This is a genomic window from Alicyclobacillus hesperidum (genome assembly GCF_900107035.1).
Lineage (GTDB): Bacteria > Bacillota > Bacilli > Alicyclobacillales > Alicyclobacillaceae > Alicyclobacillus > Alicyclobacillus hesperidum.
Genome location: NZ_FNOJ01000017.1, coordinates 1 through 57671, shown reverse-complemented (window position 1 = coordinate 57671; position 57671 = coordinate 1). Strand labels below are relative to the sequence as shown.

Genomic DNA, 57671 nt, shown 5'->3' with positions numbered 1-57671 from the left:
GAGGCCATCGACTTGCTTATGAAGAGCAGATGATGGCAGGCGTTAGTTAGCAAAAAGGAGTGTTGTCTATGGAAGATTTTCACTTTCACGTCGCGACGCAAAAAAGTATAGATGAAGCAGTTGCGGCTCTCGAAGGATCCTTAAAAGAGCGTGGTTTCGGCGTTTTGTGGCAGATGGATATTCCATCGAAGCTTCAGGAAAAAGGCGTCGAGTTCACCAAGCCATACCGGATTCTTGAAGTTTGTAACCCTCATGAGGCTAAAGAAGTGCTGCTTCGGAACGAGCTAGTTGGTTACTTCCTTCCATGCAAACTCGTCGTGTACGATCACAATGGTCAAACGTTCATCGGGTTGCCCAAGCCAACCGCGCTTATGGGTGTTCTCGGGGACCATGAGCTAATGGAGACGGCGCGGCGAATTGAAGCAACCTTGCAAGACGCTATCCGCGATGCGGCTCAATGATGGGTTTATCTGATAGTGCCCATGAGGTGAGTGACCTTGTAGATGTGTCGTTGATACAAGTGTGGAGGTGCGCGATGGGACACCGCTTTCATCCGAAACATGCGAACAAGCTTTTGGACGCAGATCGGCAGAAGCTTTTGCCACAGGCCGCGATTCTGGAACGGTTGGACTTGGAAGCCACGCATGTCGTGGCGGATGTCGGGTGTGGCCCGGGGTATTTTACTATCCCGATTGCTCAAATCTGTAAATCTGTGTATGGAGTGGATGTTTCACCAGAGATGCTCGATATGTTAAGCAAACGGGCTGCCGAAGCTGGCCTTGCGAATATAGCACTGATGACCGCGCAGGCGGAGCGCATACCGTTGCCCGATGGCACGGCGGATCGCATCCTCTGCGCGTTTGTCCTACATGAGGTTGATGATTTGGACGGGACTTTGGCGGAATTTCATCGATTGCTGAGCACATCAGGGAAGCTCATGGTCATCGAGTGGGAAAAGCAGTCTATGGAAATGGGCCCCCCCACAGCAGAGCGGATCGCAAAGGAAAAATTGGCAGCCAAGATAGAGGAGGCAGGCTTCCGCACAGAGCTGTGGAACCCCAACCCATATCACTATGTTGTACTTGCACAGAGGTGAAAATGGGTTTTTTTTGGATAGTCTAGGGTTTTGGAGTAAGAAGTAAATTGGCGGATGCTGAATACAGAAGAGACTGTTCCTCAATTCCCTTTTCTCTCCTAACATATCACCTCCCGGAATCGGGAACATCAGATTTGGGAGGTGATTTCATGAAACGACGATATAGCCAGTCCGCCCTCTTTGCCATGCTGCTTACATCGGCTTTGCTCCCGTGTTCCGTGGCCATGGCTGCACCCAGCCAGGACATCCATACGACGCAAACGAGCGATTGGTACAATGCAGGGCAAGGTCCGAAAGTGTACGGCATGCGCAAATTTCCATACCCATATCAAGCCATGCTTGCCCTCTCATCAGATGCGGATAGCGAGACGTTACGCAAATTCAATCTCGTGCATCGATTTATCAATACGACGCAACAGACGCCTATCGGCCGTGGATTGGGTCTTGACTATGCGGACTCCATCTTCATGTTTAATGGCAATGATCATCAAGCGTTTATTGATCTCAACCACGTTCCGATGGCGAATGAGCTCACGTATTTCCGCGGTATCACGGCTCAACCCTATGCGGCGTCTGTGCTAGATCGTTACGTCCAATGTGGCTGGGTCGATACGCTCCATACATACGGTGACTTCAGCCGCGTCAATGAGCACACGACCGTATTTCGCCGTTCGCTGGCCGCCACTGCAGCCAACGCCTTAGCCAAGCGCGGCGACCACATTGAAGTCTGGACCGATCACGGCAACAAGTCGAACGTCGACAACTTCGGATCGTATCGGCGTGCCGGCTTTTATCAGTATCAGCAGGGCGAGGTGCCGGGATCGCCCTATTACCACACGGATATCACGATTCCGCAGGGCATTCATTTCGTTTGGCCGGACACGTCGAGCAATCAGTTCGTGCGCGATTCGGTCATCTTCCCATTGCAGCTGGCGGACGGCCGACGCGTGTGGGGATTTTGGCGATATACGAACGAACACTATAGTCCGCAAGGCGCGGTGCGCTGGAACTGGACGCCATATGGCTTGCGTGAACAATTGACCGAACAGCACTTGCGGGCGTTGGAGGCCAAGCACGGCTATGCTGTGGTGGCGCAACACCTATGTGGCACACCCTATCCGGGCGTTCTGCCAAAGGACGCGGTAGCGGCCTTGCGTCTTCTCGCAGCACATCAGCACGAGGGAAAGGTGCTTGTCACGCGCACGAGCCGACTGCTTCACTACAACGTCGCCCAACAGTATGTCTCATACGACGTCACGCATCACTTTGGCAGGACGTACATTCACATTCGCAAAATATCGGATCCGGTATTTGGTGCTCATCAGCCATCGATTGACGAAATACGGGGCTTGACGTTTTACACTTCAGATCCAGGGCGAACCGTGATTGAATTGGGCGACAATCCGTTGCCAGCACCTTTGATTCAGCACAATGCGAGCGACGGTGAGCATCCCAGCGTCGGCATTCGTTGGTTTCCGCCTGACACGGCCGATCACGCACTGACTGTGCCTAATATTCCATAAATCCCCTTCCTTGACGAATCCGTTATATGGGCAGGGCAAACGCCGCCACACAAGTGTTGGATGCCTAGTATCCTGTAGCATCACCACCCAAGAAGGAGGATAAAGGCATATGATGAAACCATGTCCACCCATTGTTTGCCCGCCCGTGTACGAGTATCACGACTGTTACGTATGCCGGGAGGTACCTATTGTACAGCCAGTCGTCAGGGTCAATCGGCGCATCGTCGTAAACGTGCCAAAATACTACGTGAAACCTGAAGTAAAAGACGTCGTTGTCGATCCCGGATGTCCTGGAGGTTGTTGATGAGTGCGAGGCCGTCTGCCAGTCGGCACTGCCGACAAGGCGGCCTCGCTGGTCGTTTCGCCAAACAAACACAGATTTTGCTACAATGGCGTTCGTCCAGTAAAACTCGATTGGGGTAAGGGGATTGACTTCCGTTGGGTGTGCAATCTACCATCGCGCTCACGCACCAGTTGCATGTAGAGAATGGTGCGCATGTTTTGTATTTTTATATGAATAAGGACGTATATATCGCCAATGCCATCGCGTTTATTGAAACGGCAATGGTGCAACAGCAAAATGTCATTTTCATCGAATCTACGTCTTTGTGGTCGGAAATGTCACAAGTATTGTTGCAAAGGTACGGTCGGATACCCGACTGCGTTTCCTATGTCGACAATTACGGATTTTATGGAATGACCGATGATTTTCACCCTGATCATGTTCATCGACGCTTAAACCAAGCGGTTGATCCGTATATCACACAGGACAAACCCGTTCGCCTGTGGGGGCACGTGGATTGGACGGATGAAGTGGAAATTGAGGAGAAATTATATCGCTACGAGTCAAGCTGTGATTTCACGGTCAGTGAGCTGGGTTTTCTCACCGTATGTGCCTATGATGCCAAGCAGGTACCGGCTTCGGTCCAAATCGAAATGATGCGGACACATCCGTATCTAATGACGGATCGCGAGCTCATCCGTAGCGATCTCTATGAGCACGCAGGGGAGAAACAGTATGCATACCCTTCGCTGAGCGCGCAGGCGAAGTTGGAGTCAGAGATGGATTTATACAAGCAGAAGCTCGACTTTGTGCATGTCGTTTCGCACGAGGTACGCAATCCTTTAACGGTTATCCAGGCCTATGCCACGTTGCTCAGCGCCGACGAGCCCGATCCGGAACGGGCGAAGAAGTTGCGAACCATCGTCGACTATACAGTCGTGATTGATCACGAAATCTCACACATCATGACGACCGAGCAGATGCTTGCCGCAGAGTCGATTTGGCATAAACGCATTTTACATCCGCGCGCTGTGCTTGATGAAGTTCTACATATTATGGGGACCAAGGCTCGTACGCAAAATATCGAGTTGGTCACCGATATCGATGTCGCGCAGACGGTAACCTGCCTTGGCAATCGCTTGGGGTACAAGCTCATTTTTTCGAACGTCATCAGCAATGCTATCAAGTACAGCGACGAAGGGGGAACCGTCCGAGTCATCTGTCGTGTTGCGGAGCAGATGTTACATTTCGACGTGATCGATCGCGGTGTCGGCATGACCGAGCAGCAGATGGAGAGGCTCTTTCGCAAGTATGAAAAGCAAAATGAAGACGAGAGTGGGCAGGGAATTGGCCTTTTTATGGTGAAAAAGCTGGTCGACGAATTTGCAGGTGACATTTCTGTACAGAGTCAGTTAGGGGTTGGTACGCACGTCGGCATTCGACTGCCGGTTCTTTAGGGAGGGATGTGTATGCGGATTGCGGTCGTGGGAAGCATCAACATGGACGTCATGGCGTCGGTGGATCAGCTGCCCTCGCCTGGGGAGACCGTGGTTGCCCGCGGCGTACAGTACTCGCCGGGCGGCAAAGGTGCCAATCAGGCGGTCGCAGCGGCACGGTCCGGCGCGGATGTCTGGATGATTGGCGCTACGGGACGTGACCCGTTTGCTCAAGCTGCCCGCGACTCTTTGGCGAGTGCGGGTGTGCATATCGGGTATGTTGCGGACAAGCCTGGGGCAACCGGGATGGCCTTGATTGAGGTCGGAGCGGACGGAGAAAATCACATCGTGTTGGCTGCGGGGGCAAATGGGCTGCTGGAGCCCGCGGACGTCGCACGTGCTGACTCCATTTTGACGTCCTGCGATATGCTGTTGCTACAAAATGAAGTGCCTTGGGCCGCCAACCAGGAGGCGCTTCGTATCGCGAAGGCGGCCGGGGCGCGCGTTTTGTACAATCCTGCACCGATGCGCAACCTAACGGGGGAGGCCTTACGCGGAGTCGACGTTCTCGTGATGAATGAGACGGAAGCTGCCGCACTCATTGGAACGGTGCCACAGGGATTGGACGGAGACTGGTCAGTGCTTGACTCGCTAGCGGGTATCGGGATCGCCATTGTGGTTGTCACACTTGGCGCGCAAGGGCTGGTCTGTTGGCAGCGCGGCGGCCTGATTCGCTTGCCAGCGTTTCCTGTGCGTGCCATCGATACAACAGCGGCTGGCGACACGTTTATCGGAGCCTTTGCGGCAGCGTTTGACGAGCGAAACCTCGTTCGCGCTCTGCGTTTTGGCGCAGCGGCGGCCGCGCTCGCGGTGACAAGGCCTGGTGCCCAAGCGGCTGTGCCGATGTACAGCGAGATCGAACGCATGCTGGAGACGGATGGAGGTGAGTCCAAATAAGCCTGCCGGTGAACCAAACACGCACAAACGTAGTCTATGAAGACGAACGGCCGTACCGATGAAATGCTTATCTGTGTTTCATGCGGCTTGCTGTTGTTGGGTATTGGCCTGTTGCCGCCGGAGGTGATCTTGGTTGGAGCAAGCGGACCTCGACCTGATTCGTCAGGCGCGGCGCGGCAAACCCGAGGCGTTGGCGGACATCGTTCGCAATTATCAACAGTTTGTCTACCGGACTGCATACGGTGTCTTGCAAAACGCAACAGACGCGGAGGACGCAACGCAAGAGGCGTTCATTAAGGCGTTCCGATCTTTGAAGCAGTTGCGGGAAGAACGCACGTTTCCCACATGGCTTGCTCGGATTGCCGTTCGCGTTTCCCTCGACATGTTGGCCTCCCGCCAACGGCGCGCACAGTCGCCGAGCGACGAGGTGAGTGCTGCGGTGTCGGGGGCAGAAGATGCGGCGGCGGCGAGGATCGACGTTGATCGTGCCTTGGCTCGCTTAAATGAAGAGCATCGTACGGTCATCGTACTTCGCGCGTTCCACGGGCTCGAGTACGACGAGATAGCGCAGGTGCTCGACATTCCTGTAGGAACGGTGCGATCGCGCTTGCATCACGCACGCATGCAGTTGCGGCGGTTTTTGGGCGGCGAGAGGGGTGATGGATGATGGATCGTTGTCGCGATTGGGAGTCGTTACTGACTGCGTACGTAGACGGCGAGTTAAGCGCAGTGGAAGAGCAGCGTGTGCGCGCACACCTAGCCGTTTGCCCTGCCTGCGCGAGGCTGTTTGCCGACCTTCTGGCGGATGAAGAGCAGGTGGCGGCTTATGCCCAAACGATTGAGCCGCCCCTGGGACTTGAAGCGCGGGTGGTGGCGGCACTTGCAGAAGAGCATCAGGTTGTACAGTCAAGGCGCCTTGTCTATGTCTACCTGTGTTGTTCCATTGTTGGCCTGTGTGCGCTTGTCGGACTCGTCGTGTCACCGATTGGTTCGTTGGTGACACTTGCATTTCACTTCGCGTCAGCCGTGTTGCGCGGTTTGGTGTCGATACCGACCGCGGTGCATCAGCAGTGGCTGGTTGTGGCAGCGGCGTTCAGCCTGCTCCTTCTTGGCATCTCGCTATTTGGGACTGCGCGCCTGCTCAGGTCGTCGCGAAGAAGCGAGGTCTTATTATGAGGTGGCGGTGGCTGTACAGTTTGTGGGGCATGCTTTTATGTATTGCCATCGGCTCCGGCATCGTGCCGTCCGCGTTGGCGGCGCAGCGCACGACAAATGCAGGGCTCATCCGGACGAGCGCAACCCAAGTTCCCCCAGGGCAGGCCATCGGCGATATTGTCGTCGTCGGCCACAATCTCACGATTGCAGGCATTGCGGATCACGTCCTTGTGATTAACGGCGACGTGACCCTGCTACCCACTTCGCGCGTCGATATGGTGGTCGATCTCGGTGGGGTCGTGCACACGTCTCCTGGTGCGAAGGTTTACACGGTCTTCCACGCATCGCTCACCGATCCGTTTTGGAGTGGTGCGCTGGTTACCGGTCTTGGCGCCTTGGCCGTCTGGGGCGGTTTGTTAGCTGTCAGCATCGTCTTGACTCTGCTACTCACTGTGATTGCCGCGGCATTGCGCGAAACCATTCGCGTGCCGTTAGCGGAAATGCAACGCTCTGTCCGGCGCGTCGGGCTTACGGGGCTGTTTGTCAGTGTCGGTGCTGTCGCATTTTGTGCGCTCTTGGCTGCGACATTGGTAGGCATACCGTTTGCCGTGCTTTGTTTCTTCTTGTATGCCGTTGCCGCTATCATCGGCTTGGCGGTCGTAGCGGTGTGGATTGGATATATGGTGATGACCGACCCGGTCCAGCGACCGGTGTGGGTGGTTGCGCTGGTCGGCGTCAGCCTGTTAGTGGCGTTTTGCAACATCCCATTTGTTGGGTTGTTGTTGTTCTGCATTGCGTGGGTTGTTGGTGTCGGAGTGACCACTCACTGGCTGTGGATGCTGTGGAGCATGCGCAAAGGCAGACGACGGCCGACCAACATGGATAAATAGAGACCTATCAAAGGGCTGTCACAAAAACGGTTGAAAATCCGTTGGCGGGCGGCCTTTTTCGTGTGTTGCCTAGGTGTTACTGGTGCTGTCAAAGGTCGTGTTGACTGCTGCTCGATGGGTGTTGAAAGTAAAATGCCTAGATTCGATTTCTAGAGGGAAATATAGCCGATTCGTGTTATAGTCTATAAATGAAAATGTCAATCGTCGTTCTAAATTGAATGTGGGCTCAGCCTGTGAAGGCATGGGGGTTTTCAAATGAGTTGCGAAGCTTGCGCTGCGAGTCCGGTTAGGGTCGTATTGCGAATTCCGGAGAGTGACCTTACAGCTGTACGCGCGTCGCTCGGGAACAACGCGGGGGAAATATGGCTCGGCGGAGGTGTGATGTCCCTTCCGCCAGAGGCTGTAACCGCGCGCATCCGGTATTGGCAGGAGTTTTTTGACACGTCGCTATGGGCAGCAGGGCTAGGGAATAACAGAGGATTAGGGACAGAAGAATTACAACCGTTTGACGTATGGGCTCAGGGGCTGCCTCCAGTCTGGTTGGACGAGCTGCTCGCTCGCGGGGGACTGAGAATGGCGATGCAACCCATCGTCGACGTGGGTTCCGGCAGTATTGTGGCTTGCGAGATGCTGGTTCGGGCGGTGTCCGCCGCTGGCGATTTCATCTCCCCTGGTGCGCTGTTTCAGGCTGCGCGCAACCAGTCGCGGCTGTTTGCGCTTGATCGAGCCTGTCGCATTGAGGCCATCGCGGCCGCTACGCAACTTCCTAGTGATTGGTACGTGTTTATTAATTTCGTGCCGACGTCGATATACGTTCCGGAACACTGTCTTCGATCCACCGTCGAGGCGACGCGGAAGCATGGTTTAGCAAAATCGCGCCTGGTGTTTGAGGTAGTCGAGACCGAGTTGGTTGAAGATCTAGAGCATTTGCGGCGTATTCTGGATTTTTATCGGCGCGAGGGTTGGCAGTACGCGCTCGACGATTTCGGCGAGGGTTATAGCGACGAGACCATGCTTCGCGCTATACAACCGGACGTGGTAAAACTGGATCGTCAGTTTGTCGATCACGTCGACGCCGATCCCGCCAAGCGTCGTGTCGCCGAGGGGCTAGCCCAGGTGGCGAAGTCGCTCGGCGTTCGCCTGCTGGCCGAGGGCGTTGAGCGCCCACAAGAAGCACTGTTGTTGCGCGATCTCGGTTATCTCTGGCAACAAGGCTATCTGTATGGTCGACCGACGTTCGACGTCCCAGTTGAGCACATCAATTGGCGATGATTTTTTTCTTTAAGATGCAAGGGACCATCCTACCAGCCCTTTGATGGCTGGTAGGATGGTCCCTTTACACTCTTTATGCGGAGTGCTGTGTGTCGTGCTGTGCAGTTCTTGCTTTGACACCATATCCGAAGAGGCGTGCAACGAGGCGCGTAAGTGGCATGACTTGGCGCCCAAACAGCCACATGACCCGACTTGCGATGATACCGATGACAGCACCACCAAGAACATCCGTCGGATAGTGTACGCCGACGAAAACGCGTGCAATCATGACGATAATGGCCAGCACGGTGAATGGAACCGAAATCCACTTTGGCGTACGTCCCATGACGCCTGTCGCAAAGCCCCACGATCCGGAGGTGTGATCGCTTGGGAATGATGCATCAGCTGGGTGCGTAATGAGCTGTGTGAAGGAGCCCTTCGGAAATACCGTGAAAGGCCGCGGCCGAAACCAAATAAAGTGGGATATGATCACGTTGATAACAAGTGCCAGAATTCCAGAAAAGCCCGCCACGGCAAGCGCATTCCGTTGCTCAATGTCGCGCTTTGGCAAGGCGAACCATGCAGCGATAAACATGCAGGCGTAAAGTTCTAACGCGTCCTTTGCGAAGAAAATCATGATGTCGTCAAGCAAATGGCTGTGTCCAGCCAATCCATTGATCATATGGTATACATGGGTGTCAAATGGATTGACAAGAGCGGCGTGTATCATGGTCTCACTCCTATCGGCGGATATCATAACACGAACAAAGACGTAGTCGCGATACATTTGGTTCAATCTAACTTTGTATGTTTTTGGCGGTGCTTGCGAATCTATTTGGTGAACTGCTTTTGAGCGCAAGCCGTCTCTATGTCGTAGTGATCCGAAAGGGTTGCAATTCTCTTTGGAGGTGGCCATCATCCATCTCGTTTCGCTAATCGAGCATTATGGATATCTGGGCTTGTTTGTGATGTTGATGTTGGAGTATTTCATTTTGGTCGTTCCCGGCGAGACGGCTTTGACGACGACAGGTGTTTTGTCTCGAAGTGGCGTCTTACATTTGAATATTGGATGGCTCATTGTTGTTACAGCTTTGGGAACGTTTGTGGGATCGACCATTGCCTATGGGATTGGTCGCATATGTGGGAGACCACTGCTTGTGCGCTATGGGAAATATGTAGGGCTTACAGAGAAACGGTTGGCTAGCAGTGAACGCATGTTTCAGAAACATCCGTGGGTGATCCTCATCGTCGGTAAGTACATTGCCGTCGTTCGCGATATCGTCCCCTATCTTGCAGGGATTAACCGAACGTCTCTGCGTGTGTTTATTCCATTGAATTTGTTAGCGTCATTTATGTGGACCGCCACATTTCTTGCCCTGGGTGGGGTGATTGGCGGGTTGTGGAAGTTTGTTCTTCATCACTGGCAGATTAGCATTGTTCCGGCGGTGATTGTCGTGGTAGGCTGTGGCTACGGATACTGGTTGTTGAAGAAACGCATGCATGCGGCGCTGGATCATGAGCGGTCGCTGGAGGGGTAAAAGTCTTAAAAAGGTACGGTTTGTGTAGGCACGAGCGAGAAATGGATCTCTTCTCGTGCTTTTTTTTTTTTTTTTTTCGACAGATTACCCAACAAAATAACTGTTGGATATGTCAATGGAATGCACGATGGTACAACACGAAATTGGAGGAATTTAAGCGTTACGCATGAATATGATTACGTATATTTGTTTGACATCCGAATCAAGAGGGGTGTTCAGATTGAAACGAAAGACGGTTGTGAAATTTGGAATTGGCGTAGGTACAGTGTCTGTCCTAAGCGGCTTGGTCAGTGCGTGTGGCGTGAGCAATGCTTCCGTACAAAGTGCAAAGGTTACCACAAATGCGACGCAAGCTGCGGCTAGTACCGGCAAGCAAACGGTGACGATTTGGGATATTCAAACAGGTGCAGCACAGCAAGTGGTCATCAATATGTCCAACAGCTTTAACAAAACACACCCGAACATTCAGTCACAGGTTCAGTTCTTTGAAAACGATCCCTACAAGCAAAAAATCCAAATCGCTATGGGAGCCCACAATCCTCCGGATATTTTTGTCGGATGGGGTGGCGGTACGTTGGCGGCTTATGTCAAAGCGGGCGATGTATACAATCTAACTTCGGCACTCAATGCAGATCCTTCATGGAAAAACCGCTTCCTCCCATCTGTGATGAAACCGGTTACAATAGGTGGAAAAATCTACGGTGTGCCGAATGACAATGTTCAACCGGTTATGATGTTCTATAACAAGGAAGTATTTAAACAGTATCATTTGACTCCGCCAAGCACTTGGATGCAACTGCTTTCTGACGTTAAAGTGCTAAAGAGTCACGGGATAGCTCCTATTTCGCTCGGCGGAAAAGATGAATGGCCCGAACTTATGTACGAGGAGTACCTGGTTGATCGTATTGGCGGGCCGCAGGTCTTTGATGCTGTGTTGTCGGGCAAAAAGAACGCCTGGTCAAACCCAGCCTTTATCAAGGCGAATACCATGATTCAGCAGTTGGTCAACGCTGGTGCGTTTGAACCAGGATTCAGTTCCGTTAGTTCGAATCAAAGTGAGGATGCCGCTCTTCTTTATACGAACCGTGCCGGGCTTTGGCTCATGGGCAGTTGGGGCTTCGCTACTATCTTGTCGAACGACAAGGCGTTTATACAACAAGGCAACCTTGGCTGGATACCTTTCCCGAGGATCCCGGGTGGTAAAGGGAATGTCAATGACATTGCAGGCAATCCATCCAACTATTATTCCATCTCTATGGCGTCTAAGAACAAGGCGGCAGATGTCACGTTCCTGAAAGACGCGGTATTGAACAACCAGAACGTGAAGGATTGGATTAGCATCGGAGACGTCCCACCCGTTAAGGGGATCGAGAGCCAGCTGAAACATACAACCTATGGAGGATATTTGTCGTTCACATACGATCTCGTCAAGAACGCGCCCAATTTCCAAGCGTCTTGGGATCAGGCGCTGCCGCCAGCAGAGGCCCAAGAACTGTTAACGGATCTGAGTAAGCTCTTCCTGAATCAGATGACACCGCAGCAATTTTCGGAAGATATGAACAAGCATATGTAAAATCTTGCGGCCCCGCCAAGCGGGGCCACCGAAATTCAAGCGGTTAGGATGTGGCTTTGATGAGCGAAGGTATGAATTGGCGGCGGTGGATTATGTTGCTCCCTGCCGTGTTGTTTTTCGCTGTGTTCGCACTCTTTCCTATGATTATTGCCGTGTATTATAGCGGGCTGAGCTGGAATGGAATTGGTGCTGCGAAATGGGTTGGTACTGCCAATTGGACTCAAGCGATGTCCGATGGCGAGGCTTGGATGGCACTTCGCCTTACCATTGAACTAATGGTACTGTCATGGATTTTTCAAACGCCTATCAGCCTTCTTATTGGCGTGTTTCTGGCGGGCAAGCAACGGCACCGCGCGGTTCTCGGCGTATTTTACTTCGTTCCCCTATTGTTTTCATCTGTCGCGATAGGGGTGACGTGGTCCTACATTCTAAATCCGAATTTCGGGCTAGTGGATTCTTTACTGAAGGCAGTCGGAATTGGGAATGGGACGGAGAATTGGCTGGGAAACGTTCATCTCGCTATGTTGGTCGTCAGTATGATCATTGCGTGGCAATTTATCCCGTTTCACTCGTTGCTGTATCAGAGCGGCGCGAAACAAATCCCTGATTCCTTATATGAAGCCGCACGGATCGACGGAGCTGGCCCATGGAGCTCATTTATCCATATCACAATTCCACAATTGAAATATACAGTAGTCACGTCTTCCGTTCTTATTCTGACTGGGTCACTTACGTACTTTGATCTAATTTATGTTTTGACAAACGGTGGACCGGGTGAGGCTACGACCGTTTTGGCCATGGATATGTACAAACAGGCGTTCGCCAATCAAAATATTGGGCTCGGAAGTGTACTTGCAGTCATCCTGGCTGTGGCCGGTATAGTCCTTTCCATTTTGACATTGCGTTTTACCGGCTTCCACAGGATGGAGAGCCAACTGGAGGGGATGTAATGTCGACGGCGGCTCCAACCAAGTACGGTACCGAATTTGCTAGAACATCAACGATACGTTTGCCCAAGTGGTATAACATGTTCTTCACCTTTCTTGGTCTTGTATGGCTTGTGATAGCTTTCTATCCAGTGTTGTACATGATTATGACCAGTTTTAGGTCGGAACAAGGCTATTTAATGGGAATCCCTTGGCTTCCCACACTGCACCCGACGATTCAAAACTATACGACGGTACTACAGGCAGGGTTTCTCCATTATTTCTTGAATAGTGTAATCGTTTCACTGTGTACTGTGGTTCTCATTGTAGGCTGCTCAATTTTGTGTGCCTACGTCATTGTTCGAAGCAAAACAAAGACTGTGCAGACTGTTTTTAACGTATTCCTGGTAGGGTTGGCATTACCGATACAAGCAGCCATCATCCCGATTTATATCTTGATTACCGATCTGGGGCTCTACGATAAGCTGATCGGGATCATCCTACCATCTGTCGCATTTGGATTGCCTTTAACCATTTTGATTCTTGTCAACTTTGTGCGTGACATTCCGAACGAGTTGTATGAGTCCATGGGCTTAGATGGGGCTCATGATTTCCAAATTCTTTGGCGACTCGTTCTGCCTTTGGCGACTCCAGCCTTGGTCTCCGTCGCCATATATGACTTTGTGCAAGCTTGGAATAACTTTTTATTTCCGTTGGTGCTTACTGAAAGTACGAGTTCACGCGTAATGCCATTGGCCATCGTAAGCTTTCAGGGCCAATATACGATGAATGTTCCAGTTACCATGGCAGCCGTGATACTTTCCGCTTTACCACTAATTCTTGCTTATATCTTTGGACGTCGATGGCTCCTTCGCGGCATGTTTGCTGGATTTGGTAAATAAATGTCGCCCATGGACTTCGCATCAGGAGGGAGAGTAAAAATGGAACACAATTACCAAAACCCCAATCTACCGATAGAAGAACGAGTGGAACTCTTGCTTTCCGAGATGACCATCGAAGAAAAGGCAGCACAACTCACGTCTGTATGGGCCTACGAAGTCCTTGACGATCTCGTTTTTTCCGACGCCAAGGCGGCTAGCTTATTCGAACACGGTATTGGTCAAATCACGCGCATTGGCGGTGCAACCAACCTCGATCCCGCAGATGTTGCGCGTCTAGCCAACCGTATTCAACAGCATTTGCTCACGCAGACGCGCTTAGCCATTCCTGCACTCGTGCACGAGGAGTCGTGTAGCGGCTATATGGCAAAGGGAGCGACCTGTTTTCCACAGAGCATCGGCATCGCAAGTACATGGGATCAGGATATCGCTCGCAAAATCGGCGAGGTGATCCGCACGCAGATGCGCGCTGTCGGAGCGCAGCAAGCGCTTGCGCCCCTGCTCGATGTCACCCGCGACCCACGCTGGGGGCGCGTCGAAGAAACGTTTGGTGAGGACCCATACCTTGTTGCACAAATGGGGATCGGCTATGTCGGTGGGCTGCAAGGTGATGATTTACGCGACGGCGTGATCGCCACTGGTAAGCACTTTGTGGGCTATGGTGCCTCCGAGGGCGGCATGAACTGGGCGCCCGCACATATTCCGGAGCGTGAACTGCGCGAAGTCTACCTCTATCCATTCGAGGCTGTTGTGCGCGAGGCCAAGCTACAATCCATCATGCCGGGCTACCATGAGCTCGACGGTGTACCCTGTCACCACAACCGCGATCTCCTGGTTGAGACTTTGCGCAATCGCTGGGGCTTCGAGGGTATTGTCGTGTCTGACTACTTCGCGGTCAACCAATTGTTTGAATATCATCAGGTGGCTCGCGACAAAGTCGAAGCGGCCGTATTTGCAGTCGAGGCAGGCGTCGATGTGGAACTGCCGAGCCGAGATGTCTATGGACGGCCACTCGTCGAGGCGGTCAACCAGGGTCGCTTGCGGATAGAGCAAGTCGATGCTTTGGTTCGACGTGTGTTGACGGCCAAATTCCGACTCGGTTTGTTCGAGAGGCCGTTTGTCGATGAAGGCCGCGCACCGAACCTGTTCGACAATCATGAACAGCGGCAGTTGGCGCGCGAGGCAGCCGCCAAATCGATCGTTCTTTTGAAGAACGAAGGAAACTTACTTCCGTTGGAAAATGGAGGAAAGATCGCCGTAATCGGCCCCAATGCAGACAGCATCCGCAACATGGTCGGCGATTACGCATACCCATGCCATATCGAGTCGCTGCTGGAGCAGTCCGAAGACAATGTGTTCCACTCTCCGATGCCAAAGGGAATGAAGAGTGTCGACGATTTCATTGAAATGAAGACCATCGTGCAAGCCATCCGCGACAAGGTTGGGGATGGAGCGGAAGTCCTGTACGCAAAGGGCTGCGATGTGCTGGGCGACGATACATCCGGCATAGCCGAAGCCGAGCACGTTGCACGTCAGGCCAATGTGGCGATTGTCGTTGTCGGCGATCGCGCTGGGCTCACCGATGGCTGTACGACTGGCGAGTCGCGGGATCGCGCGACATTGACGTTATTGGGTGCGCAGCAAGAGTTGGTTGAGCGCGTTGTCGCCACAGGTACGCCCACCGTCGTCGTGCTCGTCGGCGGACGCCCGCTGTCCATCACATGGATTGCCGAACACGTTCCCGCCATTCTTGAAGCCTGGTTACCGGGCGAGGAGGGCGCGCCTGCCATTGCTGACGTGCTGTTTGGCGACATGAACCCTTCCGGCAAGCTGCCGATCACGATTCCGCGATCCGTGGGCCAAGTTCCGATTTACTACGGCCATAAGCCAAGCGGCGGACGCTCGCACTGGAAAGGTGTGTATGTCGACGAGAGCAACAAACCTCTGTACGCTTTTGGCCACGGCCTCAGCTACACGACGTTTGCGTATCGGGAACTTGCTCTGTCGCAAAGCGAGATCGGCATCCATGACACGGTCGACGTGTCTTGTGTGATCGAGAACACGGGAGATCGGGCCGGGGAAGAAGTGGTGCAACTGTACGTGTACGATCGCGCTGCCGATGTGACGCGGCCGGTGCAGGAACTACGTGGCTTCGCACGCGTGCACCTAGAGGCGAAAGAAGCGGCGCTGGTCACGTTCAGATTGTCTGCGCACCAGCTGGGATTTTACAACCGCAATCTGCAGTACGTCGTCGAACCTGGCGCGATCGAAGTGCAAATTGGCGCCGCGGCGGACGATATCCGGTTGCGCGGGGAATTCCAGATTGTCGGTGAGACCTCCGACATCGAACAGCAAAAAGTATTTACAACTCCAGTTTCCGTACATTCACTTGGCGTTGTCGATGTGCGTTAAAACGTGAAAACTTGGATTTTGCGCGCCTTGTCGGACATTTGATCGGCAGGGCGCGCAATTCATCTCTGGATGTTGTCGGCAGATTGGCCTACAATGAAAACCAACGACCCTGTTAGTCGCCGATACAGTGGGCAGAGGAGATAGACCCTTGGATCGCACCGCAGATCAAGCATTGATGAAAGAGATTAATAAATACATCGTGTTGAATAGAATCCGCTTTCAAAGCCCCATCTCGCGCAGCCAGATCTCAGCCGAGACGGGCTTAAACAAGGCGACCGTCTCGGCGTTGACCGACGAGTTAATCCGGGAAGGGCTCGTTCTCGAGGTCGGGCAAGGGCGGTCGCGTGTAGGCCGCAGGCCAATTATGTTATTGTTTAACGCCAATGCCGGCAGTGTGATGGGCGTGGAACTGGGCGTCGAGTATGTCCGGATCGTCATCACGGACTTTGCGGCACGCGTTGTGTACGCCGTCAACCACCCGATTGACAAGCGGGCTGGGGCAGCAGATGTTCTTGAGTTCTTAGTGACTTGTATCGAAACGGCGCTGGTGAAGGCTCCGGTCACGGACTATGGCGTCATTGGGATTGGCATTGGCGTACCCGGACTCGTTGACTTTCGGCGTGGAATTGTCTTGCGGGCTCCGCATTTGCACTGGGACAACATTCCCTTAAAGGCGATGCTGGAAAGTCGCTTGCATAAGCCAGTCTTTGTCGACAACGAAGCCAATGCGGGGGCGCTTGGGGAAAAGCTTTATGGAGCGGCCACACATGTGTCGAATTTGCTGTATGTAAGCGCGGGTACAGGCATCGGAACAGCCATCGTGGTGGGCGACGAATTGATGCGTGGCGCGGACGGTGTCGCGGGCGAGTTTGGCCACATGAGCATTGACGCACATGGGGACCCTTGCACCTGTGGTAATGTAGGATGTTGGGAGTTGTATGCATCGGAGCGTGGTTTATGTTCTGTATACGCGAAGTTGACCGGGGAGACAGCGGATTTTGACGCCATTCTGCAACGCTATCAAGCGTCTGATCCTTCGGCCATGCAAGCGTTTCAAATGATAGGTCGATATTTAGGCATCGGCATCGTCAATCTGACGAACGGACTTAATCCAGCCATGATCATCTTGGGCAACCGCCTGGCCGAAGGCGGGCGCATGGTCACCGATGCGATTCAACAGGCCATTTCGGCACGCTGTCTGGTGAGTCCGTATGCGAAAGTAGCCGTGCAAGCGTCGGCGCTGGGGCGCGATGCGTGTGCCATCGGCTCGGCGGCGCTCGTGTTGCACGACTTTTTCGCTGGTCCGCGAGCCAAGACGACGACTCGCTCGATTGCGGGAAAATAAGGTCTGTACAAAGATTCGGAATAATGGTATTTTCAACGTGTTCCCTCTTTGACGAAGGCTACCCAACTGGGGATGGGTAGTCTTTGTTCATTTGCGCCTACGTCATGGCGCATAGGGTTGCGATCCGCGCGCTTGCTGCTGCTGATTGCGCTGGCGCCGTTGTCCGCTATTCAACGCCCGCTCAATCGTATCCGCCATCGCTTCGCGACTCTGCGGCATACATACAAACATCGTGCTTAAACCTACGCCAATGCCTCCGATGACAGGCCAAGCCCAATCGTTTCTACGCTTAGGGGACATTTCACAACCACCTCAGCTTTACGGTACCCCGACCGCCTCAAAACATACTGGGTTCTCATTTCTTCGTCTGCTGCGTTTCGGTGAATTTGATGTGAATTTGGGGATACTGCCTTTCAGACGAGGCGTGCAGCAATCCACGTGCGCGGAGTTGTGAACAATTCTAGAAGGTTTGCACGACTGGTACAGGCTCTTTACACAAACTTAACAAAAAAACAACGAATTATTTACCGTAGTCGTGTAGTTTCTTAACGATTGAACTCGATGGGGGATGGACTGTGTCGAAACGAAGTGATCAATTATTCACCTATTTAGTTGATATCGCAGACAACATCGAAGTCGCTACAAAGACATTTCACAATGAGTTGTCAGAGGGGGCCGACTTTGGTGCATTGGCCAACCAAATGAAGGCGTATGAGGACAAGGGCGATGATTTGATCAGCAAGTTGATTTCACTCTTGAACAACACATACATCACGCCTTTGGAGCGTGAAGACTTCGTGACGCTGGCCGTGACGCTCGATGACATCATCGATGGCATTCACGCATGTAGTGTTCGTTTTACGCTGTACGACGTAAACGGTACGACGCCGACGATGGTCGAGTTCGCGAAGGACATTCACGCCAGTGCCGTAGAAATTGCCCAAGCCATTCGCAAATTGAACGAGCGCAAACTGCTCCATATTCGCGAACACATCAAGCAATTGAATGTCCTGGAAAAGCATGGAGACCAATTGTTGCATGCTGCTCTTCGCTCACTTTTTGCGGAGTGTTCCGACGCCATCGAACTCATCAAACTAAAGGAGATATACGAAATTCTCGAGAATGTCACCGACCGCTGCGAAGACGTCGCCGACGTCTTGGAGTCTGTGATCTTGAAAAACGCGTAGAGGTGGCCGTTTGATGCTGTTTGTCATTGTTCTCATTGTGCTTTTGGCCTTGTGCTTTGACTTTACGAACGGCTTTCACGATACGGCCAACGCCATCGCAACCAGTGTATCGACACGTGCGCTGTCGCCGCGTGCTGCGGTACTTATCGCCGGCGCAATGAACTTGATTGGTGCACTGACGTTCACAGGAGTTGCCAAGACGATTGGCGGTAAAATTGCCGATCCGCTCAAGATTCAGCACGGAACGCTCGTCGTGCTCGCTGCATTGGTGGCGGCTATTTTTTGGAATCTGTTTACGTGGTATTTCGGCATTCCTAGTTCCTCGTCACATGCTTTGATTGGCGGGTTGTCGGGTGCTGTGGTCGGAGCTGCGGGTTTTGGCGCAATCAATTACGGGGGCTTTCGTTCCATTATTGAAGCGCTGATCACATCGCCTATTTTTGCATTTATTCTTGGCTACATCATCATGTGGATTTTGCGCCTGGTATTCGGCGGTATGTCACCACACCGTGTGAATCGTGGGTTTCGGTTTCTGCAATGCTTTTCGGCCGCCGCACAGGCATTTATGCACGGCACAAACGACTCACAAAAGACCATGGGTGTAATTACCTTTGCGCTGATTGCCGGCGGCTACCAGCACACGATGAATATTCCTTTCTGGGTGAAAATCTTGTGTGCTGTCGCCATGGGCGTTGGCACCGCAACAGGCGGTTGGCGAATCATTAAGACCGTTGGGTCGAAAATTATTAAAATCGAGCCTATCAACGGATTTGCCTCTGACCTGACGAGTTCCGCAATTATCTTCGGTTTCACATTGCTCAAACTGCCTGTCAGTTCGACGCATGTCATTTCATCGGCCATTATGGGCTCGGGGGCAGCGAAACGGCCTAAAGGCGTGCATTGGGGGATGGCCGGTCGAATTGTGGTTGCCTGGCTCATCACAATTCCTATCACAGGTTTCCTTGCCGCCTTATTGACTCGTTTGTTCTTAATTTAAGCGTCATAGCAAGGCCCGGCGGGTGTATCGGCCGGGCCTAAGCATGCTTCTGTCGCACAGACTTTACTTCGCACTGTCTTTACGCAAGGCGAAAGCAAGGGCCAATCCAGACAGCAGAATGGAGACGATGGACACCGTAAGGATGATTGTGTCCGCCATTGTCCAACCGGCAGACCAGGTCGGCGCGTTTGCCTCCGTCGTGGAACTTGTGCTTCCGCTTCTTGCGTTGGAAATTACCGGAGCTGTCCCATCGGCAGATACGATCTGCGTGATAGAGTGCGGTGTCGCAGATCCTGTAGGGCCTGTCCAAGTAACGATGGTGCCATCCTTATAGTACTGATATGCATCCCAAGCCACATCGCCCGGTGTCGACGGATTACTGGCGATGAACGGGAACTCCATAAACTGTCCAGGTGAGATACCGTTGCCTGTCGCTTGCCAGGTGACGATTTGCGATCCGCCTGTTTGACTGGTCGACACAGTCCATCCAGGAACTGGTTCGTAGTCGTCGAATTGTACGCCTTGCGGCATCTTCAGCACGATTTTTACCGTGGGATCCGTGCGTTCACAGGGCACGCGCATCGTATATTGTTCCCATGCTCCGGCTGTCGGAGGGGTTGGATTGTCCGGTATGACCACGACGTGCGCAAAGACCGTGCTGGCTGCTGTCAACGTCGCGAGTGCACCTGCTATCGTTGCCAGCCATTTGCCTACTCGTTGCCTCATCATCTCTCCTCCTCGTCATTGTCCAACGTGAATAGGGAAGGTTGTTATCACATCGTGAAAATCGTTCGTCAAGATATCGACCGCGACATTCCAGCGGCCACCCCCAGAGAGGGCAAGTCCATTTGCCGCATAAACGCCAGGGCCGCGTGGAAGTAAGCGGAGTTCTTCCGCACCTTGATTGACCGTCTTTGACGAGAAGGACAATGCCACCTGCTGAATAGCCGTATCCGGTTTTCCGTTTTCCGCTTGGACACGCACAATAAACTGGTTTTCACCCACATGGTTTGGCGTGATCGACAATGTGATCCTGAAGCCATCGACGTTATGCACCGCGTCGACTGGGCCAGGATGGTTGTCCCCTGTCGGCAGATTGGTCAGAATGGCCGTCATGGCGAATACGCCCACACTTATAAGCAGTTCTAGGCCCATAAATAGACGTAGCGTGCCGCGCGGTGCTTGCCGGCGTAATGCGTGAGCCGACGCAAAGATCAGCATAAGACAGAAAAGTGCGAGCTTGACAATGAGTGTATGTCCATAATCGGTATGGAACAATGCGTACCACGTTGGGATATGCAAGAAAGCTGAATATAGACCACTTAGTCCAAGGACGGCGACGCATATCAGGGCAATCTTGGAGAAACGCGAGATTGTTCTGCGCAAGAGAGCGTCGTAAGTCACGGGTTGTTTTGCTACCTGCCCAACGAGTGCAAGTATGGCCGCAATGCCGCCGACCCAAATGGAAGCGGCGTACAGGTGGATAACGATAGCGAACACGGGTAATGCAGGGCTATTTTCGGCGATCGCATGCCCCGAAAATCCCATCGCGATCGGCAAAAGAAACAGCGGCAACGCTATCCACCAAGTCCGATGGCGAGCTTTGGCGGGTAGCAGCGACGCAATCATCGGAGGCACGATGAGCAGGATGAGCATTTGTACAATCCACAGGTAGCCAAATACGGTCAGGTTCAGCGTGCGCTCAATGTATCGTGCTGAGAATGCTGATGTTCCGTGAACATTCCATGTGATTGCCGTCTGCAAAGGCAGATCGAGAGAGATGCCGATAAGGAGCATAAACCAGCCGATGGCCACCAAGGCCTTACAGGTACGATGGCGAAGCGATGGAAAAGCTACCTCGGCAAGTCGCAAGCCGACGGCGCCACCCAGCGCCAGAGACAGGCCGGCGTATTGTAAGATGCGATCGATCACCATCCAGACACCAGGCGTATATCCTGTTTCACTCGCTCCTAGGTGTAGAGCGTTGACATCGATCCCAATGCCAAATGGGATGGTACCAGAAACGAGGTGCCCGTCGGCGGACACCACTTGCCAATGAATTGTATACAGTCCGTTAGCCAGTTCTTTCGGGATGTGAATGTCGATCTCGCGGTGGTTGGTCGGGTTCACATGCCCGTCTCCTAAATCGATCCGCTGATTGTCAACGTTTGTCACGGACAAGCCACCGGGCATCAGTTGCACGTCTTCATCGAACTCGACTTCGACGATACCTGGCGAATGCTTGAGCGATTGGCTGACAGCGGGGCTGGACTGGACAACGTATGCGTGTGCCCAAACCGGAGCGGGGCGAAAGGTGAGCGCAGTGAGTGTCGCGAGAATCGCCACAATCAAAAATCGTCCAGCGTGCCTTCTGTAACTGGTTGTGTCAAGCACGTTTACACCCCCTTTATCAGAACCTGAGATGATAGCCGCAGAGCCTCGAGGTTTCTAGGCATTCCATCACAAACATTATGGGAGATTATAAGTTGAATCAAACGAGTTCGAGGGCGTTTTATGAACACACCGTTACATTTCACCGACAAAGGTATGAATGCATCTGAAACGGAAGATGGGTTGGCATCGTCTACAAGATATGGAGGTGTGGCGAAATGAGAATTCGCTATCTGGCTGCAGTTTGTACGGGATTATTTCTGCTCTCTTCGTTGAGTATTTGGCTCTTTGCTCAAAACTACTTCGTTGCCGCTTATGGAAACGAAATGGCAATCCAGCCTGTGGTGAGTGGGGACCCCGTGATGTGGGAGTTTGGTTTGTGTGTGGCGACGGGGGTGGCTGTGTTATCCGCCATCGTGGCTGCAGCTGTCTACATGCGCATGGCGTTTCACGATACTCGGAAGTGGCACAAATACGAGAGATAATTGAAAGGGAAAAGGAAGGGGCTATCCGCAGATGGCGCTATGCCAGTGGAAGCCCCTTTATTTGCGCACGAATGGTATGAAATATGGTCTGACAGTTCCGCATACAGGAACAATAGGATTGATGCATCATTTGCTGAGGTCGTATGGTTATCACACAGTAGTTACAGTAAGATGTGTTGTCCTGTCGCGAATATCTCAAAGAGAGGGGTCGGTACCGGCAAAATAGCAGCGTTCTAACAGTTGATTGAAAGCGCTTGCAGATACCGGTTCGCGTATACCTATTGAAATGTAACAGGGAAAGGGTGTTCAAAGTGGGCGATGAGCCGAAAAAGTCGTTTTTCAGGTATGAAAATGGCGTCGTCTTGATGATGTTTTTTACGTTCGGCTTTGTTTTCATGGAACGCCTCAGTGTTGTCTATTTATTTCCGTTCCTCGGGCCGGATTTGAAATTTAACAACGCAGAGTTGGGCCTCATTGTGTCGGTATTAGCCATCTGTTGGTCGCTTTCAGGTTTTGTGTTTGGGACAATTTCAGACTTTATCGGCTCGCGCAAAAATGTCCTCTTGCCGATCACGCTGGCGTTTTCGCTGTTTTCATTCCTGTCCGGTATTGCCAAAAGCTTTGGTGCCATGTTGTCGATCCGCGCTTTGATGGGCGTTTCCGAAGGTCCTGTGCTACCCATCGCACAGGCGTCCGTGATCGCGGATTCTTCGGAGGAGCGCCGTGGGTTTAACATGGGCTTTGTACAAAGTTCTTTGGGGCTTATCGGATCGACGGTTGGTCCGCTTGTACTGACGTTTGTCGCCACCAAGTATTCGTGGCACGCTGGCTTTTATATCGCAGGTATCCCGGGACTCATCATGTTTTTCGTTCTGTTGTTCTGGATGAAAGATCCGAACAAACGCATGTCGAAAGAACAACTCGCGAAGCACGAACATCGTCTACGCCGCGAAGACTATCCAGTGATCTTCCGCACGCGTAACATCTGGATCACAATGGCCATTGCTGCCCTGATGATGACCTGGTTGTTCGCGTTTACGACGTTTGCGCCGACGTTTTTGGTCGAATATGACAAGTATACTGGCCCGCAAATGGGAATGATCACAGCCGCGATGGGGTTGGGCACATTCTTCTGGGGGTTTATGGGTCCTTACATCTCCGATAAGTGGGGACGTAAGCCGACGCTTGTGCTGTTCTCGTTTGTCGCTGTCCTGTCGCCCGTCTGCTTGGCTTTGATTCATGGCAGCGTGCTCGTGATGTCCGTCATCGGATTTCTCACATGCGCAGGTCAGGCATGTTTTCCCTTGTTCATGGTTGTCGTGCCTGGTGAATCACTTTCGCCAAAGTATGTCGGTACAGCTGTTGGTCTTGTGCAAATGGTGGGCGAGCTGATTGGTGGAACGGCGATTCCCTCAATCGCTGGCGTTGCGGCGGATCACTTTGGGTTGCAGGCCCCGCTTTGGATTGCTGCAGCTGGGGCTGCGGTAAGCGGATTCATCGCCTTTACCCTGAAAGAGACAGCGCCTGTCCGCCGTCGCTCGGCTCGAAATACCACTCCATCGATGAGTGTGTAATTCGGGTGTAGCTTGGGTCTATCAAGCTTACGAAAAAGGGACACCCCGCCTTGACCCGGCGGGGTGTTTTGTAGTCCACGCGATTTCGGAGAAAGCGGGCCCAATCAGACACTGGGCTGTTCATCCCACACGAGATGCTTCAAATCGTCAGGCGTGTTGTTTTCGCGCCAACGACGAAAGTCTTCCTCGATTTCTGGAGCCCACTCGGCGACGTCGATATCTGATGAGCTGTACTTGCCTTCGCGAATGCGAACGAATCCAAACATGTCGCGCAGCCTGGTCTTCTCCGCGCTAATGCAGATTTCCTCCGCGAGATGTGGAGGAATGAATGTCACTCCGGCGGGAGTCCCGAGTACCACGTCCCCCGGCATGCAAATGGCTCCTCCGATACGGCAGGGCACATTCATGCCGATGAGGGTCACGTCGCGTATCGGCGTCGGATCAATGCCTCGATAGTAGGTCTGCAAGTTTTCAATCTCCAGGATTTGCTGCAGGTCGCGAATACCGCCGTAGATGACCTGACCGCGCTTTGTACGCGTCGCGATCGTCGTTGAAAGGTTACCGCCGGAGAACGTGCCTTCCACCACTTTGTCGAACATGTCGACGACGATGACATCGTCCTCTACCAGCGTGTCAATCACCCAGACGTTAAAAAAACCCTTGCGGCCTTCTTCCTTTTGCCCGTATTCGAGCAGGTAATCGTGCAAATCTGGGCGCTTTGGCACCATGACGGCTGTCACTGCCCTACCAACCAACACCTTGTTGGGGTGTACCATCCGCAGGTTGCCCTCGAACTGATAGCGATAGCCGTGTCGCTCAAGGACGGCCCACGCCTCCTCGTTCGTAATTCGCTCCATCCTGCGAAGGATGTCGTCGGGCACACGGGGGCGGCCGTCGTCAAACCGCTCACCCTGCCACAATGGGGTGAGTTGAATGATATCGTCTCGATTGTTGAACTTCATATGCCCATCTCCTTTTGAAAGCGCAGGCTTATAACAGCATACTGCCACCGTCCGCACGAATGGCCGCTCCAGTGATAAATTCCGCCTCATCGGATGCGAGAAAACAGACGATATGGCCGATGTCGCTGGGGACTCCGATGCGCCCCAAAGGGAATTTGCGCGCCCCCCGGCGCCGGCTTTCCTCTGTCACGCGATCCGGTGGTACGATGGGGCGGGGGTTTCCACTTTTACGCCCGACCTGTACAGCACCCGGCTCAATCATGTTCACCGTGATCCCGTATTGCGCGAGTTCGATCGCGCTTTCGCGCACGAGCATCTTGATTCCGCCTTTGCTCATCGCGTAGACCGTATCGAAATCGGTTGGACGCTTTGCATGGACGGATGACATACAGACGATTCTGCCTCGTCGCTGTCCCTTCATGACAGGAACGACAGCCTGAATGCAGTTCAAATAGCCGAGCAGGTTAACGGACATTACGCGATCGAACCAAGCATCGTCGTAATCCATAAGGCCAAGGTTTGGCTGGATGGCCGCATTGTTGACCAGGACGTCGATGTGGCCGTAGCGCCGCACAACCTCTTCGACCATCGCCTGCACCTGCTCTGGATGTGCCACATCCGCTTGTATAATCATGCCGTCGGCGCTTGCTTCGCGCACCATCTGCAGGGTTATGTTCGCAGCGTCGGGGCGATCGACATCGTTGATGGCCACGCGTGCACCTTGGCGAGCCAGTTCAATCGCGACGCCGCGACCAATGCCTGCCGCAGCGCCGGTGACAAGGGCCACCTTTCCTCGCAGGCTCACGTCGTTCACCTCTGCCTTCATCGCTTCATCTTGTGGTCCATGTAGTGCAGTAGGAAACCGCCGTCCAGACGAATGATGGCACCGTTTAAATACTTCGCTGCATCGCTCGCCATCCAGGCCACGGCTTCTGCGACATCGTCTGCCGTTCCCAGCGTCGCCGAGGGGACTTTGTACTGATAATCCAGATACAAGTCCGAAATGTCGCTATAAAACTGTTCATCGTCCCCATCGACGGGTCCCATGGCGATGAGATTGACCCGCACGCCCAAGCGTCCCAGTTCGAGTGCGGCTTCCTTGCACAGCATTTGCAGGGCACCTTGCGCCAAGGCATAGGAAAACGCACAGCCTGTCGGCTTTTCACCGTGGATAGATCCGACGTAGACCATACAGCCGGCGCCTTGCTTAGCCATCTGTCGTCCCAATACCTGCGTGCAAAGAAAGGCTGTCTTGGCGTTGAAGTTGAGTGCATCCCGGACAAGCAGATGCGGCAGTGAAGCGACGGCACCACGGTCGACCCGATTGTGCGTGTGCACGTATAGATCAATCCGGCCGTACCTCGTGACAACGTCGTTGCACAGCGATTCCACTGTTTCCGTAGCGCCCAAATCGCTTGTGGCTACCAAGACGTCATGACCGTCTGCTTGCAAGGTTTGTGCAAGATTGGCCACCACTTGCTCACCAGGACCTGGCGGGCCATTGAGGACGAGCGTCATCCCGTCTTGCGCCAAGCGTTTGGCCGTTGCGATGCCAAACGCTTGGCTTGCATCCGAAATCAGTGCTACGCGCCGATTGGTCATCGGCCATTCCTCCTTGCCAGGGCAGGTCACTAACTCCAAAGCCTATCGTGCGACCATTCGTCATTCCACGTATCGGTCGGTTCCCATAGACCGGGGATGTCGGGATGCAGGTGAGCGCGGATCACGTCGTCATTAAGCGCTTCAATACCAAGTCCGGGTTTGTCGGGGACGCGGATAAAGCCGTGATCGACGATTGGCTTGGGCAACCCGTCGACGAGATCGTCCCACCAAGGAACGTCGACCGAGTGGTATTCGAGCGCAATAAAGTTGTTGGTCGCGGCGACACTGTGTACCGCCGCCATACAGGCAATGGGGCTTTCTGCCATATGCACGGCCATGGAGACGCCATATTCCTCCGCCATGTCACCGATTTTCTTGTTTTCGAGAATGCCGCCAGACGTCAGGACGTCGGGGTGAATGACGGATACACCCCCGGATTCCAGCAGTGGCCGGAAGTTTTCTTTAAGATAGATGTCCTCGCCTGTGCAGATGGGAATGGTGCTAGCTCGCGACAGCTTGACGTATTGATCTGTCAGTTGCCAGGGGACCATGTCTTCCAGCCAGGCCAGGTTATATTTCTCAAGGCGACGCGCCAGCTTAATGCAATCGTCGACACCGATATGGCCGAAGTGATCGATCGCAAGTGGCACTTCGTAGCCGATCACGGCGCGAACGTCGGCAACATATTGCTCAAGAATGTCGAGGCCTTTTTCCGTGACGTGGATGTGCGTGAAGGGGTGAGCTATATTCATCAGGTCGTATGCGCGGTTGCGGCGCTGACGCCGTTCCCAATCGTCTATAGGCGCATGCGTGGGACGAGTGAGGCGTTTCATCTCATCAAGGAATCCAAGGGGGGCGCTTAGGGTACCTGGTTCATCGAGTAGAAGGCCAATACCAAGGTCCATTTTCAGAAAGGTGAAACCTTTTTCCATGCGTTTTAACAAGGCGTTGCCCATCGCCGTTCCATCGTGCTTGCCGTGCACGTCGGTATCGCAATACATGCGTATGCTATCGCGGAATTTCCCACCGAGCATCTGATATACCGGAACGCCGTATGCCTTTCCGGCGAGGTCCCAGAGTGCAATCTCGACTCCACACACGCCGCCGCCTTGTCTGGCGTGACCGCCAAATTGCTTAATGCGGCGGAACAACTTATCGATGTTGCACGGATTCTCGCCTAGCAATCGGCTTTTCAACATGAGCGCATAAGTTTTACTCGCTCCATCCCGAACCTCGCCGTACCCGACAAGCCCTTGATTCGTGTAAATCTTCATGAGGCTACAGTGCATCGGTGCACCGGCGATGTCGGCGAATCGTATGTCGGTAATTTTCAGCTCTGACGGGCTTGAGTGTGTGTTGACATGCGCGAGTGTCTCTTCGTAGGTCTCAGATGTCGCCATGATGGTCCCTATACAGCCAGGGGCATCCCTGGTCGCACAGGATTCCTCCTTCCTGTGGTCGGCATAAGAAGCGCAACCGATTTCGTCTGTCCATTCATACTGTTTCGTTTTCCTTATTCAGATTCCTGCAAACGGTTTCAAAAACGTATACGCAAATGGCCGCCGTTCCATGTCCGAAGGCGGCCATCATGCCTTGCTCAATGGTTCTACAGAGGAACCTTTTGGCCTGTGCGAGCGCTCTCAATGGCGCCAAACACCATATTCAAACTGTGGATGTTATCTGTAGCATCCGTTTCAGCAAGCCGCTGCTCGGCAAGCGCTTGAAACATCTCATCCAAACAACCGGCATGGCCTTCACGCCCTTGCCATGTAACCGGAATTTCTAGCTCTTTACACGGGCGAATGAATCCTTCAGCCGCTTCATCGACGACCTGCGCGCGCAAAGTGTTGTTCCCATCCCACAAGGCGGTGCCGCGACTGCCAACGATCCGCCACGTTGCTTCCCACGACGTATTCCATCCCTCTGCACACCAACTGCCCCTGTAGTTAAAAATTGAGCCATCGCTCATTTCAAAGATGCAGATGGCACTTGCCGCTCCTTGGTACCAGGAGCCTTTTGGATTGAATGCGTGACAATAGACGGAAACTGGCGTGGCACCAAGCAAAAAGCGCGCCTGGTCGAATGTGTGGATGGCCATGTCGAGTAACAGTGGATGCTCCATCGCATCCCGAAAGCCACCGAAATGGGCACCGATGAAGAAGTCGGCATACACTGACGTGATATCTCCGATGATACCGTCGTCCAAGGCCGTTTTCAGCGAGCGGAGTTGGCGGTGATAGCGCCGGTTTTGCATGACAGCATATCGCCGTCCGCTGTCGTGAACGGCGGTCAGAATGGCACGGCTGTCTTCAGGTGTTGCCCCCATTGGTTTTTCACCCAATACATCGCACCCGGCCCGCAAGGCGGTGGTCACGATAGCCCGGTGGCTTTCTGGAATCGTGACGTCAATTACGAGGTTTGCGGCAACAGCGGACAAGGCGTCCTCAATCCGTTCGAACACGGGCACGTGAAGACCGTGACGAGCCGCCATGGCCTCAGCGCTTTCACGCCGGATATCAACTAGGGCGACAATTTGCACGTACGGTCTCTGCAACAAATCGTCCACCCACGTGTTGGCCATGCCGCCACAACCCGCGACGATGACACGGTAGTTTGTTTCCATGAGAATCACCTCAGTCTAGGCTTTTGTCGACGGCGCCATGTTGTGACTCAGCGCGTCGGGAGGAACCGGACGTGAAAACAGAAAGCCTTGGGCCTCATCACAGCCGAGCGACTGGATGACGGCGAGTTGTTCTTGCGTCTCCACGCCTTCGGCAAGGCAGCGCATACCCAAGTTGTGCGCAATGTCGATGATGCTGCGCACAAGTGCGCGCGCCTTCTCCTGCGTAGAAACATGTTGTGTGAATGAGCGGTCAATTTTGACGAGATTCAGGGGAAGTCTCGTCAATCGGCTCAACGAGCTGTAGCCTGTGCCAAAGTCGTCCAGCGAGACCTCGATACCAAGCGCACGGCAACCACTAAGGAAGTGATTGGCAATATCTGCATCCATCATCGCGCTTTCCGTAATTTCGACTTCCAGATATTCCGGCGGCAGGTCTGTCTCCTCAAGAATGCCACTGATGATGCCAAGAAAACGCTCGTTCATGACCTGGTGCGGCGAGAGATTGACAGCGACCTTTCGCGGTGTACCTGCTTCCAACCACCGTTTCGCCTGTCGTGCGGCGGTGCGCAGGCACCACTCGCCGATGGGGACAATAAGGCCTGTTTCCTCCGCGATCGGGATGAATTCGGCGGGAGATACTTGTTCTCCAGACCGCCGCGTCCAACGAATCAAGGCTTCGACGCCGACCGTTTCGCCTGAGGCGACGTTTACTTTTGGCTGGTAGACCAATTGAAACAAGCCCTTTTCCGCCGCTTCGCGCAGTTCCTGTTCAAGCTCCAGGCGCGCCATGGCCGTCGCGGCGGTAACCTCCTCAAATACGTGATAGGTGCTGCGTCCAGACGATTTGGCTGTATACATCGCCAAATCCGCATGGCGCAACAGCATGTCCCGCGTGCAACCATGCCGCGGATAGCTGGCGATGCCCAAGCTTGCAGTCACATAAATGGATCTGTCCTCAATCAAAAGAGGGCGGTGTAATCGTTCCATTAAGGTGTTTGCAATATCAATGGCCGACTGCAGTGGTTGATTGAACAACGTGATGGTAAATTCATCGCCGCCCATGCGGGCCACAAAGCCGGGATTGCCAACGACATCCTCGATCAGCCACGCGACACGTTGCAAGAGCTTATCGCCAAACTCGTGCCCAAGGGTGTCGTTGACCGATTTAAACCGGTCGAGGTCGACGAATAGAATGTGCATCTCTGCGCTCGTGTCGGCTTGCGCAATAAATTGATCCACTTCGGATTCAAACATCCGCCGGTTGGGCAGTTGCGTGAGCGCGTCGTGAAACGCCATATGATTCATTTGGTCCGCAGCGGCACGTTCGCGGGTAATGTCGCGGGCGATGATAAATACGCCAGTCACTTCGCCATCGACGAGAATGGGAATTTGAATGGCGCTGACGATCACGGTCTGTTCGTTCGGACCATGTAAGGCGAATTCGGAATGCGTCGTTTCGCCCTTGATGGCGCGATTGTAATCGCCAATGACTTCTGCGCGATCGCCCTCCTCGATCATCGACAACATCGCCGGCGCATCCAGGCTGGCCGCCAGTTCGCCAATTAGGCGTCGCGCCTGTGCGTTCATGTCCAGGCAGTTGCCGTGCGTGTCAAACGTAAAGATGGCATCCGAGTGGTACGTGTACAGCGAGCGGAAGCGCTCATCGGCAGACTGGATGAGACGTCGGTCTGCTTGCAGGCGGCGATCCAGAATACTTGTTGCAATGGCCAGCAAGAGAACCATGACGCCAAAAATGGCGACGACGATAGCGAGCGCGCCATGGGCGGGTATATCCATCTGCGGACTGTCCTTGTTGACGCGGAAGACGGTCGCCCACATGCCGGTGTAGTGCATGCCTGCGACGGCGACGCCCATGACAAGCGCACAAGCGATTTTGATGCCATAGGCGCGCCAGCCGTTTGCACGTGCGAATGCGAAGGCAAGCGTCAGCGCGACAAATGACGCGCCAACGGCAATGACGCAGGACAGTGCGAACAATAGCGGCCTGTAGGAGAACGATCCGGCCAGCCGCATCGCGGCCATGCCCGTATAGTGCATGCTAACGATGCCCGCGCCCATAAATATCGCACCGATGCCGAATTTGAAACGCAATCGATGCAAGCGGGCGACCACAAACAGCGCAATGATGGAACCAAGCATTGCGAATACCAGCGACAGTGCGACGATGCCCCAATTGTATGTCATGGCGACAGGCAACATGAGTGCGAGCATGGCGATAAAGTGCATCGACCAGATGCCAATGCCCATCACTGCGCCGCCGGAAACCATCCACCATGTCTGTGTTGAGCCGCGCGTTTCGACGACGCGCCGCCCCAGATCCAAGGCCGCGTACGATGCCAGCGACGCGACGATATAGGAGAGTATCACAAGTCCCAGATGGTAGTGTTGAGACGCGATGTGCACGTCAGACAATCATCCCTTCAAAGCGCGAACCGCTGCGTGTTCCAGGTTCTACTGATGCCGTAGGCGCGGTCAGCAAACAGTGGAGCGCAATAAAATTGTTAGGTACTCAATTCGTGACAAAGACATGGAATCCCTTTGGAAATGTGGCGGATTTCATGATTGATATTTAGCTAACAGGCTATATAATGATGCCAAGAGATCGTGGGGGTGGTACAGGTGGCTGGTGAGCGGAAATCTGCGCTCAGTTGGTGGGGGTGGGCTGCCTGGGGAGCGGTGTGTGCCGCAAGCGGGATCTTATATCCGCACCTGCCTGCCGTTGTCGCAACGCACTTCGATGCATCCGGCAAGCCAAATGGCTACATGAGCCGCCTCGGAGCGACCATCGTGATGCCCATCATCATGCTTGCGCTCATTGGTCTTTGGAACGTGTTCTGGCGGATCGATCCGAAGCGTGCACAATATGCGGGGTTTTGGTCGACGTACCGGTTCTTCGGTGGCATTGTCGTCGTCTTCATGGGCTGTATTCAACTATGGTTACTCTTGCATGCGATTGGCGTACCGGGAAGCTCGCAACGCGTGCCGCTCAGTCTCATCGGCTTGTTTGTGGCCATACTGGCCAATTATCTACCGCGCGTGTCGCCGAATTGGCTAGTTGGTATCCGGACGCCGTGGACGTTGGCCAGTGAGGAAACGTGGCGGCGCACGCACCGCACCGCCGGTGCTCTCGGCGTCGCGACCGGCCTTTTGTGCGTCGTCTGCGCATGGGTCGTCCCCATACACTTTGCCATTTTGGGTATCCTCGTGCTCATCGTGGTTTGGGCAGCCCTGTCCACCATCCTATCTTACGTGTACTTTCGACGGGGCTAAAGGTTTTCAACCTGCGGCGTTAGCTCGTCGTGCTGTCCGCAGGCGCCCAGGTAAACGAGACGTTGCGCTGTCCGCGAAATGGCGACTGGTTGCCGCCAATGAGAGTCCACGAGCCGTTTGCGGTCTCCTGCCAAAGCCCGCCGATATCGCCACCGTCGCATACCAACGTACCTTGCGGCGACCAGGCAAAGTAGGGAGGCAGTGCGTCGGGATCCGATGCTTTTGTCTTGTTCCAGATACACACCCAGCGCCCACTTTGCAACTGGAACAATTGACAGGCTGTTCCGTCGCTGACCGTGAGCACACCTTGTGGCGACCAGCCAAATTCGCGGATTTTATCATGCCCGACGGCTTGTCCGAGGCCGTTGACTTCGTGCCAATGTCCTCCGCTTAGCTCCCAAAGCCCGGTTGATCCGGACGTATGACCAGCAACATACAGATTCCCTTCTGGTGACCAGCCAATCTGTTGCACATCCGAAATGGGTGTCGGCACACCCCCGGCAGGTGTCCATGTTCCGTTCTCGTACGTAAACGCGCCATGCCCGCTCGAACCGACAGTCAACTGCCCGGAAGGAGACCATTGTATGGTCAATGTGTCGCCCGCAAACGGCGCGTTCTCGCCGCCGAGTGCAATCCACTTCTGACCTATCTGCTGCCAGATGGTCGTTGCGCCATTGTCCGGAATGGAGACGACTGTGAGGGTGCCTTTGGGCGACCAGAGAATGGACGTGATGTAACCCATTTGTGTCGTTCCGGGAACTTGTGTCCAGCCTTCATTCGTTCTTTTCCATAGTCCAGCCAGTTGGCCATCATCTGTTGCGGCATATAGCGTGCCATCTGGCGCAAAGGCATGAACTTGCACGTTCGCATCGCCCTGTATCTCGACAGGTCGCCAACCGCGTTGATAAAGCCACAGAGCACTTCCACTGCTACCACCCGTCAACGTGTCACCATTGCCGGGTGTCGTGGCAGCGACTTCGCCGGTTGCGGACACGTCGACCGTCTGAAACGCCGACGAGGGCGCGTTGACGACGGAGGCAGCCGGCAGGTAAATCCATTTGTTGTGGACAAATTCGGCGACGACTGTCGATCCGCCCGCCACCAGAGCTCCCGGTTGCACGCGTGCCGGTAGCGCATTTTCTGTTTCCGACTGCTGCGGCCGATTCGTCGTGTCGCATCCTGCCACCATGATCATCATGGCACAAAGAGCGGCGCAAAGCCGCATCGCTGGTTTGGTTCCGCGCATGGAATCACCTCGAGCCTGATATTACGTGTTCAGACATCAAATCACAAACAAAATGGTGTGAGTGTCATGAAACAGCCAAATGTATTGGTGGAGTTTGTTATACTGAAAGCGTTTTGACATCGATGGCCGCAATTGATCTGATCGCTGTGACGCAAATAGATCTTTCGTGACGAGTTTCGACAAGTGGGGTGGGACAGATGACACAACAAAGGTTGCGCTGGGGCGTGCTTGGATGCGCTGATATCGCAATTCGCAAGGTAATCCCCGGTATGCAAAAGTCGCAAAAAAATAGCGTGATCGCGCTGGCCAGCCGCAGTCAGGAAAAGGCTGCTGCGACGGCGGCCCGCTTGGGAATTGCGCGCGCTTATGGCAGCTACGAAGAATTGCTAGCGGATCCAGACGTGGACGCGGTGTACATCCCGCTGCCGAACCATTTGCATAAAGAATGGACCATTCGCGCCGCACAGGCCGGAAAACACGTTCTTTGCGAGAAGCCCATCGCGCTTTCGGCGGCAACGGCTCGGGAGATGGTGGAGGCTTGTGCGAATAGAGGTGTCTTGCTCGCTGAGGCATTTATGTATCGTCACCATCCGCGTTATGAACGCATAGTGCAAATCGTGAGGAGCGGGGAGATAGGAGCTATCCGCGGCATTCACGCGACATTTACGTTCAACAATGCGGCCGATCTCGGCAACGTGCGGTACCGCCGCGATTGGGGCGGTGGATCGCTCTATGACGTCGGCTGTTACCCAATCAGTGCAGCTCGGCTCATCCTCGGTGACGAACCGGTGGCGGCGACGGCAGTGGGATTCACATCGTCGCAACACGACGATGTAGACATGATGGTGTCGGGACTGGTCGAATTTCCGAAGCGCATCGGTCTGACGTTTGATTGTGCGATGTGGGCTGCTCCCCGTAACACGCTCGAAATTTTGGGCAGCGATGGGCGGATCGAAGTGGTGAATGCGTTCGTCGGGGAAGATATGTCATTTCAAGTGATCACGTCGCATGGCGAGCGCGTGGAGGCGTTTCCGAGTTTTGACCCGTACACTTTACAGGCGGACGACTTCGCTGAAGCCGTGCTCACGGGTGCACCGCTTCGCTTTCAACCTGTGGACGCCATCGCCAATATGCGCGTCATCGACGCGTGCTTGCAGTCGATGGCGTCTTGTCAGCGGATTGAAATCGCGAAGTAACTCAGTTGCCCATCTCCCAAAGTCGGTCAGGCCGCAGGTGTTCGGCGAGCAGTTTACTTTGTTCGCGGTGGCGCTTGCGGGCCTCGGCGCGCGCGGGAGCTGTTTCGTGCAGCTTTTTTTCTTCAGGGGACTCGGGAATCACTTTCGGTACGGGGACGGGACGGCCATCCGGGCCGAGTGCGACAAAGGTCAAAAATGCGGTTGCTGCAATCATCCGCTCGCCTGTGCGCAGATGTTCGGCGACGACTTTGACGAACACCTCCATCGAGCTGCGCCCAGTCGACGTCACATACGACGTTAAGCAGACCGAGTGACCTTCGCGGATGGGAAGTAGGAAGTCGACGCTGTCGGTGGAGGCTGTGACGCATTCGGCGCGCGCGTGCCGCTCAGCCGAAATCGAAGCCACATCGTCAATATAGGCCATCAACTTGCCGCCAAACATCGTATTATGGTCGTTCAAATCCGAGGGGAAGACCCGTAGAATTTTCGTGGCGCGCGATTCTTTGCAAAACTTTTCTTCGCGATTGGGTTCCATCTGACCCTCACCTTTCTTTAGGCTTGCTTGACCCCATTTAGGAACCATTTCATTTCCGCAAAAAATTGTATCGCAGCGGGCGTGAACCAGCCAAACAGGTAAAGCGGATTCAAGACCTGCCAATTTCGACAAACACACAATTTCGTCATGTTTTAACCAGATCTGCAATCCTCAAAGGCCCCCCTGGGTGCTACCATGCGTGTAGCTTAATCCGGGAGGGCTTGTGGTTGAGGTTTCGCATGCGGTTTGTTCCGCTCAGTTCCCGCTTGCTGCCTGGCTATGGCACACTCGTTCTCGCCATCACGCTCGTCGGCATTGGGGTTTCCATCACGAGACCCTATTTGTCGTTGTTCGGCACGGACGTCGTCCATATGTCAGCGGCGGAACTCGGGCTATTCATGTGTGTCAATGGCATCGGTGGCATTTTGGCGAGCACCTGGCTTGGCAGGCTATCCGACTTGCGTGTGGCGAAAAAATACATCATGCTTGTCGCGGCAGCTTGTTCTGCCTTGGGGTATGGTAGTTTTCTCGTCATACACAGCTACTTGCCATTACTCATCGTCTCGACGGTGTTGCTTGGACTTGGTGCCTCCGCGTTTCCCCAGTTATTCGCTTACGCGCGTGAGACAGCCAGTCGGGTGCCGGACGTCGATGCGACGTTTGCTACGTCATCACTCAGGTCGTTTTTTTCGTTGGCCTGGGTCATTGGGCCGTTATTGGGGTCCTATTTGTTACAGGCCTATCACTTTTCTGGACTCTTTGCCGCGACAGCTTTCTTGTTTGTCGCCGTGCTCGCCATCGTCTTCTGGCGGATAGAACGGCGGCCACCTGCAGGCATTCTGGGTTCACAGCCGGTAAAGTCGTTTGCCGTGTTGCAAAATCGCCATGTCGTCACCGCCTGTGTGTCGTACGTTGCTGTATATACTGCGTCCTCGATGAATGGACTTTATATGCCACTCTTCGTGACGAAGGCGTTACACGGCTCAGACAGAATGGTCGGTTCGGTCGTCGCGTTGAGTGCGGGCCTCGAAATTCCCATCATTCTTGGGCTTGGTGCGCTGAGTGCGCGGCTTGGCAAGCGGCCGTTGTTGCTCTTCGGCTCCCTTTGCGGCGCCTTGTATTACGTCGGAGCCTGGTTTGCACAAAGACCGTGGGAAATGCTTGCGTTGCAACTTTTTTGTGCGACGTTTATCGCCATCAGTGTGAGTATTGGCATGAGCTATATGCAGGATTTCTTGCCTGATGCTCCCGGGTCTGCGACGGCGCTGTACAGCAATACGAACAACCTTGGACAGATGCTCGGCAGCTTGCTGGGTGGCGCCATCGCACAATGGGCCGGGTATCGCGAGGTGTATCTCGTGTGTGCCGTCCTTGCCGCCACCAGTTGGCTTTTCTTGCTACGCGGCAAACGGTTTAAGGCGCAAGAGCAAAAGGCTCTACGTGCCGCCTTGACGTCGCAGGATATCGAGACAACCCAAACACGGCGAGCGGCAAACGGAGATTAGTTGGCCGAGGCCATCACTGATAGCGATGGCCTGGCATCGTCATGCCAGGTTGTTGCGCTTGTGGTTGCGATCCGCTCGTATATTGGGCGGCCGGCTGATGGTACGGCACCTCTTGGTAGGTTTGCGCCAGGTTTTGTACAGCTTGGGCAGGTGCCTGCTGCGCTGCATACCAGCCTTTGCGCACTGCGTATTGCCACACTTCAAACGCTTGGTGCGAGCACATCCGGAAGGCATCCTCTAAAAATGTGCGCATCTGTACGGTGGACGTCTCGAATGCAGCCCAAGCGTATTCGCGGCCGGCCCGTTTGAGTGTCAGCAAATACGACGTCGTAATGGCGCGATCGTCCAGTTGTTGCAACTTGATTTGCGGTTGTACGGGCTGCACGGACATAGGGTGCATCGGCATGGGTTGCATAGACGGCAGCGGGGGAACGTCGAGCGTATCGGTCGAACCCTGTTGCTGTTTGGCAAATTCCACTTTCATGTTGTAATCCTGCACGTGCACCGCGTAGTGCCTGGCAATCATGTCGCGCAGTTCTTGATCCTGAGCTTGGTTTAAAAAGAGTGCCATCGATTGAATCGAGTTGGTGCAGCTTAGCAAAAGCTCGTTGAGTTCGGCCATCTCGTGCGTCAACATCTGCATCGTATCGTCCTCCAAAAGAGATCAATGGTTTCCTCGTCGATTAACATGTGGATCCTTTTGTGCGTTATACACGAAAAATCCAGATGGAAAGCAAACGTGTGCGGGCGATGGTGAAGGTGGGGGTGAAGACACTTATGAAGAAAAACAAAAAACCGCCTCCCAATGCTTCGAACATTGAGAAACGGCTTCCTATGTACCCCGTTCTGCCGTGGGACAATCGGTTTTGAACCTGCTCTCACAGGTGGGTATCCTATCGCTTGATTCAACCTTCCACTCACGGAGGCATGGCATCTTCAAGTCTGGAGTCGGATTCCCATATTACTCGCCATAGATTAAAACCAAAAAATGTCCCACCAACATCACAGGAGTTTGTGTTCGACAGTGTAGCACGTTTTGCAAGGGATCGCCAGCTTATTGATGTGTCAGTTTTTGGGTGATTATAATCTTGCTGATTATCCCAATCTCTTGTAGCGTAATAAGGAATCATGTCGGAATTTAGCGGTTATACCTTGCCATTGAGCGAACGTACACTTCAGAGAGACGAAATGGATAGGGGCGTTGGGTGGGATGAGTTCGGTGCCAAGTGAATCCGTCAGGGATGCGGCGAAGAAGCCCGCGGCTGCCCGACAATCGGGGATTCACACCGTAGATGCCTTGCGACGTGGTGGGACACATGGAACCGGTCCCGACCGTCAGAGCGTGCTCAGGCAGAAGTTACAGGAGGCAAGGCGGGATCTGCTGGATTTGACCCTGCGTAACAATATGCTCAATTTTCGTCTGCCAAAAAGTCAAGGTGTGTACCTGGACCATCAGCCGATTGACGAGGTTTACAAACGCTTGGTGGGCGAACGCTTGAGCCTCAATTTCTTTGCCACTGTACTGGAAAACAAGGTGCCCGATGAAGCAGTTTTGGACGGAGAAGCGGAGAACAGCGAAAAGACAGAAGGCACGCAGGCGGGAGCCCCTGACGACGGATCGCAGGTACAAGGCACAGTCGCTGGCGGCGAGCTTACTCTGTCTGCGCCGTACACGGCGAACCAATTGAACAAACGCTTACTCAACACTTTTCGCACAGCGCGAACTTCGTTGGAAGAGCAAGGTGCGAACACGTTGTTTCTCGCAATGGGTTTTCTCGAGTGGTATGAATCGGAGTCGAGCGACAAACCGCTCATGGCGCCACTTGTCCTTGTGCCCGTGACGCTTGAGCGGGATACGGCGCGGGATCGGTTTACCGTCAGGTACTCCGAAGAAGAGGTTGTCGCGAACCTTTCGCTTCAGTATAAGTTGAAAATTGATTTTGGAATTGAATTACCAGAACTGGAGGTGGACGACGAACGCAGCTTGTCCGCCTACATCGACTCCATTTCGGAGACTGTGGCCAAGCAGGAGCGCTGGATTGTCCACGCAGACCGCCTGCTCATGGCTTTTTTCTCATTTGGGAAATACTTGATGTTTCGCGACCTTGAGGCAGACCTTTGGCCGGACGTGGCGAATCCGCTCAACCACGACATCCTTGCGTCCCTCCTTGTCGAAGGATTTCGCGAGGAACCGTCCGACATCGACGAACTCGCCCGCCTTGACGACACTTTGCCGCTCACCGATATGCAGACGGTGATGGATGCGGACAGTTCACAGTTAGCTGCCGTCGTTGATGTAGCTCGCGGGCGCAATCTGGTCATTCAGGGGCCGCCCGGAACGGGGAAGTCACAGACAATCACGAATGTGATCGCAAGGGCCGTCCTGGACGGCAAAAGCGTCCTCTTCGTGGCAGAAAAGATGGCTGCCCTGGAAGTCGTGAAGAGTCGCCTTGAGAAGGTTGGCCTTGGTGCTGCATGTCTGGAGTTGCACAGTAACAAGACGAACAAGCGCCAGCTTTTGACCGAACTCGAGCGCACTTGGCAACTGCGGGGGACGGCTGGGGTACCGGAGACAAACGAACTCGAGTACAAGATACAGCGGAGCAAGCTAAACGAGTATATCGACGTACTTCACCAGCCGATGGGCGGCTCGGGGGTGACGCCGTACATAGCGATGGGGCAACTCATACGGTGGCAGGAGCGTATGATAGCGGAGAGATGGCCCGCGTTTGATGTAGATACCAACTGGACGCGAGAGTTGTTCGTGGAGCGTCGGGATTTCCTGCGTGACTTGCAGGCATTCCTGAAGGAAATTGGCGTACCCGTGGAGCATCCATTCTGGGGTTGTGCGTTGACAGAGACCCCGACCGGCGCTCATCACGAAGCTCTGGTGAGCGCACTGACTCACGCTGTGAATGCCGTCGGGGAACTCGCCGCACGGTGGGAGAATGCGAAGGTGTCGCTGTCGATCCAGGGAGGCGACGCATGGCCTGAAGTGGATGCGGCGGTGCAGGTGCTACGCCTGCTGTCGACGGTGCCAGACTTGGCGGGTGTCGACGTGCGGGACACGGCTTGGGCAGACTTCGCCACTTGGGTGGATACCGTCAAGGCAATGCAGAGCGTGTACGAATTGAAGGCAAAGTACGAGACGCTCCTGCTTGCTGACACGTGGACAAAGGATCTGGCTCCTGTGCGGACACGTATCTTAGCGCACCAGTCGTTCTTCGGGCGGATGTCGGGGGAGTACAAGAGCGCGCGAGCACAAGCGATGGCCTGCTTGCGTTCGCCGCAAAAGCAGTCGGAAGCCGAGATGTTGGCGTGGCTGAACGACGTGATTTACGTCCAGCAGACGCAGGAGCGTGTGATGCAGCACGAGGTGACGTTGGCAAAGTTGCTGGGAGGCAAGTGGCGCGGCGTCGACACGGACTGGAAAATGTGTGCAGAGATCGTCGGGTGGATGGTCAATTTGCAGCAACTGTGTATGCGAGGAGAAATCCCCGGGTGGGTAGTTGACCTGCTGGTACGCCCGGACATTCGCGAAGCCGCGACTGGCACGTTGGCGATACTCGAACCAGCAGTCGCAGAGGCGCGTTCAACGGTGCGGGTGGCCGTCGAGAAGCTGCAGTATCGACGAACAGACGTTGAGCGCGGTGAGACTACAACGAACGGATTGAATGGCGGATCGGAAACTGCTGGTTTGACGGATTCTATTGCTGCAGACGACGAGCAACTGCGCCGGTGGCAGGGTGAGTTGGATACTCTGTCCGGGATCGTCCGATGGAACTTGTTCACGCGGCGCTGTGATAAGGTGGGCCTAGGTTCGGTCGTTCACGCCGCCGCTTCGTGGCGGTATGCTGGAGACAGCCTCGTCGATGCGGTGACGTACCGTTGGTACGAAGCGTTACTGCAAGTGGTGTTCAAACAGCATCCGACCATCGCGGAGTTTGCGGGCAACGCGCAGTGGGGTACGGTCGAGCGGTTTCGCGCGCTCGACGAGGAGATGACGAGGATTACGCAGAAACTAGCAGCCGCTGCGCATCTGCAGCGTATCCCTTCGCGCGAATCGAGTGGCGGTGAACTAGGTCTCTTGCGCCGCGAGATGCAGAAGAAGGGTAGGCATATGGCAATCCGCCAATTGCTTGCTAGGACGGGTCACGCCATTCAGGCGCTAAAGCCGGTGTTTATGGCGAGTCCAATGTCGGTCGCGACTTTCTTTCCACCTGGCAGTCTCCACTTTGACCTCGTCGTATTCGACGAGGCGAGCCAGGTGCAGCCAGTGGATGCACTTGGTGCCATCATACGTGGGCGGCAGTTGGTCGTGGTTGGTGACAGCAAGCAGTTACCGCCGACCAACTTCTTCGACGCGGCGGTGGACGACGAGGAAGATCCTGAGGACACAGATGTGCACACGAGCGACATGGAAAGTATCCTCAGCCTCTGCGTCAGTCAGGGCATGCCGGAGCGGATGCTGCGCTGGCACTACCGCAGTCGGCACGAATCGCTCATCGCCTTGTCGAACGCGGAGTTTTATGATGGGCGGCTCATCCTGTTCCCGAGTCCTGAACGGAAGTCGACCACAAAGGGTTTGGTATTGCACCGGCTCGAAGATACCGCATATGACCGCGGTAAATCCCGCACGAACCGCCTCGAGGCGCGGGCAGTCGCGCAGGCTGTCATGGAGCACGCGCGCGCCTTCGTAAATGGAGATACCGACGAAACGCTTGGCGTCGTGGCGCTTAGCAGCACGCAGGCGGAGGCTATTGAAGACGAGGTCGATCGCTTACGCCGGGCGAATCCGTCCTGTGAGCCGTTCTTTGCGGCGTCTGATGAGCCGTTCTTTGTGAAGAACCTTGAAACTGTGCAAGGTGACGAGCGCGATGTCATCTTCGTCAGCGTCGGCTATGGCCGCGACAAGGATGGATATCTGGCGATGACCTTTGGCCCGCTTGGAAAAGCTGGCGGCGAGCGACGGCTCAACGTGCTCATCACGCGTGCGCGCGTGCGCTGCGAGGTGTTCACGAATCTGCGCTCCGAAGACATCGATTTGCATCGGGCGAAAGGTGAAGGCAGCCGCGTGTTCAAGGCATTCCTGCGTTACTGTGAGACAGGGAAGTTAGACCTGCCGCACAGCACAGGGCGCGAGGCAGACTCTCCGTTTGAAGAGGCGGTGCGCGACGAACTCGTGCGGCTCGGTTACCAGGTTGACGTGCAGGTTGGATCCGCCGGGTTCTTTATCGACCTTGCGGTGGTCGATCCCGATGCTCCCGGTCGCTACCTAATCGGGATCGAATGCGATGGAGCGACGTATCACAGCTCGCGCAGCGCGCGCGACCGCGATCGGCTGCGGCAACAGGTGCTGGAGGGGCTCGGCTGGACGTTGCATCGAATCTGGAGCACAGATTGGTTTCGAGATCGCAAGAAGGCGCTCGCCAAACTCGTCGCTGCGATTGAGGAGGCGAAGGTTCGGGCGAAACGGGAAAGTTTGGAGCAAACAGAGCGGCCCAAGCGCGCCAACACAGGATTTGTTGAGTCTAGTACGCTGGCTGAAGAAGCGTCAAGCGCGGACGCTATGGCGACGTCTCGCCCGCGTCACTCAGAAGCCGTGCAGGAGATCCAAGCCTCAGCTGCGGGCGCGGTGACGGAGCCTTACGTGGCTGCAACGCTTCATATTCCGCCTTTAGGCGTCGAGTTGCACGAAGTGGCCATCGGTCAGTGGGCAAACTGGATCGCTCAGGTTGTCGAAATTGAAAGTCCAGTTCATGTGGAAGTGGTGGTGCGGCGAATCGCCGACGCGTGTGGGATCAAGCGGATCGGCAAACGCATCCGGGCGACCTATGGCAATGCTGTGCGGTACGCGGTAAGTCAACAGCTTGTGAAGATGGATGGTGACATCCTGCTGAGCCCGAGTCTAGATACGATGCCAATCCGCTCGCGAGCAGATGTTCCCACTTACGAGAAGCAGATGGAGTATATCGCACAGAGCGAGATTGCGGCGGTCATGATGGCACTCATCGATCGCGCCTACGGCTACTCGGAGGAGAGTCTGATTGTTGATACGGGGCGTGCACTTGGCTTTTCGCGAGTCACGCAGGACATGCGAGATATCTTATCGCGCGTGTTTGCGTCGCTGCAGAACAGTGGCCGCGTACGTCTAGAAGGCGTTAACTACGTCCGGGCGGGGGACTGACCCGCCCCCTCACCTACCGGACATGCAGCCAAGGCACGCCCGTTAGACTATTTGCCCCAGCCGCTTGACGCAGAGGCCTCCTTATATTTCCCTCTTGCCACCACGGGTGCCAGCTTGAATCGCCCACAAACTGTAGAGAGCTGGCAATCCACATGCCAGCGCCATCAGCCAGAAGACGCTAGGCTGTCCGCGGGATGAGAGTAAAGACACCACGGGCGGACCTGCAGCCACGCCGATGAAGCGAGTGCTCGTGTAAACCGACGTGATGGAACCACGTTGTTCTTTCTGCATGCTTTCTGTAATGAGTGCATCGACGGCTGGCAACGCGCCGCCAATGCCGATCCCGATGATACAAACGGCTATCATCAGCCACTCGGTAACGAATACGAGTGCGGCTACGGCTGAGCCGATGCCGGCCAGGAGGCAACTGCCGGCCACCATGTATTTCATGCGTCGTTTGTTTTTGCCGATGATACGTCCGGCGCCATATGACGCGAGGCACAGGCAACAGAGAGGAATCGCAAGAAGGGCTCCCTTCGAAATGCCATTTGCATTCCAGTCAGATTCCAAGCGATCAGAAAAGTACACGAGCGTGCCGAACAATACAAACATCGCCGTGGCACCCACAAGGAAGACTGCCGCCAACCAGCGCAGGTGATGGCGCAGCAAAGCCAAAAGCATCGGCAGGCTGGTAGGCCGATGCGAGTTGGACTTGTCACGCTTGGGTACGCGTACAAAGATCATAATCATGGCCGCCGAAGCGACACATAGTAGGGGTATGGCGTAAAAAGGAAGATAAAATGCCCATGCCGCCAATACCGCGCCGAGAATTGGACTAAGCACCTTGCCAAATGTGTTGGCTGTTTCAATGGTACCCAACGCCTTGCTGATCTCTTCATCGCGCTTGAGTATATCGCCAACGAGTGGCATTGCAATTGGCATGGCGCCTGCTGAGCCAGCCCCTTGCAGAAAGCGCCCAGCTAATACCAAGGCATAGCTATGGAACGGGCTTGCCCCCATACCGGCAACCAGTCCGCCCACGGCCGTGATCGCAAAGGAAGGCAAGATGACACGTTTCCGTCCAATCCGGTCAGATACGAAACCAGCCACCGGGATTAGAACGATGGCGATGAGCGAATAGGCCGTGATCACCAAGCTACTTTGAAACGCCGTGATGTGAAGTTTGCGTTGCATGATGGGGAGCACCGGGATCATCATCGAATTGCCAAGCGTTATGATCAGCGGGATGGTCGCCACGCTTGCGACATCCCAGCGCGTGTTTTTGCGCATAGCAAGCCACCTCTCTGCGGCACGCGCGCTATCTGCGATCCTGTCGCTTGAAGAGCAGTGCAGACATGGCGATAATCCCTACCACGTCAAAGTATGCCAGCGAATGATCGACGACGGAGTAGGGGCTCGTCGCCCAGGTAACATTGGTCCAGAACGCAGGGCTGAGAATGAGATCCATCGCGCACATGACAAGGATGCCTGCGCCGACACCGCGAAAACCGCCAAACAAGGCGATGGCGCCGAGCACGACTGCGGCGGGTTCGAGTCGCAGCACACCAAATGTCGGCGTGACCGCGCACAGGATGGCGATGGAGAGGGCAATAAGCCCACAAATACGCGCATACCTGGGCACGGCGACAGAAGATTGCAGCCATTTTTCCATATCAATTCCCCCATTGTGGTTGACGGTCTGGGTTTCAAATTGGTTCCTCGATCCGCTGGGTGGCCTGCTCGGCGGCGTGTCTATCCGACAACTTTCCGCAAGATCTGGTTTGCCACAGGCAACGGTCACCTATACCCCAGTGCAGGTCGACTGGCGTTCCACATTGTCATGGAAGATTGGTACAATTGGTTGCGGATCAGATGTCTGAACAGGGAGTCGAACGCGAATTGGCAGACCATGACGAGAGAAATCCGATATCTCTAAGAATGGTAATCGTAGGCCCTGGCCGCGTTGGAACAGCCGTGGCCTGTGCCTGTCGCGATATGGGTGCGCATGTCGAGTGTGCCCTGGAGAAGGATACAGGCAGCAAGCGCGCCTCCGAATTTGAGCGGATGACAGGTGTGCCGGTCATGTCGTGGCACACCGCTGTGCAAATGGTTCGTCGTGCGGATGTGGTATGGCTTACAGTGCCAGATCGGGCGATTGCCAACGTTGCCATGCGGCTGTGTGAACTCGACATGCTGCGCCCCGGCCAAATGGTGATACATACTTCCGGTGCCTTGACGAGCCATGCCCTCAGCGCGGCAGCCAATTGCGGCGCCTACGTGGGCAGTGTCCATCCACTACAGGCATTTGCCGACGTTGCCTTAGGAGCAAGGGCATTGTCAGATATCGCGATCGCGGTGGAAGGCCATCCTGAAGTGGTGCGTCTGGCCTTTATGTGGGCGCAGCGGTGGGGATGCCATCCCTTTGCGTTGTCCGCGGCGGACAAGGCGGCTTATCATGCAGCGGCGGTTCTGGCCTCAAACGCTCTGGTAGCGTTGCTGGGGACGGCGGCGCGGCTAGCTCCGTTGCCGGATGGCGTACGTAGTCTCTTACCGTTGGTTCGGGGCACCATTGACAATGTCGAGCGCCTGGGAATTCCGCAGGCCCTGACAGGCCCCATTGAGCGGGGGGATACGGCGACCGTTGTGAAACATCTGGACGCGCTTGCGGACGATTCGGCCGCGCGCGATGTCTATCTCGCACTGGCGCGGGCAACAGTGCCGATTGCGCTCGCGAAAGGCAGTATTGGCATGAATCAAGTTGATGAGTTGGAACGATGGCTTGGATCGGAAACAGGGGGAGAATAAATTGGCAAAGAACGTAACCGTGCGAACACTCGCCAAGATGAAGCAAGCTGGCGAAAAGATTGCCATGATGACGGCGTACGACTATCCCACGGCGCGTCTCTTGTCGGAGGCAGGCGTGCATATATTGTTGATTGGCGATTCGCTTGGTATGGTCGTGCAAGGCCAAACGACGACCGTTCCGGTGACACTGGATCAGATGATCTATCATGCCAGCATGGTATCGCGTGGCGCGACGAATGGGGCGATGGTCGTCGCCGATTTGCCCTTCTTAACGTATCAGGTGACGCCGGAAGATGCCATGCGCAGTGCCGCACGCATGATGCAGGAAGGTGGCGTGCACGGTTTAAAACTGGAAGGTGGCAAGGAACTGGCGCCGACCGTTTCCCGACTCGTTCAGGCAGGCATACCGGTGATGGGGCATATCGGACTCACGCCGCAGTCTGTGCATGCCTTTGGCGGCTTTGCGGTGCAAGGAAAAACGGCGGATGCAGCCATGCGCATGATCGAGGACGCTAAGGCGATTGAGGAAGCAGGGGCGTTTGCCATCGTCCTTGAGGCTGTACCTGCGGAAGTGGCCGCTGCTGTGACCGAGCAGCTCGCGATTCCCACCATCGGGATCGGCGCTGGGCCTCAGTGCGACGGTCAGGTGCTCGTCTTCCACGATTTCATCGGGTACACGTCAGGGTACATCCCCAAGCACAACAAGCGGTATGCTTCCATTGCCGAGACCATCGTAACGGCTGCGCGGCAGTACGTTGATGAGGTAAAGAGCGGTGCCTTCCCAGGTGAAGAGCAGACGGTTCATCTACAGGCCAGCGAACAAGAGGCGTTTCAGGATTTGTTGCAAAGAAAGGGTGAGCGTCGTGGCTAAGTCGTTTAGGCAATGCGAAACCATTCTTGACTTGCGCCAACTGGTCGCAGCGGCAAGAGCGAATGGCCAGCGGATCGCGCTCGTGCCGACGATGGGGTATCTGCACGAGGGCCATCTCGCGTTGGTCGAAGCCGCAAGCCGCGAGGCGGATTTTGTCGTCGTCAGTATCTTCGTCAATCCGCTGCAGTTTGGTGCCAATGAAGATTTGAGTAGCTATCCGCGCGATCTCGCCCGCGATCTGCGCTTACTCGCCGAGACCGGTCAGTGCGATGTTGCGTTCACGCCGGAGGTTGCCGAGATGTACCCGCGGCCGATGGCGACGACCGTGCAGCTCCCAGATATGGCTGCAAAGCTATGTGGGAAAACACGTCCCGGCCATTTTGCTGGCGTTGCGACTGTCGTCTCGAAGCTATTTCATATCGTGGCACCGGATGTGGCGTGTTTTGGCCAAAAAGACGGCCAGCAACTCGCCATTATCCGCCGCATGGTCGCCGATTTGAACATGCCCATCGAGATTGTTTCCGTGCCGACGGTACGCGAGGCCGACGGGCTAGCGAAAAGTTCGCGCAACGTCTACCTTTCTCCCGAGGAGCGCGATCACGCGACTATACTTTATCGAACTCTCAGCTGGGCGCGCGAGCAAATCGCGAATGGCAACCGCGATGGCAAGGCCATTGCATCCGGCATGCGTGAGCGCATTGCAGCAGATCCCATTGCCCGCCTTGATTATGCCGAGGTCGTGTCGCTTGCCGATTTGGAGTCGATCGACGTGATCGAAGGCGATGTCATGCTCGCGGTGGCGGCGTATTTCGGCAAGGCGCGACTGATCGACAACCTACAGCTAAACGTTTGACGATGCTGTAAAAACCACTTGAAAATGTATAGGGAGTCCGGTATGGTGAGGCGGCGAGTTGTTTACGAATGAATTGAGGAGGGAAATCTCGAGTGCGACACACAAACCGCCAAATGGTGACGGTTGCGATGTTGGTCGCCGTGTTCCTCGTCGCTATCGACGTCACGGTCGTCAGTACGGCGATGCCACACATCGTGCGCGAATTGCACGGTCTTAGCCTTTATAGTTGGGTGTTTGCCATTTATACCTTGACAACCAGCGTGACGACGCCCATTTACGGCAAGTTGGCCGATCTCTTTGGACGGAAAGTCATATTTAGCATTGGTGTTATTCTATTCGTTCTCGGTTCTGCGCTTTCCGGTGCTTCACAGAACATGACGGAATTGGTCTGGTTTCGCGCGTTCCAAGGAATTGGCGCCGGCGCCGTGATGCCTATCACGTTCACCATCATCGGCGACCTCTTTCCCGGCGAACAGCGCGCACGTATGCAAGGGTTATTCAGCTCCGTATGGGGTGTGGCTGGGCTGCTCGGACCTCTTGTCGGCGGGTTGTTTGTCGATCACGTCAGCTGGCGCTGGATCTTCTATATCAACGTGCCAGTCGGTGCTGTGTCGTTTGTCCTAGTGCTCTTGTTCTTGCATGAGAAGTTTGAACGGCACGCCAAGTCTATCGATTATCTTGGGGCGGCCGTCTTCACCGTCGGCGTATCTGCTTTACTGTACGCGCTGTTGAATGGTGGCAGTCAATACGCGTGGGATAGCGGTACCATCATCGGTCTGTTTGTCGCGGCTGCAGTTTTTCTTGCAGGTTTTGTCTGGATCGAGCGGGTGGCAAAAGAGCCGATGTTGCCACTGAGCCTGTTTTCGAACCCGGTCATTGCCGTATCAAACATGATTGGCTTTCTTTCGAGTTTCGTGTTGATTGGCGCAAATGTCTATCTGCCCATGTGGATCCAGACCATACTTGGCCACAGCGCAACCAGCTCGGGTCTCACCCTGATGCCGATGTCGATTGCCTGGCCGCTTGGCTCGACGTTCGCCGGTCGTTTCATGTATCGGGTGGGAGCAAAGCGGACCACGGTCATTGGGGCCATTTTAGTTGCCTGTGCAACGCTCTGGTTGTTGGCCGTCGCGCTGCACTCGCCCTATTGGTTCTTTGTCGGCATCATGGTGGTCATGGGGCTTGGTATGGGCTACGTGACGACTCCGACGACGGTCATGATTCAATCGGCGGTGCCGTGGCAAATGCGTGGTGCGGCGACTGGTTCGAACCAGTTCTCGCGGTCTCTCGGGCAAACCATCGGGGTCACGGTCTTCGGGGCACTCTTTAACGCAGGGGTTCAAGATTACGCCACCCGACATGCAAATGGGTTAGCAGGGCTCAGTTCAAGCCGGCTCACGGGTATTCTGAACCAACTCAGCGGTGGCGGTTCGGCGACAGGCCTCTCGGCAGGCCTAAAGGCGTTTGTCGATCAAATGCTCGCTCACGCCTTACATCATATTTTCATCACGATGTTCGGTATCGGGTTGTTGACGCTTGTCGTCTCGTGGTTCCTCCCTTCGCACCAAAAGGTGATGGAACAGCAGAAGCAGGTCGCATAAGCCTGTGGTATGGATTGTCCGTTCCCGGCTACACTACGTGTGACGATCACATTCGGTAGACGGGGGGATGCCTGTGAAGAGGCCGTATGTGCCAGAGGTGGAAGTTGACCATCGTTTGCACGACGATGGTGAAGGTCTGCGCGTGACGCGCGAGCAGATCCGAGATGTCTACTTTGCCGGCACCAGTGACGGCATCGTCTTTCTAGACGAGGGCCGCGTACGGAATTTGCAGGCGACAGCCGGCATCCCGGATGACGTCGAATGAGGATTGTCTGAACACAGGGCGGACTGGCCAACACGTGTGGCGAGCCGCCCTGTTTTGCGTCTTCTTGCCGCCGTTCGGCGCTTTGTCCATGACAATCCGGGACAAGGCCGCATTGTATACGGTGTGTTCGCTTCCATGGGGCGGGCACAAATGGCAGGAAGGCAGGTGAAGGAACGTGAATACGGCAACCGTGGTTCTGACCATCGACAACCGGACAAATCGGGTCCTGCGCTCCATCAGCAGTGCAGGGGCTCCCACCATCCATCGAGGCGCTTTGGCGCGCACGGCCATCTATCGGCTGTTGCACAATGGCTATGTGGAAGCGTCGAGCTTTGAGGGCAAGTTCTACACTGTCCTTGGCTTCGTCGAAGAGACTGAAAAAGGCATCGAGGAATAACCTGGAACAGGTGAGGGGGCCGACCTTTGGGGTCGGCCTCTTTGTCGCACGCATTTCCCTACATGTCGTTAAACCGCCAATCGTTTTTCAATCTAGGCAGGCTATACTGCTTACTGAAATCGTTCAGGTTTATTCATGTGGGGGCGGGTGTTGTGGATGGCCAAGCAAATGAGCAAGCAGCTCATTGCCATGTGCACGGTAGCGCTCGGCGCAATGTATGTAGCGGGCTATGCCGTCACCGCACCATTTGCAGAGCAACCGGTGGCCGGCGTGTCAAACGGATCGAATACAACGCATCAACGCGCCGAGTCTGATTCGACGGACAACACAAACGATGCAACGACAAACGGAAGCGGCGGAACAAGCGCCGTGAAATCGGCCAAGTACATAGATGGTACGTATCAAGGCACGGGATCCGATCAAATAGGCACGGTCGACGTGGCGGTGACCATTCGGAACGGCAAGATTGTGCGGGTGGAAATCACCGAGTGCGACACGCATTATCCGCAAAGCGATATCGATCCCGTGCTGCCAAACGAAGTGATTGCGAAGCAGAGTGCCAACGTGGACTTCGTCTCTGGCGCTACGCTCAGTTCGTACGCGTTCGCGATGGCTGTCCAACAGGCCCTAAGTCAGGCCCAGAATCCTAACGACAAAGGGTGATGTAAATGGGGCGGTCGGCCTTGGTTCAAAAGGAGTTCGTCGCGATGGACACGCGTGTTGCCATCACTGGGGTTTCGCGAACGCTCCCAGAAGCCGCCATCAGACAGAGCATCGACAACGCAATCACGCTGTTTTATGACGTCGAAGCGAGTTGTTCGCGGTTTCGATCTGACAGCGAAGTGAGGCAGTTGCTTCTGTCCGTCGGCGAACCTGTTGCGGTGTCGCCTTTATTGTATCACCCGCTGCGGTTTGCGCTGACAATCGCGGATATCACCGCTGGTCGCTTCGATCCCGCCGTCGGCCGCCGCATGGAGCAGCTTGGTTTTGTGGTCGACTATCAGTCCGGTCGTTCAATCGCAAGCTCATCTGTGTCGGAAGACGCGTCGTACCGGGACATCGAGTTGGACGACGAGCACCAGACGGTCACGTTGCATAGACCTGTTGTTATCGATCTCGGTGCTGTCGCCAAGGGGTTTGCCGTCGATCTTGCCGCCTTGCAACTGCAGGCACTCGATGGATTTGTGATCGATGCAGGTGGCGACATTTACGCTGGCGGAGCTCGCCCGAGCGGCGAGCCGTGGCGGGTCGGGATTCGGCATCCGCGCATCCCTGACGCCATGGTGACGACATTAGCCATATCCAATCGCGCGGTCTGCACATCGGGCGATTACGAGCGAAGAAGTCCTGTTGTACCAGACGCATCGCACATTGTGTTGCCGAGGAGCGGGGGCAAGACACCGATAAGTGCGACTGTGATTGCCCCCTATGCCATGATGGCGGACGCTTTATCCACGGCGGCCATGCTCCTGCAGCCCGACGAGGGACGAGCCCTGCTTACCGATTGCGGTGCCGAAGGGTTGCTCATCATGCCAGACTTATCAATTTGCTACACGGACGAGTGGGAGGTGTACATCGATGAGTGACACGCGAACGGGACCGCTAGAGCGGCGGCAACGCACAGGTCTTAAGCGCTATTTGCGGACGCCAAAAGGGTTGGTACTTACGCTGTTGTGTCTGTTATTGTTCATTGGCACCGTCGACAGTGGAACGCTGCACGGTATCTTCAACGTCTGTGTCGCGGTCATCACTGCTGTTGTCTGCGACACCATCGCGCTTTGGTTGCAGCGCTACCCCATTCGCTTGTCTGACGGTGGGCTGGTGACGGCCGTGATCGTCGGGCTGGTGCTTGCCGCAGACACGCCGATTACAGTTGTGATCGCGGCGACGGCCATCGCCATCGCGTCCAAGCATGTGCTGAGGATTGGCCGCAAACCCATCTTCAACCCGGCGGCGGTTGGCCTGCTTGCCGCGATTGTGGGATTTCACGCAAGCGAAAGTTGGTGGGGGGATTTGTCCGCTATGCCAGCGTGGAGCGCCGCGATCGTGCTTGTCGTTGGTTACGCCATCGTTCAACGCGTCAACAAGTTCCCGCAATTCTTCTCCTTTTTTGCAGTCTATTTAGCCTTTTTTGCGTTCGAAGGCGCTTTTCATGTCACCTTGGCCGCGGATGCGTTTCGCAACCCTATCATCAACTCCGCCTTGTTCCTAGCGTGTTTTATGTTGACGGACCCGCCCACTTCACCGGCGCGCTATCGGCATCAGATTGGCTTTGGTGCCATCTCGGCCATCGTCAGCGGTCTCATCTATCTGACGTTTGGCGGCCTTTCGTATTTATTCATCGGCCTCCTCTCGGCAAATCTGTGGAAGCTTTGGATAACGCGTCAGAAAAGTGTGATAGGATAGGTAGAAACGGAGGCGAATATGGGATGCGCTTAGAAGCAAACAGCAAACTCGTGATGATTGGCGATTCCATCACTGACTGTGGCCGCCAGCAACCGATTGGCGAAGCACCCCGCGGAGGGCTTGGTTTTGGCTATGTTGCGTTTGTCGACGGTATGCTACAGGCACTATATCCAGACCGGCCGATACGTGTCGTCAACGTCGGGACGAGTGGCAACACCGTGGTCGACTTGCAAGAGCGCTGGCAGCGCGACGTGATCGATCAACGCCCTGACTACGTGTCGGTGATGATAGGCGTCAACGATGTTTGGCGGCAGTTTGACGCGCGTCTATTGTACGAGAACCATATCAGCTTGGATCGCTACCGAGAGACATTGCGTTCACTTGTGGCGAAGACGCTCCCGCGCGTTAAGGAGATGTTTTTGTTAAGTCCATTTTTCCTCGAGCCCAACCGCAGCGATCCGATGCGTGCCATGGTGGACGCATACGCGGATGCGATGAAAACGGTTGCTGATGAGACCGGCGCGACGTTCATCGACGTGCAGGTCGAATTCGATGAGCGCCTGCAACATCTGAACACATGGAGCTGGTCTGGAGATCGCGTCCATCCATACATCAATGGGCACATGGTCATTGCCAGGGCATTTTTGCGCGAAATTGGCGCGCAATGCTAGGCATCATGAATGGTTATCGGCGCCGGGAGATACGCACCCGGCGCCGATTGGTCAATTCACTTACCAGGCATAGGCTTCGGGCGCAGGTTTGCCCGGGCCGGGGAAGATTTCCTGCAGGCGTTCCATTACGTCGTCGGTCAGCTTGACTTCGACGGCGCGAAGCGAGTCCTCAAGCTGCTGTATGGTCCGCGGTCCAATGATGGGCGCCGTGACGGCTGGATTGGCGAGAAGCCAGGCGAGCGCAATCACATCTTGAGGCTCACCGAGTTCGTCGGCCAGTTGCTTGAACGCTTCCAATTGGGCTCGGTGTTTCTCAACTTCTGCATGTGCGCGCGCACTGCGCGATCCGGTGCGATTCAAAGCATTGCGCCCGAGCAAACCGCCCCCCAGTGGGCTCCAAGGAATGACGCCGATGCCGTGTGCCTGTGCACTCGGCAACACTTCCAGTTCTGGCTCACGACACAGCAAGTGGTATTTATGTTGTTCCGAGACGAGTCCGAGGAAGTTGCGCTGTTTTGCGGCAGCTTGCGCGACAGCCAAATGCCATCCGGCAAAGTTACTCGCACCTACATAACCAATTTTGCCTTGGTAAACGGCAACTTCGAAGGCACCCCAGAGTTCGTCCCAGGTGACACGCAAATCGACGTGGTGCATTTGATACAGCTCGATATGATCGGTCTGCAGGCGCCGCAAGGAGCCCTCGAGGTGTCGACGAATTTTGTATGCCGAAAGGCCGCGTCCCTCATTCGGTCCATCGAGTGGATCTTCCATAATGTTGTAAACCTTGGTCGCAAGCACGACCCGTTCGCGGCGCCCTCCTCCTTGTGCGAACCAACGGCCGATAATTTCCTCTGTCCGGCCACGGTGACCTTCGCCACCGTACACGTTCGCAGTATCGAAAAAGTTGATCCCAGCGTCGAGTGCTGCGTCCATAATGCGAAATGCGTCTTTTTCATCGGTTTCGGGTCCGAAGTTCATTGTGCCAAGGCACAGTCGGCTAACCATCAGCCCAGTTCGGCCAAGCTTGGTAAATTCCACACAAGACACCTCTTTCGCATCGTGATATCATGTCTATCAATAGCACGTTCGGGTAACGCTTTCAAATACGAATCGGCAAGAAAATTGGAAAGCACGAAATTTCCTCAAAAATAGCATCTCATGAAAAGGGATTTGCTTGCGATTCACGAAGGTATACAATGTGAATAAGAGGTGCCGAAAGCGATTTCGGCCGTTGCTCGAGCGCGCCAGAGAATCATGCTGGCAGGCATTTAGAAAGCTTGATTTGCGCAACGGGCCAAAGCACAACTGGGGCCGGGTGATTGACACTACAGAGAAAAAGGAAGTTGTTGCAATGACCACTATCTATGATATTGCGAGGCGAGCTGGCGTATCGGCTACGACTGTCTCCAAGGTTTTAAATGGATATCCCGATGTCAGTGCCAAGACGCGCGAAAAAGTGCAACGCATCACAAATGAACTCGGCTATCAGCCGAGTGCGGCCGCACGCGGTCTGGTCACGCGCAGATCGATGTCCATCGGTGTTTTCTTTCAAGATGAGTCGGGAATGGGTTTTCGCCATCCGTTCTTGCACGATATCATTGCCAGTTTTCAGGACGTCGTGGGTGCAAGCGGTTACGATGTGCTCTTTTTCTCGCCCACCAACGGATCGAAAACGCCACAAGGGTTTGAGGCCCGGGCGCGCCACCGCGATGTGGATGGGTTATTTTTGCTCGGCGTACCCCGCACATCGCCAGGGCTGACCTCGCTTTCTCGCAGCCGTATTCCCATCATTTCGGTCGATCTCGACCTTTTAGGCTCGCGTGCCAGCTATCTGGTGTCCGACAATATTGGAGGCGCCCGCGTGGCTGTAAGCCACCTCGCCGAACTGGGGCATCGTTACATCGGTTTCGTCGGCGACAGAACGGGGACAAAACCTGGACATGACCGGACTCTGGGGTATCATCAAGCGATGCAGGAACTCGGTCTTCCATTTCGTGCAGAATGGGTCTTGGAGGGGGACTTTACCGAAGAATCGGGCTATGAAGCCATGCAGAGAATGCTCGCCTTGCCGGAAATGCCAACGGCGGTTTTTTTCGCTTCGGATATGATGGCCATTGGCGCAATGCGCGCTCTGCGCGAGGCGGGGTTGACGCCTGGGGACGACGTTTCTTTAATTGGCTTTGACGATGTCCAGCTTGCCGCATATGTCACACCTGCCTTGACCACCATTCGTCAGAATAAAGAGGAAATGGGCCGCATGGCAGGGCACGAGTTACTTGAGCTCATGCAGAACCCGAACAAACCTCCGGCTGTGTTGACGGTTCCTATCGAATTGGTGGTGCGTTCGAGTGTCAAAAGAATTGGTATTGGTTCAACTCCGCAACTTTCGACAAGCCTCCACAGGGCGTAATCGCTTTCGAGTCATTCCCGTCTTTCTACTGATCTAATCATGTTTAGAGAGAGACGGGAATATCAAGATTCCGTTCAAAATCCCTATTTGTCATTTGAAAATTTTCTTTTGTCGGCATATTGAAAGCGTTTTAGGACAAGTGCTAAGATGTTGTCGTCAGAAATCTTATCCAACAGGAGGGGGTAGTTGGCAGATAATTCGAAATCGGTTTCTATTGTAGCTATCTAGAAATCACTGAATTACGACAAAGATTGTAGGGGGATTCATATGTTTAAAAAGGCATGGGCAGTCGCATTAACAGCGCCTGCGGCGGCGCTGATCGCTCTCTCGGGACTTGCTACGACGGCTTCTGCAGCATCTGCACCAACCACGTTGACAGTCGTGCCAAATGTGTTGGCTACCTGGCAGGACAATTTCAATCCGTTTGCCGGCACCAACAGCGTTTCCGGTACTTTGGGCAATATTTACGAAACCCTTTTCTATTTCGACAATACCACTGGCAAGCAGTTTGACTTGCTCGGCAAAAGTTTCACGTTTAGCAACGACAACAAGACATTGACCGTCAACTTGCAAACGAAGGCGAAGTGGACGGACGGAAAGCCGTTCACCGCACAGGATGTGGTCTTCACATTCAATGAGTTGAAGAAGTACCCTGACGCTGATACCAATGGCATCTGGCAACAGTTGTCCAGCGTGAAAGCGGAAGGAAACTACAAAGTCATCTTCCAGTTTAGGCAACCCAATATTCCATTTGCAGAGCAATACGTGCTTGGCGGTACATATATCGTACCTCAACACGAATGGGCGAACCTTGGAGACCCCGCCAAAGCCAAAATCACGCATGATAAGGCAATCGGTACAGGCCCGTTCAAGTTGATGTCCTTCTCGACGCAAGACGTCAAATACGAAGCCAACCCAAGCTATTACAACGGGGCTCCGAAGGTTCAAATTTTGAGCTATCCAGCGTACGCGACCAACCAAGCTGCCGATCTCGCTCTAGCCAGCGGGCAAATCCAGTACGCAGGTATCAACATCCCGGACATTCAGAAGACGTTTGTGGCGGCAAATCCGAAACACAATCACTACTACTTTCCGCCCAACAATCCAGTAGAACTGTACCCGAATTTGAACAACCCGCTATTGGCACAACTCCCTGTGCGCGAGGCCATCAGCGCGGCTATCAATCGGACACAGCTATCCGTAAAAGGAGAAACGGGATACGAAAGCGTCGCATCTCCCAATGGCCTCGTATTGCCGCCGCAGAAGACTTGGCTTGATCCGAAATTGCCAGCCACCGACAAGACATTCACACAGAGCGATGCGAAGGCGGTTAAGCTGTTGACTGCGGCCGGTTTTAAAAAGGACAAGAACGGCATTTTCGCGAAAAACGGCAAAGAGTTGTCGTTTAATCTCTTGGTTGTCGCCGGTTGGAGCGATTGGGACGAAGACGCGTTGCTGATCAAACAAGATCTTCAGAAGATTGGTATCAATGTCAACGTCCAACAGGAACAGTATTCGGCATACTACAACCAGATCGATCCTGGCGCAGGGCAGAAGCCAACCTACGATCTCGCCATTTCCTGGACGAATGTCGGCCCAACGCCATACACCTTGTATTACGACATGCTGGACTCGAACGGCTCGTTTAATATCGAGGGGTACAAGAACGCGACGGTCGATGCGGCCCTGTCGGACTTCTCCAAGACGACAAACGTCACGCAACAGAAGAATGATATCTACAAGATTGAGAAGATTGCCGCCGAGCAACTGCCGGTTATTCCACTTCTCAACGGTGCGTTGTGGTACGAGTACAACGATGCACAATTCACGGGCTGGTCCACACAAAGCAATCTCTGGATTGATCCATCGCCGTACAATTATCAGTCGGCAGCCATTGTCATGGATCATCTCAAGCCCATTGGTTAAGTCGCCAGATCAAAGCAGCGCCGGACGAAGTTCATCCGGCGCTGTTTGTCGTACGCCCAGCATGGGCGGAATCTTTAGGGTGTAAGTCCCGAACGGGGGTTGGCGACATACCTACCGTTAGCCAAGAGCAAGGGTGTCCACCGTGAGGTGGAATCTGAAGGAAGCTGGAGGCAAACCCTCGACCTGAGGTACACGAATCGCATTTGAGGCTGTCATAGTTGGACGAGTTGCCTACACACAACGAAGTCCTAAGTCGCCAAGAGCTACGGCAGTAAACTGCGGCAGGTACGTGAGGGGAAAGAGTCCGTTCTTATCTGGGGAGACCTGTCTGCGCGCTAGCAAGGCTAGTAACCGTCATCGAGAGGTGACGCTGAACAGGCAGGGGTCAGCAGAGGTCATAG

At 54.6% G+C, this 57671-nt stretch carries 53 protein-coding genes and 1 other RNA gene (1 of these 54 running past the window's edge); 37 read left to right on the top strand and 17 right to left on the bottom strand.

Going from position 1 to position 57671, the window contains the following annotated elements; translation table 11 throughout:
- The 11 genes from BLU70_RS11675 to BLU70_RS11625 form a co-directional block, all read left to right on the top strand.
- Positions 1-33, top strand: the 3' portion of a protein-coding gene (locus BLU70_RS11675; protein ID WP_006446971.1) for a metal-sensitive transcriptional regulator. It extends 228 nt beyond the left edge of the window; the window shows 33 of its 261 coding nt (coding positions 229-261); the start codon falls outside the window, past its left edge; its stop codon occupies positions 31-33.
- A gap of 35 nt (positions 34-68) precedes the next feature.
- Positions 69-461, top strand: coding sequence for a DUF302 domain-containing protein (locus tag BLU70_RS11670; RefSeq protein WP_006446972.1), 393 nt, complete (start codon positions 69-71; stop codon positions 459-461).
- A gap of 74 nt (positions 462-535) precedes the next feature.
- Entirely contained in the window at positions 536-1096 is a 561-nt protein-coding gene (locus BLU70_RS11665; protein WP_074693559.1) for a class I SAM-dependent methyltransferase, read from the top strand.
- 224 nt (positions 1097-1320) lie between these two features.
- Complete coding sequence (locus tag BLU70_RS11660; RefSeq protein WP_074693568.1) at positions 1321-2619, top strand: hypothetical protein; 1299 nt, start codon at positions 1321-1323, stop codon at positions 2617-2619.
- 109 nt (positions 2620-2728) lie between these two features.
- Positions 2729-2923: a hypothetical protein gene (locus tag BLU70_RS11655; protein ID WP_040289463.1), complete on the top strand. Its 195-nt coding sequence runs from the start codon at positions 2729-2731 to the stop codon at positions 2921-2923.
- 140 nt (positions 2924-3063) lie between these two features.
- Positions 3064-4359 (top strand): MEDS domain-containing protein, encoded by a 1296-nt coding sequence (locus BLU70_RS11650; protein ID WP_244885197.1) that lies wholly within the window; start codon positions 3064-3066, stop codon positions 4357-4359.
- A 12-nt stretch (positions 4360-4371) separates the two neighbouring features.
- Positions 4372-5295 (top strand): ribokinase, encoded by a 924-nt coding sequence (gene rbsK / locus BLU70_RS11645; protein WP_074693557.1) that lies wholly within the window; start codon positions 4372-4374, stop codon positions 5293-5295.
- Between the two features lie 133 nt (positions 5296-5428).
- Positions 5429-5962 carry an RNA polymerase sigma factor gene (locus tag BLU70_RS11640; RefSeq protein WP_006446978.1) on the top strand — a complete coding sequence of 178 codons (534 nt, stop codon included), beginning with the start codon at positions 5429-5431 and terminating at the stop codon, positions 5960-5962.
- Positions 5959-6471: a zf-HC2 domain-containing protein gene (locus BLU70_RS14775; RefSeq protein WP_083341277.1), complete on the top strand. Its 513-nt coding sequence runs from the start codon at positions 5959-5961 to the stop codon at positions 6469-6471. Before BLU70_RS11640 ends, BLU70_RS14775 begins: the two co-directional genes overlap by 4 nt.
- Complete coding sequence (locus tag BLU70_RS11630; protein ID WP_244885196.1) at positions 6468-7340, top strand: TMEM199/VMA12 family vacuolar ATPase assembly factor; 873 nt, start codon at positions 6468-6470, stop codon at positions 7338-7340. The genes BLU70_RS14775 and BLU70_RS11630 overlap by 4 nt, the downstream gene beginning before the upstream one ends.
- A gap of 255 nt (positions 7341-7595) precedes the next feature.
- Positions 7596-8612 (top strand): EAL domain-containing protein, encoded by a 1017-nt coding sequence (locus tag BLU70_RS11625; protein WP_074693554.1) that lies wholly within the window; start codon positions 7596-7598, stop codon positions 8610-8612.
- Between the two features lie 73 nt (positions 8613-8685).
- Here the strand turns inward: BLU70_RS11625 and BLU70_RS11620 are convergent, their stop codons facing one another.
- A complete protein-coding gene (locus BLU70_RS11620; protein ID WP_074693553.1) occupies positions 8686-9321 on the bottom strand; it encodes an undecaprenyl-diphosphatase in 636 nt (211 codons plus the stop codon).
- Positions 9322-9499: 178 nt separating this feature from the next.
- Here BLU70_RS11620 and BLU70_RS11615 point away from each other — a divergent pair, with 178 nt between their 5' ends.
- The 6 genes from BLU70_RS11615 (at position 9500) to BLU70_RS11590 (ending at position 17284) form a co-directional block, all read left to right on the top strand.
- The gene (locus BLU70_RS11615) at positions 9500-10129 is read left to right on the top strand and encodes a DedA family protein (RefSeq protein ID WP_237716449.1); all 630 of its coding nucleotides are present in this window, start codon (positions 9500-9502) and stop codon (positions 10127-10129) included.
- A 211-nt stretch (positions 10130-10340) separates the two neighbouring features.
- Positions 10341-11702, top strand: a complete 1362-nt coding sequence (locus BLU70_RS11610; RefSeq protein WP_244885195.1) for an extracellular solute-binding protein — start codon at positions 10341-10343, stop codon at positions 11700-11702.
- Positions 11703-11761: 59 nt separating this feature from the next.
- Complete coding sequence (locus BLU70_RS11605; RefSeq protein ID WP_040288929.1) at positions 11762-12652, top strand: carbohydrate ABC transporter permease; 891 nt, start codon at positions 11762-11764, stop codon at positions 12650-12652.
- Entirely contained in the window at positions 12652-13530 is an 879-nt protein-coding gene (locus BLU70_RS11600) for a carbohydrate ABC transporter permease (RefSeq protein WP_083341276.1), read from the top strand. The genes BLU70_RS11605 and BLU70_RS11600 overlap by 1 nt, the downstream gene beginning before the upstream one ends.
- Before the next feature lie 39 nt (positions 13531-13569).
- A complete protein-coding gene (locus BLU70_RS11595) occupies positions 13570-15939 on the top strand; it encodes a glycoside hydrolase family 3 N-terminal domain-containing protein (RefSeq protein WP_074693551.1) in 2370 nt (789 codons plus the stop codon).
- 148 nt (positions 15940-16087) lie between these two features.
- Complete coding sequence (locus BLU70_RS11590) at positions 16088-17284, top strand: ROK family transcriptional regulator (RefSeq protein ID WP_244885194.1); 1197 nt, start codon at positions 16088-16090, stop codon at positions 17282-17284.
- A gap of 102 nt (positions 17285-17386) precedes the next feature.
- Here the strand turns inward: BLU70_RS11590 and BLU70_RS11585 are convergent, their stop codons facing one another.
- The gene (locus BLU70_RS11585; protein WP_040290343.1) at positions 17387-17584 is read right to left on the bottom strand and encodes a hypothetical protein; all 198 of its coding nucleotides are present in this window, start codon (positions 17582-17584) and stop codon (positions 17387-17389) included.
- A 275-nt stretch (positions 17585-17859) separates the two neighbouring features.
- Here BLU70_RS11585 and BLU70_RS11580 point away from each other — a divergent pair, with 275 nt between their 5' ends.
- Both BLU70_RS11580 and BLU70_RS11575 read left to right on the top strand, forming a co-directional pair.
- Positions 17860-18471 carry a DUF47 domain-containing protein gene (locus BLU70_RS11580; protein ID WP_006447807.1) on the top strand — a complete coding sequence of 204 codons (612 nt, stop codon included), beginning with the start codon at positions 17860-17862 and terminating at the stop codon, positions 18469-18471.
- Positions 18472-18484: 13 nt separating this feature from the next.
- Positions 18485-19468 (top strand): inorganic phosphate transporter, encoded by a 984-nt coding sequence (locus BLU70_RS11575; RefSeq protein WP_074693550.1) that lies wholly within the window; start codon positions 18485-18487, stop codon positions 19466-19468.
- 63 nt (positions 19469-19531) lie between these two features.
- Here BLU70_RS11575 and BLU70_RS11570 read toward each other — a convergent pair whose 3' ends face one another.
- The gene (locus tag BLU70_RS11570) at positions 19532-20194 is read right to left on the bottom strand and encodes a YcnI family protein (RefSeq protein WP_244885193.1); all 663 of its coding nucleotides are present in this window, start codon (positions 20192-20194) and stop codon (positions 19532-19534) included.
- A gap of 15 nt (positions 20195-20209) precedes the next feature.
- Positions 20210-21862 (bottom strand): copper resistance CopC/CopD family protein, encoded by a 1653-nt coding sequence (locus BLU70_RS11565; protein WP_074693548.1) that lies wholly within the window; start codon positions 21860-21862, stop codon positions 20210-20212.
- 215 nt (positions 21863-22077) lie between these two features.
- Here BLU70_RS11565 and BLU70_RS11560 point away from each other — a divergent pair, with 215 nt between their 5' ends.
- Both BLU70_RS11560 and BLU70_RS11555 read left to right on the top strand, forming a co-directional pair.
- Positions 22078-22344, top strand: a complete 267-nt coding sequence (locus BLU70_RS11560) for a hypothetical protein (RefSeq protein WP_074693547.1) — start codon at positions 22078-22080, stop codon at positions 22342-22344.
- A 311-nt stretch (positions 22345-22655) separates the two neighbouring features.
- On the top strand, positions 22656-23918 hold the full coding sequence (locus tag BLU70_RS11555) for an MFS transporter (protein ID WP_100218682.1): 1263 nt from the start codon (positions 22656-22658) through the stop codon (positions 23916-23918).
- A 104-nt stretch (positions 23919-24022) separates the two neighbouring features.
- Here BLU70_RS11555 and BLU70_RS11550 read toward each other — a convergent pair whose 3' ends face one another.
- The 6 genes from BLU70_RS11550 to BLU70_RS11525 all read right to left on the bottom strand — a co-directional run bounded on the left by BLU70_RS11550 (position 24023) and on the right by BLU70_RS11525 (position 31529).
- The gene (locus BLU70_RS11550) at positions 24023-24880 is read right to left on the bottom strand and encodes an RraA family protein (protein ID WP_074693546.1); all 858 of its coding nucleotides are present in this window, start codon (positions 24878-24880) and stop codon (positions 24023-24025) included.
- A gap of 28 nt (positions 24881-24908) precedes the next feature.
- Positions 24909-25685, bottom strand: a complete 777-nt coding sequence (locus BLU70_RS11545) for an SDR family NAD(P)-dependent oxidoreductase (protein WP_040290379.1) — start codon at positions 25683-25685, stop codon at positions 24909-24911.
- Between the two features lie 17 nt (positions 25686-25702).
- Positions 25703-26482 carry an SDR family NAD(P)-dependent oxidoreductase gene (locus BLU70_RS11540; protein ID WP_074693545.1) on the bottom strand — a complete coding sequence of 260 codons (780 nt, stop codon included), beginning with the start codon at positions 26480-26482 and terminating at the stop codon, positions 25703-25705.
- A gap of 29 nt (positions 26483-26511) precedes the next feature.
- Complete coding sequence (locus tag BLU70_RS11535; RefSeq protein WP_006447798.1) at positions 26512-27882, bottom strand: mandelate racemase/muconate lactonizing enzyme family protein; 1371 nt, start codon at positions 27880-27882, stop codon at positions 26512-26514.
- Positions 27883-28088: 206 nt separating this feature from the next.
- Complete coding sequence (locus BLU70_RS11530) at positions 28089-29105, bottom strand: Gfo/Idh/MocA family protein (protein ID WP_040290337.1); 1017 nt, start codon at positions 29103-29105, stop codon at positions 28089-28091.
- A gap of 15 nt (positions 29106-29120) precedes the next feature.
- On the bottom strand, positions 29121-31529 hold the full coding sequence (locus tag BLU70_RS11525) for an EAL domain-containing protein (protein ID WP_074693544.1): 2409 nt from the start codon (positions 31527-31529) through the stop codon (positions 29121-29123).
- Between the two features lie 216 nt (positions 31530-31745).
- On the opposite strand from BLU70_RS11525, the gene BLU70_RS11520 reads away from it, so the two are divergent.
- Positions 31746-32396 carry an SdpI family protein gene (locus tag BLU70_RS11520; protein ID WP_074693543.1) on the top strand — a complete coding sequence of 217 codons (651 nt, stop codon included), beginning with the start codon at positions 31746-31748 and terminating at the stop codon, positions 32394-32396.
- Positions 32397-32415: 19 nt separating this feature from the next.
- Here BLU70_RS11520 and BLU70_RS11515 read toward each other — a convergent pair whose 3' ends face one another.
- Positions 32416-33642: a WD40 repeat domain-containing protein gene (locus BLU70_RS11515; RefSeq protein ID WP_244885192.1), complete on the bottom strand. Its 1227-nt coding sequence runs from the start codon at positions 33640-33642 to the stop codon at positions 32416-32418.
- Positions 33643-33839: 197 nt separating this feature from the next.
- On the opposite strand from BLU70_RS11515, the gene BLU70_RS11510 reads away from it, so the two are divergent.
- Complete coding sequence (locus BLU70_RS11510; protein ID WP_074693542.1) at positions 33840-34838, top strand: Gfo/Idh/MocA family protein; 999 nt, start codon at positions 33840-33842, stop codon at positions 34836-34838.
- Between the two features lies 1 nt (position 34839).
- Here the strand turns inward: BLU70_RS11510 and BLU70_RS11505 are convergent, their stop codons facing one another.
- A complete protein-coding gene (locus BLU70_RS11505) occupies positions 34840-35373 on the bottom strand; it encodes an acyl-CoA thioesterase (protein ID WP_040290375.1) in 534 nt (177 codons plus the stop codon).
- 227 nt (positions 35374-35600) lie between these two features.
- Here BLU70_RS11505 and BLU70_RS11500 point away from each other — a divergent pair, with 227 nt between their 5' ends.
- Complete coding sequence (locus tag BLU70_RS11500; RefSeq protein WP_074693541.1) at positions 35601-36878, top strand: sugar efflux transporter; 1278 nt, start codon at positions 35601-35603, stop codon at positions 36876-36878.
- A gap of 13 nt (positions 36879-36891) precedes the next feature.
- Here BLU70_RS11500 and BLU70_RS11495 read toward each other — a convergent pair whose 3' ends face one another.
- Together BLU70_RS11495 and ssrS are read right to left on the bottom strand one after the other, a co-directional pair.
- Positions 36892-37521 carry a spore coat protein gene (locus BLU70_RS11495; RefSeq protein WP_040290331.1) on the bottom strand — a complete coding sequence of 210 codons (630 nt, stop codon included), beginning with the start codon at positions 37519-37521 and terminating at the stop codon, positions 36892-36894.
- Between the two features lie 191 nt (positions 37522-37712).
- A non-coding RNA gene (gene ssrS / locus BLU70_RS11490) (6S RNA) lies at positions 37713-37892 on the bottom strand.
- A gap of 196 nt (positions 37893-38088) precedes the next feature.
- Here ssrS and BLU70_RS11485 point away from each other — a divergent pair.
- Complete coding sequence (locus tag BLU70_RS11485; RefSeq protein ID WP_074693540.1) at positions 38089-43065, top strand: DUF3320 domain-containing protein; 4977 nt, start codon at positions 38089-38091, stop codon at positions 43063-43065.
- An 81-nt stretch (positions 43066-43146) separates the two neighbouring features.
- Here BLU70_RS11485 and BLU70_RS11480 read toward each other — a convergent pair whose 3' ends face one another.
- Together BLU70_RS11480 and BLU70_RS11475 are read right to left on the bottom strand one after the other, a co-directional pair.
- Complete coding sequence (locus tag BLU70_RS11480; protein ID WP_074693539.1) at positions 43147-44355, bottom strand: MFS transporter; 1209 nt, start codon at positions 44353-44355, stop codon at positions 43147-43149.
- A 28-nt stretch (positions 44356-44383) separates the two neighbouring features.
- Entirely contained in the window at positions 44384-44737 is a 354-nt protein-coding gene (locus tag BLU70_RS11475; RefSeq protein ID WP_074693538.1) for a hypothetical protein, read from the bottom strand.
- A gap of 200 nt (positions 44738-44937) precedes the next feature.
- On the opposite strand from BLU70_RS11475, the gene BLU70_RS11470 reads away from it, so the two are divergent.
- The 10 genes from BLU70_RS11470 to BLU70_RS11430 all read left to right on the top strand — a co-directional run bounded on the left by BLU70_RS11470 (position 44938) and on the right by BLU70_RS11430 (position 52934).
- On the top strand, positions 44938-45870 hold the full coding sequence (locus tag BLU70_RS11470) for a Rossmann-like and DUF2520 domain-containing protein (RefSeq protein ID WP_074693565.1): 933 nt from the start codon (positions 44938-44940) through the stop codon (positions 45868-45870).
- Position 45871: 1 nt separating this feature from the next.
- Entirely contained in the window at positions 45872-46741 is an 870-nt protein-coding gene (panB, locus tag BLU70_RS11465; RefSeq protein ID WP_074693537.1) for a 3-methyl-2-oxobutanoate hydroxymethyltransferase, read from the top strand.
- Entirely contained in the window at positions 46734-47594 is an 861-nt protein-coding gene (gene panC / locus BLU70_RS11460; RefSeq protein WP_074693536.1) for a pantoate--beta-alanine ligase, read from the top strand. Before panB ends, panC begins: the two co-directional genes overlap by 8 nt.
- A gap of 92 nt (positions 47595-47686) precedes the next feature.
- Positions 47687-49195 carry an MDR family MFS transporter gene (locus BLU70_RS11455; RefSeq protein ID WP_074693535.1) on the top strand — a complete coding sequence of 503 codons (1509 nt, stop codon included), beginning with the start codon at positions 47687-47689 and terminating at the stop codon, positions 49193-49195.
- Positions 49196-49268: 73 nt separating this feature from the next.
- Complete coding sequence (locus BLU70_RS14420) at positions 49269-49460, top strand: YozQ family protein (protein ID WP_143027532.1); 192 nt, start codon at positions 49269-49271, stop codon at positions 49458-49460.
- A gap of 175 nt (positions 49461-49635) precedes the next feature.
- Positions 49636-49857: a hypothetical protein gene (locus BLU70_RS11450; protein WP_176780899.1), complete on the top strand. Its 222-nt coding sequence runs from the start codon at positions 49636-49638 to the stop codon at positions 49855-49857.
- A gap of 156 nt (positions 49858-50013) precedes the next feature.
- Positions 50014-50520, top strand: coding sequence for an FMN-binding protein (locus BLU70_RS11445; RefSeq protein ID WP_074693534.1), 507 nt, complete (start codon positions 50014-50016; stop codon positions 50518-50520).
- 44 nt (positions 50521-50564) lie between these two features.
- On the top strand, positions 50565-51443 hold the full coding sequence (locus tag BLU70_RS11440) for an FAD:protein FMN transferase (RefSeq protein WP_176780898.1): 879 nt from the start codon (positions 50565-50567) through the stop codon (positions 51441-51443).
- Positions 51436-52263: an RnfABCDGE type electron transport complex subunit D gene (locus tag BLU70_RS11435; RefSeq protein WP_074693532.1), complete on the top strand. Its 828-nt coding sequence runs from the start codon at positions 51436-51438 to the stop codon at positions 52261-52263. The genes BLU70_RS11440 and BLU70_RS11435 overlap by 8 nt, the downstream gene beginning before the upstream one ends.
- A gap of 23 nt (positions 52264-52286) precedes the next feature.
- A complete protein-coding gene (locus tag BLU70_RS11430) occupies positions 52287-52934 on the top strand; it encodes an SGNH/GDSL hydrolase family protein (protein WP_074693531.1) in 648 nt (215 codons plus the stop codon).
- A gap of 60 nt (positions 52935-52994) precedes the next feature.
- Here the strand turns inward: BLU70_RS11430 and BLU70_RS11425 are convergent, their stop codons facing one another.
- Positions 52995-53939, bottom strand: a complete 945-nt coding sequence (locus BLU70_RS11425) for an aldo/keto reductase (protein WP_420865899.1) — start codon at positions 53937-53939, stop codon at positions 52995-52997.
- Between the two features lie 346 nt (positions 53940-54285).
- Here BLU70_RS11425 and BLU70_RS11420 point away from each other — a divergent pair, with 346 nt between their 5' ends.
- On the top strand, positions 54286-55344 hold the full coding sequence (locus BLU70_RS11420; RefSeq protein ID WP_040290324.1) for a LacI family DNA-binding transcriptional regulator: 1059 nt from the start codon (positions 54286-54288) through the stop codon (positions 55342-55344).
- Positions 55345-55611: 267 nt separating this feature from the next.
- Entirely contained in the window at positions 55612-57270 is a 1659-nt protein-coding gene (locus tag BLU70_RS11415) for an ABC transporter substrate-binding protein (RefSeq protein WP_074693529.1), read from the top strand.
- The last annotated feature ends 401 nt before the right edge of the window (positions 57271-57671 follow it).

Excerpts from the sequence above, each read along its gene's own strand:
- BLU70_RS11670 (WP_006446972.1), top strand. The coding sequence starts at position 69 with ATGGAAGATTTTCACTTTCACGTCGCGACGCAAAAAAGTATAGATGAA.
- BLU70_RS11665 (WP_074693559.1), top strand. The coding sequence starts at position 536 with ATGGGACACCGCTTTCATCCGAAACATGCGAACAAGCTTTTGGACGCA.
- BLU70_RS11660 (WP_074693568.1), top strand. The coding sequence starts at position 1,321 with ATGGCTGCACCCAGCCAGGACATCCATACGACGCAAACGAGCGATTGG.
- BLU70_RS11655 (WP_040289463.1), top strand. The coding sequence starts at position 2,729 with ATGATGAAACCATGTCCACCCATTGTTTGCCCGCCCGTGTACGAGTAT.
- rbsK (WP_074693557.1), top strand. The coding sequence starts at position 4,372 with ATGCGGATTGCGGTCGTGGGAAGCATCAACATGGACGTCATGGCGTCG.
- BLU70_RS14775 (WP_083341277.1), top strand. The coding sequence starts at position 5,959 with ATGATGGATCGTTGTCGCGATTGGGAGTCGTTACTGACTGCGTACGTA.
- BLU70_RS11630 (WP_244885196.1), top strand. The coding sequence starts at position 6,468 with ATGAGGTGGCGGTGGCTGTACAGTTTGTGGGGCATGCTTTTATGTATT.
- BLU70_RS11625 (WP_074693554.1), top strand. The coding sequence starts at position 7,596 with ATGAGTTGCGAAGCTTGCGCTGCGAGTCCGGTTAGGGTCGTATTGCGA.
- BLU70_RS11620 (WP_074693553.1), bottom strand. The coding sequence starts at position 9,321 with ATGATACACGCCGCTCTTGTCAATCCATTTGACACCCATGTATACCAT.
- BLU70_RS11605 (WP_040288929.1), top strand. The coding sequence starts at position 11,762 with ATGAGCGAAGGTATGAATTGGCGGCGGTGGATTATGTTGCTCCCTGCC.
- BLU70_RS11600 (WP_083341276.1), top strand. The coding sequence starts at position 12,652 with ATGTCGACGGCGGCTCCAACCAAGTACGGTACCGAATTTGCTAGAACA.
- BLU70_RS11595 (WP_074693551.1), top strand. The coding sequence starts at position 13,570 with ATGGAACACAATTACCAAAACCCCAATCTACCGATAGAAGAACGAGTG.
- BLU70_RS11585 (WP_040290343.1), bottom strand. The coding sequence starts at position 17,584 with ATGTCCCCTAAGCGTAGAAACGATTGGGCTTGGCCTGTCATCGGAGGC.
- BLU70_RS11575 (WP_074693550.1), top strand. The coding sequence starts at position 18,485 with ATGCTGTTTGTCATTGTTCTCATTGTGCTTTTGGCCTTGTGCTTTGAC.
- BLU70_RS11570 (WP_244885193.1), bottom strand. The coding sequence starts at position 20,194 with ATGAGGCAACGAGTAGGCAAATGGCTGGCAACGATAGCAGGTGCACTC.
- BLU70_RS11560 (WP_074693547.1), top strand. The coding sequence starts at position 22,078 with ATGAGAATTCGCTATCTGGCTGCAGTTTGTACGGGATTATTTCTGCTC.
- BLU70_RS11550 (WP_074693546.1), bottom strand. The coding sequence starts at position 24,880 with ATGAAGTTCAACAATCGAGACGATATCATTCAACTCACCCCATTGTGG.
- BLU70_RS11540 (WP_074693545.1), bottom strand. The coding sequence starts at position 26,482 with ATGACCAATCGGCGCGTAGCACTGATTTCGGATGCAAGCCAAGCGTTT.
- BLU70_RS11535 (WP_006447798.1), bottom strand. The coding sequence starts at position 27,882 with ATGGCGACATCTGAGACCTACGAAGAGACACTCGCGCATGTCAACACA.
- BLU70_RS11530 (WP_040290337.1), bottom strand. The coding sequence starts at position 29,105 with ATGGAAACAAACTACCGTGTCATCGTCGCGGGTTGTGGCGGCATGGCC.
- BLU70_RS11515 (WP_244885192.1), bottom strand. The coding sequence starts at position 33,642 with ATGCGCGGAACCAAACCAGCGATGCGGCTTTGCGCCGCTCTTTGTGCC.
- BLU70_RS11510 (WP_074693542.1), top strand. The coding sequence starts at position 33,840 with ATGACACAACAAAGGTTGCGCTGGGGCGTGCTTGGATGCGCTGATATC.
- BLU70_RS11505 (WP_040290375.1), bottom strand. The coding sequence starts at position 35,373 with ATGGAACCCAATCGCGAAGAAAAGTTTTGCAAAGAATCGCGCGCCACG.
- BLU70_RS11495 (WP_040290331.1), bottom strand. The coding sequence starts at position 37,521 with ATGCAGATGTTGACGCACGAGATGGCCGAACTCAACGAGCTTTTGCTA.
- BLU70_RS11485 (WP_074693540.1), top strand. The coding sequence starts at position 38,089 with ATGAGTTCGGTGCCAAGTGAATCCGTCAGGGATGCGGCGAAGAAGCCC.
- BLU70_RS11480 (WP_074693539.1), bottom strand. The coding sequence starts at position 44,355 with ATGCGCAAAAACACGCGCTGGGATGTCGCAAGCGTGGCGACCATCCCG.
- BLU70_RS11475 (WP_074693538.1), bottom strand. The coding sequence starts at position 44,737 with ATGGAAAAATGGCTGCAATCTTCTGTCGCCGTGCCCAGGTATGCGCGT.
- BLU70_RS11470 (WP_074693565.1), top strand. The coding sequence starts at position 44,938 with ATGTCTGAACAGGGAGTCGAACGCGAATTGGCAGACCATGACGAGAGA.
- BLU70_RS11445 (WP_074693534.1), top strand. The coding sequence starts at position 50,014 with ATGGCCAAGCAAATGAGCAAGCAGCTCATTGCCATGTGCACGGTAGCG.
- BLU70_RS11440 (WP_176780898.1), top strand. The coding sequence starts at position 50,565 with ATGGACACGCGTGTTGCCATCACTGGGGTTTCGCGAACGCTCCCAGAA.
- BLU70_RS11435 (WP_074693532.1), top strand. The coding sequence starts at position 51,436 with ATGAGTGACACGCGAACGGGACCGCTAGAGCGGCGGCAACGCACAGGT.
- BLU70_RS11430 (WP_074693531.1), top strand. The coding sequence starts at position 52,287 with ATGCGCTTAGAAGCAAACAGCAAACTCGTGATGATTGGCGATTCCATC.
- BLU70_RS11425 (WP_420865899.1), bottom strand. The coding sequence starts at position 53,939 with ATGGTTAGCCGACTGTGCCTTGGCACAATGAACTTCGGACCCGAAACC.
- BLU70_RS11420 (WP_040290324.1), top strand. The coding sequence starts at position 54,286 with ATGACCACTATCTATGATATTGCGAGGCGAGCTGGCGTATCGGCTACG.
- BLU70_RS11415 (WP_074693529.1), top strand. The coding sequence starts at position 55,612 with ATGTTTAAAAAGGCATGGGCAGTCGCATTAACAGCGCCTGCGGCGGCG.